We start from the raw sequence: 57,671 nt of genomic DNA, 5'->3' as shown, positions 1-57,671 counted from the left end.
TTTTGCCAAATTGTCCTTCATTATATGAAGGTATCTTATACATAAAAAATGGAGGAATAGAATTGGTTCGTTTCGGTATAGTTGGCACTAATTGGATTACAGAAAGATTTTTAAAAGCGGCTCTGCAGGTTGAAGATTTTCAGCTGACAGCTGTTTATTCGCGAACAGAAGAAAAAGCAAAAGAATTTGCAGGCAAATATGGTGTGGAGAGGACCTTTACTGATTTAAAGGAGATGGCCGCAAGCGGCGAAATCGACGCAGTCTATATTGCGAGCCCGAATTCCCTGCATGCTGAGCAGGCCACCCTTTTTATGAATAATAATGTTCATGTTTTATGCGAAAAGCCGATTGCTTCGAATACAAAGGAACTTAAATCTTTGATAGCTGCGGCAAGGAAAAACAATGTTCTTCTAATGGAAGCCTTAAAGTCAACCTTTATGCCTAATTTTTTGGCTGTAAAAGAAAATCTTCATAAAATCGGACAGGTGCGCAGGTATTTTGCAAGCTACTGCCAATACTCTTCCCGTTATGATGCATACAGGCAGGGAACCGTGCTGAATGCATTCAATCCGGATTTTTCGAATGGTTCACTAATGGATATCGGGATTTACTGTGTGTATCCGCTTGTGGCTTTATTCGGTAAACCAGAGGAGATTAAAGCAGCAGGCTATATGCTGGAATCCGGAGTCGATGGAGAAGGAAGCATGGTCCTTAAATACCCTGACATGGATGCGGTTATCATGTACAGTAAAATAGCCGATTCCAGTCTGCCCTCAGAAATTCAAGGGGAAGAGGGAAATATCGTTATAGATAGAATAAGTGCACCTGAAAAAGTTGAATTGCATTATCGGAGCGGAGAGAGGGAAGACCTCACTCAGGACCAATTAAGTGATTCTATGTATTACGAAGCCAAAGAATTCATCCATTTGGTTCAGGCTGGAAAGACTGAATCTGATATCAACTCCTACGCTAACTCGATGATAACAATGGAGATCATTGAAGAAGCTCGGAGGCAAATTGGTGTAGTCTACCCGGCAGATCGAAATTAATAGCAAGGACCGGACATTCTATTGTTCGGTTTTTTTTAGTTCTTTTTACTCAGAACAAAAAGGGATTTTTTGGGAACTACACTCTCAACTGGTAAAATTAGATCAAATTTACACATTATTTCGTCATTAAACTACTCTTTTTATACTTATTTCGCTATTCGAAATTTGTCAAAAGAATAGGCATCATACTCTATTATCACTATTACATTTGTTTACTAGAATTAGAGGTGAAAGAAAAACTATTAATGTGGGGGGATGAATTTTATGACGATTAAAAAGAAAGTTCTATCTGTATCATTATCTGGTTTAATGGCTTTGGGTGCAGTTACCGCTGTGGGCATGCCTGCAGGTGCTGTTGGGAATGGGCCGAGTACGGGAAATGGGTCCATTCAGACTTCAATTCTGCATACCTACGATAGTTTAACAGAATATTTAAAAACGCAGGATGCCAAGCAGGAAGCCATGCAGCTTGAAGTGATTGGGCAGACTGTAAAAGGCCGTGATATTTACATGGCAAAATACATATCCAATCCTGAAAATCCGACCATTCTTTTTCTGACTCAGCAGCACGGGAATGAGCAGCTGACAACCGAAGGTGCGCTGGAGTTTATTAAGCACCTGGGCACCGGCAAGACAAGCGGGGTTCTTAAAGACGTCAATATACTTGTGATACCTATGCTTAACGCGGATGGAGCAATGGGAGATGTGAACTTCTCACTTGACGATTATCTTGCCGATGGCGATCGCCATTTAACCCGCTATAATGCAAACCGTGTGGATTTGAATCGTGAACATGATAAAGAAACAGTCCAAATGGAGCCGGAGGCCCGTGCTCTTCATGAAAATGTATTCCAAAAATACAATATCGATTATATGATCGATCTTCATCATCAGGGTACTTTAAGTGAAACAGAAGGAAAGCTGGTATCGGGATCCATTCTTTATCCAACCAACAGCAATGTAAAGCCTGAGGTACTTGAAAAGTCCAAAAAACTGGGTTCAGTTGTGTTTAATGCACTTCACCATACAGGCTGGGGCCATATTGGAAAATATGTCGGCGGAACAGGTGAAAACATTGGCCGAAACGGCGCTGCTGTCCGTTACGACATTTCTACCCTGCTTTTTGAAATGCGCGGAATGTCCGACCACAACTATGAGCCTTATGCTCTTGGACAAAAGAGCAACGGTTATCTTATCAAGCAAACCATCACGACACTCGATGCGACAGTAAAAGCCATAGCAGACGGTTCAATCAATTCTGCTGACACAAGCTTCTGGGATACTTTACCTGAACAGACAACAAGACAAAACGAAGAAGCTGATGAGTAAAAAATGATGCACCCCCGGCCATTGCCGGGGGTGTTTTTTTGTTGTAATAAGTGAAGAAAAGCCCATTTATCAGATTTTTAAAATTTTATTTAAATAAGTTGTTGACAATTCCTATGGGTATGGTAGGATTAATCTCAACATCACTAAAAATAAACTAATAAACTTATAATTTACTAGGCTAAAAAAAGGAGGCGAGCCTCACTGAAACAGGCTGACTGGGAAGAGTTATCTGCTCACTTGAAGCAGATGCTCGGAAGCATTAAATTCGGATCGATCACATTGGTCGTCCAGGATGGCAAAGTCATACAACTTGAGAAGAACGAAAAGGTTCGTCTTCAACCAAATAAGCGCGCTGACTAGACAAACTAGAGGCGGTTTTTCCACCTGAAGGATTTTTTCAGGAGGGAAGACTGCCTTTTTTGGTTGAGAAAAAATTTTCAAGAAAGTGAAAGGAGTACTGCAAGATGAGCACTGCAGTGACATATGAAAATTGGAATCAAATCTCTGATGCATTCCCATTTGATGATAAATTAAAAGGCGCCCGCGATGTATTGGAATGGGCCTATACAAATTACCCTGACGACAAGATTGTCTATGCATCGAGTTTCGGGGCGGAAGCCATTGTGCTGATTGACTTAATCCAGGAAATCAAACCTGATGCGCATATTGTCTTTTTGGACACCGGGCTTCACTTCCTTGAAACCTATGAAGTGATTGATAAAATCGAGGCTCGTTTCCCTTCGCTTCAGATTGAACGGAAAGAGCCGAAGCTGACACTGGACCAGCAGGCTGCAGAATATGGTTCGGCACTTTGGAAAAGGGAGCCCAATTCATGCTGCCAGATCCGCAAAGTGATTCCATTAAGAGAAGCATTAACACCAAAGCAGGCCTGGATTTCTGGTCTTCGGCGGGAGCAATCGCCGACAAGAGTGAATACTCAATTCCTTAACAGGGATGAAAAGTTCAAGAATATCAAAATCTGCCCGCTGATTCACTGGACATGGGATGAAGTTTGGGCCTATATCAGGGAGAAAGACCTGCCATACAACACCCTGCATGACAATGGATATCCAAGCATCGGCTGTTTTCCCTGTACACAGGCAGTCGATGAAAATGGCGATTCCCGTGCCGGACGATGGTCTGGGATTGGCAAAACGGAATGTGGCCTTCACACCAGCTAGAGGGAGGATGATACCATGCTTACGATTATAGCGGTCACAGTCGGTTTATTTTTCGCCATGAATATCGGGGCAAGCGGAGCAGCAGCATCCATGGGGATCGCGTATGGTTCCGGTGTCCTAAAAAACCGCATATTAGCTCTTGTTCTTTGCGGATTGGCCGTTTTCTTCGGAGCATGGCTTGGCGGAGGAGAAGTGGTAAAAACAATGGGAAGCGGTATTGTTCCGAAAGAGACCTTTACAGTTGCCATCGCGCTGATTGTGATTGCATCTGCCGCATTATCGCTGTTTCTGGCAAATGTTTTCGGCATTCCGCTGTCTACCAGTGAGGTAACCGTCGGTTCTGTTGTCGGTGCCGGAATCGTCTACCAATCCGTATTTGCCGGTAAGCTTATCTGGATCGTCATGTTCTGGCTGATTACTCCATTTGCCGCCTTTTTAATTGCTATAGCGGCAGCCGCTTTTTTAAAGAGAAACTTTATACAGAACCTGATAAAAAAGCCTAAGGCTGCTCCGATTTTAGCCATACTCGTCATTTTTATGGGCGTGTTTGAAGCATTCTCTGCAGGGATGAATAATGTTGCAAATGCAGTCGGTCCGCTAGTTGGTGCAGGCATTATGAGCACAGGCAGCGGAATCTTCTGGGGCGGGCTGTTTGTCGCTTTAGGAGCCATTCTACTGGGGAAAAATGTCCTTGAAACGAATGGCAAAAAGATTACAAAAATCCGTCTTGAAGAAGGCTGTGTCATTTCAGGAACAGGAGCAGGAATTGTTACAATCGCTTCCGTTTTTGGAATACCTGTCCCTTTAACGCAAATCACCACTTCCTCCATCATCGGAATCGGATTTGTAAAGCAGGGACGATCAGTTTTCAAGAAGGACATCGTTGTTCAGCTATTAGTCGTATGGGTTGTTTCGCCAGTATTATCAATGGTCCTATCCTATACGCTCATCCAGCTGCTCATTGAACAAAATGTATATCCGGTGATCGCAATGGCCGGTGTGCTAATCTCCGTATTTGGAGTGAAATTCTTAATGAATCAGGCACCAGCTGCTGCAAGGCCGATAACTGAAAAAAAGTAAATCCGAAAAAGAAAGGTTGATGAAAAATGGCTCTGCCGAAACCTCATGGAGGAAAATTAATTCAAAGCTATAATCCAAATTATGACCTGACAGGAATTGAAAAAGAAATTTTAATAGATGCCATAGCACTGAGTGATCTGGAGCTTATAGGTGTTGGCTTATTCAGTCCTCTGACAGGTTTCCTTGGAAAAGCAGACTATGAATCTGTTGTTGAAAAAATGAGATTAGCAGACGGAACCATTTGGTCCATTCCGGTTACATTGCCGGTTTCAGCTGAGAAAGCCAGAGAGCTTACGGCCGGAGAAAAGTTTAAGCTGGTTAACGAAGGTGAAGTGTACGGAATCATCACTGTATCAGAATGGTATGAGCCTGATTTAAGCAGGGAAGCTAGCGAAGTCTATAAGACCGAAGAGCTGGCACACCCAGGAGTGAAAAGGCTTTTTGAACGCGGTCCGGTTTATGCTGCCGGCGAGGTAACGCTGATTAAAAAACCTGGTAAAGGCGTGGCAAAGGATGTATGGTTTGAGCCTAAAGAAACAAGGGCGCTGTTTGAAGAAAAAGGCTGGAAAACAGTGGTTGGCTTCCAGACAAGGAACCCTGTACACCGGGCACACGAATACATTCAAAAAGCTGCTTTGGAAACGGTGGATGGGCTGTTTTTGAACCCGCTTGTGGGTGAAACAAAATCAGATGATATCCCTGCTGATGTCCGTCTGAAAAGCTACCGCGTTCTTCTGGAAAATTACTATCCAAAAGAGCGTACACAGCTGGCTGTCTATCCGGCAGCAATGAGATATGCAGGGCCGCGTGAAGCAATCTTCCATGCCATTGCAAGGAAAAACTTCGGCTGCACACACTTCATCGTAGGAAGAGACCATGCAGGTGTCGGCAATTATTATGGCACATATGATGCGCAGCATATTTTCAGCCATTTTACAGAAGAAGAGCTTGGCATCAAACCGCTGTTCTTTGAGCACAGCTTTTACTGCAATAAGTGCGAAGGCATGGCATCTGATAAAACTTGCCCTCACAGCAAAGAAGACCGCGTCATTCTATCCGGCACAAAGGTAAGGGAAATGCTCCGGAACGGGGAGCTGCCGCCTTCCACTTTCAGCCGCAAAGAGGTAGTCGAAGTGTTAATTGAAGGCATGAGAGAAAAAGAAACGGTTTAAGGGGCGGTTATAATGACAAAGGCAACAAATATCACCTGGCATGACGCTGCAATTACAAAGGAAGACAGACGGGCACAGAACGGCCATGGAAGTGTGGTCCTTTGGTTTACCGGCCTATCAGGCTCAGGCAAATCAACCATTGCAAATGCTGTATCCCACGAACTGTTTCGCCAGGGCATCAATGAATATGTACTGGACGGCGACAATGTCAGACACGGATTAAATAAAGATCTTGGCTTTTCAGAAGCAGACAGAAATGAAAATATCAGGCGCATTGGGGAAGTTGCAAAGCTGTTTGTGGACAGCGGGAAGATTGTCACAACTGCCTTTATCTCTCCATTCCGGTCGGACAGAGAAACGGTTAGGGCGCTGTTTGAAGAAGGAGAATTTATTGAAGTCTTCATCGACTGTCCGCTCGAAGAATGTGAACGGCGGGATCCAAAGAAATTATATGCCAAAGCCCGGCGCGGGGAAATTAAAGATTTTACAGGAATCGATTCCCCGTATGAAGCACCAGAAAACCCAGAAATCACGGTTCGATCTGACCAGTATACAGTAGATGAAGCAGTCGGGCAGATATTAACACATTTGCGTGAAAAGAATATCCTATAAAAAACCGGGAGTCTCTTTTTAATAGGAGACTCCTTTTCTGAAAAAATAATTCCTACTATTTCACCCTGAAAAATGGTATTATAGAAAACAATTAGATTATTAGCTTAGGAAAAGCGTTAAAATGCATATATTAAAAGGCATTACAGAAAGGCGGTCATGAGAATGACGGGAAAAGTTTTTTTAGTAGGTGCCGGCCCGGGAGATCCGGAACTTATGACTGTTAAAGGAATGCGCTGCCTGCAGGAGGCAGATGTCGTTCTATATGATCGTCTCGTGAACCGGGAACTGTTAAATCATGCAAAAAAAGAAGCACAGCTGGTGTATTGCGGCAAGCTTCCCAATCATCACGTCATGAAGCAGGAAACCATTAATCATTTGCTTGTGAAATATGCAAAAAAAGGTTTGCAGGTTTGCCGGCTAAAAGGCGGCGATCCATTTGTTTTCGGCAGGGGCGGGGAAGAGGCAGAGGAGTGTGCCAATAATGATGTGCCATTTGAAATAGTGCCTGGAGTCACTGCAGGAATCGCGGCATCTGCTTATGCTGGGATCCCTGTAACACACCGTACCTTAAGCAAAAGCTTTGCTTTTGTCACCGGACATCAAGCCGGAAACCAAGAAGCCGAACACCAGTGGGCCCACCTTGCACATGCAGTTGACACGATTTGTGTGTATATGGGTGTTTCCCACTTGCCTAATATTGTGAAAAATCTCATTCATAATGGAAAATCCACTCAAACACCAATCGCTCTCATACACTGGGGAACTCTTTCAGAACAGCGGACAGTTACGGGCACGCTTGCTAATATTGAGAACAAAGTGAAAGAAGCTAAAATTTCGAATCCAAGCATGATTGTCATTGGGGAAGTTGTAAAAATGCATCACAAAATTAACTGGTTCGAAGAGGAAATTGCGCCTCATCTGCCTGTGGTGCATGGTTAGATTACAATTAAGCAGAATGAAGGAAGTCCATCAAGGAAAGGAGCCGCCAAATGAAAGCTGTCCTATACATCTGCCATGGCACACGTTCTAAAAAAGGCGCTGCCGAAGCAACTCTTTTTATACGGAGTGTCATGAAAAAGGTAGACGCTCCTATACAAAAGCTTTGTTTCCTTGAATTAACAGAGCCAGACATTGAGACTGGATTTGAATACTGTGTTCATGAGGGAGCAGCAGAAATTGTGATTGTTCCTCTATTTTTGCTGGCAGCGGGTCATATAAAGGAGGATATCCCTGAAGCGGTTGCCCCTTTAATAAAAAAGTATCCTGCCATACCTGTAAGGATGGCGGATCCGTTTGGAGTCCAGGACAGCATTCTTGACGCAATTGCAGAGCTTGCGGCAAATGAAGCACAGCCAATCTCTTCAACTGATTCGCTTTTAATTGTGGGAAGAGGAAGCAGTGACCCTTCAATTCTTAAATCCTTTGACTCAATCAAAGGGGGAATCAGCCGGCGGCTTGGTATAAGGAATGTGCAAGTCTGCTATTTGGCAGCTGCTGCGCCGTCCTTCAGGGCTGGACTTGATTCCATTTGCAATGAGGCCAGCGGGAGGGTCATCGTAATTCCTTATCTATTATTCTCGGGGCTTTTACTAAGTGAGGTAGTAAGAGAGGTCAATAAGAAAATAAAAGCAGGATTCTCTGTGAACCTAACTGATACATTAGGAAAACATGTGGCCATCCAGAATCTAGTCGCTGAAAAAGCGAATGGAGAGGTGAATGTGAATGCAGCCGTTATTCATTAATTTAACTAACAAGAAGATCGTTATTGCAGGCGGCGGCAGAATTGCCTTTCGAAAAGCAAAAACCCTTGATGGAGAACAGGCCCATATCACTTTGATTGCTCCTGATTTTACTGACGATATCATTCGTCTTGCCCATCAAAGAGGATATGAGCTCATTCAGCGGGAAGCACAGCCTGAGGATTTTAAAGATGCTTTTTTATCGATTCTGGCCACAAATATTCGTGAAACCAACCAGCAGCTGGCGAAGTCGCTTGATTTATATCAGCTTGTCTGTGTTGTCGATGAAGCAGGAGAAGGAAATGCAATCTTTCCGGCAGCTGTAAGGCGCGGACCGCTGCAAATCGCTGTCACCTCGAATGGCGCAAGCCCCAAGCTGACGCGAATGCTAAAAAAACAGCTGGATGAACAGTTTGATGAAAGCTGGACGGGATATTCAGAATTTCTGGCAAAATGCCGTGAATATATTAAAAAACTTTCTATCCATTCAGCTGAGAAAAATGAGCTACTAGCCGAATTGCTGGATGACCGCTATCGCCTGTCTGAGGATGAGCGGGAAAGTAAATGGGCATATTTGTCCTCGTTAAAATAATCAACTCCTTCAGCCGTGTCCTGGCACACGGTTTTTTATTTTGTTTATTTATTGTGCAAATCTACTATGGTACATTGATAGTAACGAAGCAGGAAGGCGGCGGGGAATGTGCATTTTTTATCTTATGAACTCGCTCAGGGAATAGTGGAGCGGACAATGAAAATCCTGAACAAAAACATAAATGTTATGAACGAAGAAGGCGTTATTATCGGTTCAGGTGAAAAGGAAAGGATCAATCAGGTTCATGATGGAGCTCTGCTGGTCCTTAAAAAAGGTGAAAGTGTGGAGATTGATGAAAGAAGTGCCGCAGAGCTTAAAGGGGCCAAGCCTGGAATCAATCTGCCCATCCGTTTTCATAATCAAATTATTGGTGTAGTAGGTATAACGGGGGAACCCGGGCAAATCAGGAATTTCGCAGAGCTTGTTAAAATGGCAGCAGAACTGGTTTTGGAGCAATCGTTTCTTTTGGAGAGAGTACAATGGAAGCAGCGGCTCCAAAGTGAGATAGTGAATCTCTTAATTTCTGAAGAACCAATAAATGAAGCATGGTTAGAAGAGAGGGCCGGCTTCCTGGGGTATGACATGAAAATCCCGAGAACTGTGATTGTGGTCAAGCTGCACGAAGACCTCGGAACCAAGAATCAAAAACTTATCAATGACATCCACTTTGAATTGGGAAAACAGGATTTAACAGGGGTTACGTTCAATAATGAAATTGTCATATTAAAAGCAGGAGAGCCCACAGAACAAATCGCTGCATTAAAAAGGATTGCCGGCCTTTCAAAGAGGCAAGCGGCAGTTGCTATTGGAAAGAGATCGGAGAACATAAGCGGCTTGAACTCCTCCTATCGGCATGCGCAGCAGCTGACTGTCCTTGGCCCAAAGATTCATCGTGACGCAGATTATTACAGTTATGAAACGTACTGGCTGGAAATTATGCTATCCATGCTCGCCCAAAAGGAAGAACTTACATTTTCTTTCTATGACCGGCTCCTTGTTCAGGATAAAAAAGGGGAACTGGCACATACGCTTGATGTTTTCATAAATGAAGGGGGAGATCTTGGCAAAATAGCGGATCACCTATTTATCCACCGCAATACCCTTAGATACCGACTGGATAAGATAACAGAACTTACTGGAAAAGATCCCCGTAATGTGAAGATGCTATTCGAACTTTACGTGGCAAAATTAGTAAACGACTTACAGTAATTGTGCAATTGCACAATTAACAGAGAGATCTATTCGTTTTTTTCATCATCATTCACGATGTAATATGAAAGGCAAACGCTTACAATAGATTCATAATTAAATCATCTTGGGAGGGCTAAATGTGGATGTAACTGTAAGCGCTTTAGGAGCAATAACAGCCTTAGTCATTGCCATATTATTAATCTTGAAAAAAGTTCCGCCGGCTTATGGAATGGTAGCAGGTGCCTTAATAGGCGGCTTAGTCGGAGGAGCAGATATTGCAAGCACTGTTAATTTAATGATGGAGGGAGCCAAAGGCATCATACCGGCGGTGCTTAGAATTCTGGCTGCCGGCATATTGGCAGGTGTCCTGATTGAATCTGGCGCAGCTTCCTCGATTGCTGAAACAATAGTAAAAAAACTGGGAGAAACCCGGGCGCTTCTAGCATTAGCTGTGGCAACAATGATCCTGACAACGGTCGGTGTATTTGTTGATGTGGCAGTCATTACCGTATCACCTATTGCCTTAGCTATCGCGAAACGGGCAAAACTTTCCAAAACTGCTATTTTGCTGGCGATGATTGGCGGAGGGAAAGCAGGGAATATCATGTCACCTAATCCAAATGCCATTGCAGCATCTGACGCATTCGGTGTTCCGCTTACTTCAGTTATGGCTGCTGGAGTCATCCCGGCCTTATTCGGACTTGCTGTTACGTATTTCATAGCAAAGAAACTTGTAAATAAGGGTTCAGCTATCTCAGATGGCGAACTGGAAGTGAACAGCCATACAAAGCTTCCATTATTTATAACTGCTATGATTGCGCCGCTGTTTACCATTATTTTATTGGCGCTTCGCCCATTATTTGATATTAATATTGATCCGATGGTGGCACTTCCAGCCGGGGGAATTATCGGGGCCGTCGCGATGAAGAAGACAAGGAAAATCAATGAGTATGCTATTTCCGGCTTAAATAAAATGTCAGGCGTTGCCATTATGCTTCTTGGAACAGGAACCCTGGCTGGAATCATAGCAAACTCAAGCTTAAAAGATGTGATCATTAATGGATTAACCTCATCAGGTCTTCCAGCCTATCTGCTTGCCCCTGTCTCTGGTATTTTTATGTCAGCTGCTACAGCATCCACAACTGCAGGCACAGCAGTGGCAAGCGGTGTGTTTGGCAGTACAATTTTAGGATTGGGAGTATCAGCGCTTGCAGGCGCTGCCATGATCCATGCCGGAGCAACCGTACTGGATCATTTGCCGCACGGAAGCTTTTTCCACGCAACGGCAGGAAGTGTCAATATGGATATTAAAGAACGCTTGAAGCTGATGCCATATGAATCGCTTATCGGTTTAACTCTTGCAGTCATTTCTACACTTATATTTGGAGTCTTTAAGCTTTTTGGCTAATAGAAAGGGAGAGGATCAAATATGAAAATTGTGATTGCCCCGGATTCATTTAAGGAAAGTTTATCAGCACTTGAGGCTGCGAATGCCATTGAAAGAGGTTTTAAATGTATTTTCCCCGAAGCAGATTATAAAAAAATGCCGATGGCTGACGGCGGAGAGGGAACAGTTCAATCGCTTGTGGATGCAACGGAAGGCTCGATCATAGGGCGAACTGTTACAGGACCGCTCGGGGAACCAGTTATGGCATTCTTTGGATTAATGGGGGATGGAAAGACAGCAGTCATTGAAATGGCAGCTGCTTCAGGCTTGCATTTGGTTCCTTCAGAAAAACGAAACCCCTTAATCACTTCAACCAGGGGAACAGGAGAGTTAATCGCAGCCGCATTGGACATAGGAGTCCAGCACATTATTATTGGAATTGGCGGAAGTGCTACAAATGATGCAGGAGCAGGGATGATTCAAGCCTTAGGCGGTAAACTTCTTGACAAAACCGGCAGTGAAATCGGACAAGGCGGAGGGTCGCTTGCGCAGCTGGCAGCAATAGACATGTCAGGTCTTGATTCAAGACTTGGAAATGTTCACATTGAAGTCGCCTGTGACGTTGATAACCCATTGACCGGTCCAAAAGGAGCCTCCGCGATCTTTGGCCCTCAAAAAGGAGCGACACCAGAAATGGTACAGCTGCTGGATCAGAATTTAGGGCATTTCGCAGATGTGGTCGAAAACGCCCTCGGCATACCGTTCCGCCATATTGAGGGGGCAGGCGCTGCCGGAGGAATAGGCGGAAGTCTCCTTGCCCTTTTAAATGCCGACTTAAAAAAAGGGATTGAAATCGTCCTTCATGCCGTAGACTTTGAAAATGAGGTAAAGGATGCGGACCTTGTCATTACTGGAGAAGGAAAAATTGACAGCCAAACCATATATGGAAAAACGCCAATTGGTGTGGCTAGAGCAGCTAAGAAACATGGGATACCGGTAATCGGTCTTGCAGGTTCTTTATCAGACGACAGCGATATTGTGCATGAACACGGTATTGATGCTCTATTCAGCATTGTCCCAGGTGTTGTAACTCTACCGGAAGCTTTGGGGAAGGCAGCAATATATATGGAAAGAACAGCGAGGAACATTGCTGCCAGTATGAAAATGAGTGGGTCAATATAATGAGAGGCTGCATTATGCGGCTTCTTTTTTATAGCTTTAATTCGAGTTGTCATCCATAGCAAAAAGAGGCTTATCCGCCCCAAATATCGAATATGGTAAAGGATTACTTAAATGGAGGCCAATCAAATGAAAGCAATTGCAGTAACACAATACGGTAACCCGGACGTATTGACTTACACAGAAATGGAAATTCCAAAAATAAAGCAGGATCAAGTATTAATTAAAGTGGAAAAAGCAAGCGTCAATTTTGCGGATGTGAAAGCGAGAATTGGACAGGGAGGAACTGGCCTATTTCCGTTTATTCCCGGTCTTGATGCAGCAGGAGTAGTAGTGGAAATTGGGAGTGAAATTACAAATTTTAATATTGGTGATCGCGTTGCAGCGTTCCCTTCTGAAGGATCTTATGGTGAGTACGCTGCAGCCGATGAAAACCTGACATTTGCAGTGCCGGGGGAAGTTGAGTTGGATATAGCTGCAGCATCCCTGACTGTTTCTTTTTTATCTTATAAATTGCTTGCAGATATTGGAGGAATCCAAAATGGGGAAACCGTTCTGGTTCATTCAGCAGCTGGCGGGGTAGGCACTACTGCAGTCCAAATGGCAAAGATATTAGGAGCAGGTCTTGTTATTGGAACTGTTGGCAGTGAAATGAAAGTCCCTGCTGCTTTGGAAGCAGGTTCTGATCATGTCATTGTATACGAGCAGAATGATTTTATAGAAAAGGTAGCTGAAATAACCGGCGGAAAAGGTGCGGATATTATCCTGGATTCCCTTGCCGGAAGCATAACGCAGAAAAGTTTCCGTTGTCTGGCTGACTATGGCCGGCTAATCCAATTCGGCAATTCGAGCGGTGAACCCGGAATCATTAAATCGAATGACCTGCATAAGAGCTGCCGTTCGGCTTTAGGCTACAGTCTCAGCACAACAAGAAAGAAGCGTCCGGAATCACTCAGGGAAACAGCACAAAAAGTCATGCAGTTCTTAAAAGAAAAGAAACTGAACATTAGAATAGGGCACAGGTTTCCTTTGGTAGAAGCAGCAGAAGCTCATAAGCTGATCGAAAGCAGGATGAGTACCGGGAAAATATTATTGGATATACGTTAATAATATTATGTTAATAAAATTGAAAGGAAATTGAAAAGGGCCTCAAACCCCTTTCAATTTCCCGTTACCAAAATCAGCACAAAATATCCAATCATCGTGATTAACCCAAAAGGAACACCGAATACTGCCCACTCTTTACTCGTAATCTGCAGTTTACCCGCAGCAATAATATTGGGAATATTCCCTGGAATAAGCATACCTCCGCTAATCAGCAGTCCAAGGAGGATGGATTGAACCGTAAAATGGTCCATTGATGGGCTTATTTCTGCAGCTGCAAGTGTTGCATTGTCCAGTACAGCAGAAATCATATTAATCCAATATAATAAAAGTGGATTTAACCCTATTAAAAAGTGGTTGATTAACGGTTCAAAACCGGCCCCAAGCATCGTCAGGCCCATGACAAAGAAATATATTTTCAAAGCCCTGACAAAAATTTCTTCATAGTTTTCACTGTCAGGTTTTTTAGTAAAGGATGCTTTCCCGGAAACAGGAGGCTTAACAGCAAGTGCGGCCATTATTCCGAAAAATAGCAGGGCAATGGTGATTTGCGGTCCAACCAGTTCCATCAAAAAGAAGAAGTCTTCTTTCATTTTACTGATTGCAATGGTGGAAAGCGGCTCGCCAATCGGCGTCAATGCTGCACCCAGTCCAATCGAAAAACAGGCTAGTACTGTCAGCCTGATTTCAGAGCTTCTGTCCAGCCGAAGGGCACTGACGACCAATACAAGAACTAACGCAGCGATAATAGCTGTAATCACACTTGAAATTAACCCAAGAAAAATGACAATCAAAGCTGCAAATAAACGAAAAGGCATAATCCGGCTTACGGATAGGATGCTTCTTTCCAAATTTGCCTGAAACCATTTAAACAGCAGTCCAGCAAAAAAGACAGCAAGAGTAATTTTTACAGGTTCCTGTGCTGCTTTTACAAAAAGTCCGCCATTCAGAACTCCGCTTGCCAGTGCAGCTGAAAGCCCCATTACAAATAAAAACATCTCCAGATTTTTTTCTACGAACTCGGAAAGAAAAGGCATGACAAGAACAATAATGAAAATAACCACTAACAAATAAATCATAAATCCTGCTCCATTTGGTTATTTTCCAAGTTAAACACAAGGAATACTACATGCTTATGCTGTGAATCGGACAAACTTGCCATAAAAAATCCCTGCAGGAGACCCGCAGGGATTGTCATTTAATTATAGTCATTTAATACTGTTCCAGAAAGATCAAATTCAGGTTCATTGCTTTTTATGGCATTTGTGTCAGCAGGAGTTGTACCGGCAGGCTGTATTTCGTCAACAGCAGGTGATGTTAGAGGGGATAAACTGCACTCTTTCTTTGCTTGATTGTCCAACAAATGAATCAACTCCTTTATAGTATTTGTTATTTACATTCCTATTTAATTGTTATATTCAAACATGTAATTTATGGAAGTTGTTTTAGTAAGGTATTTTTATGTTATCCCTAAAAAGAAAATATATTTACAAAGCAGCATTTATTATTTTTCGATTATTCTATCCTTTGAGCTTAATCTATTTGGTATGTTAAGATGTTATTTTATAAAAATTTTAAAGAACAGCTTGATACTAGAGAGGAAGTTCAGCTTGGATAAACGCATCTATTTATTAGCAATCATATCGTTTGTTGTTGGAATGGTGGAATTGATTATAGGCGGGCTGCTGGATCTTGTAGCTTCAGATCTTGGTGTCAGTTTGGGGCAGGCAGGTCTGTTAATTACAGTTTTCTCGCTCGCCTTTGCTATTGCCGCGCCCGTCCTGCTTACGCTTACGGTTAAAATGGAACGCAGCCGTTTAATGATGATATCATTGGCTGTATTTTTGGCCGGTAATATTGTTGCCGTATTTAGCCCGCTTTACAGTGTATTATTAGTTGGCAGAGTTTTAGCGGCAGCAAGCGGCTCGCTGCTTATCGCATTATGTATGACAATGGCATCCTACATCGTCACGGAAGAATATCGTGCACGTGCCATCGGCATCGTCTTTATGGGGATCAGTGCCTCCCTTGTGCTGGGTGTGCCCATTGGATTAATGCTTGGAAATGTTTTTGGCTGGCGCGCTCCGTTTGTACTCATATCTGTACTGACAGTCATATCAATAGCAGGCGTTTATTTCTTTATGGGAAAAGTTTCTCCAAAGCCCGCTGTTCCTATAGGCATCCAGCTAAAAACCCTGAAAAGCCGCAAAATTGCTCTAACACAGATAACATCGTTCCTGTTAATGACTGGCCATTTAACTTTTTACGGTTATCTTACTCCATTCCTCAAGATTAAAATGGGGCTTGACGGCAGCTGGGTCAGCATTGTTTACCTGATTTTCGGAATTGCAGCTGTCATCGGAGGAGGAATCGGCGGTCTCCTGGCTGACCGTTTTGGTGCAAAATCTGTCATTTTGACTCTTCTTGCCATGTTTGGGATTACCCTTGTCTCATTGCCGTTCGCCGCTTTTTCTCTGCCCGTTTTCCTGATCACCGTAGTCATTTGGAGTATGCTCAGCTGGGCGGTCACACCAGCCATACACAGCTATTTAATTGAAGTGACACCGGAAACTTCTGATATCCAGCAAACATTGAACAATTCAGCAGTTCACATGGGAATGGCATTTGGCAGCATGATCGGCGGCATCATGATCGAGACCACCTCAGTAGAATATAATGCACCAGCAGGGAGTGTTTTTATTATTATTGCTTTTGGCACTGCAGTTTTGTCCATGGCTAAAAAAGAGAGAAGGACTGCTGCAGCTGAATAGATTTTTAATGCCAGCTTCTTGGAAGGCTGGCATTTCTATTTGCCGAAAGATGACAAACTATTTAAATTATTTTAAAAATAATCCTACGAAATATATTGATATATTTTCCTTTAATCCACTATAATCAAATTGTCAGGTGGTAAAAGAAGATATTTGAGGAGGAATTTGTAAATTGATTTTTTATAATAATAAATGATAGAAAAAGGGGTTCCGTCTCATGAGTCAACTTAGCTATATGCTCCGTACTTTAATTGTCATTATCCCTACTGTATTGATCATAAGCGTTGCAGTTTGCGTTGGTAACGGATTGAAAGGAAGTGCGTTTTGGATCACCATTGCTTTTATTGTGATTCTCGGTTCGCTTGCCGGAATATTATCAGCATTTATGAACTACCGAAAGTTTATTGCACCCATCGGCAAAATTAATGCCTTTATCGATGAACTCGCAGATGGAAATATGTCCACAAGACTTGACGAAAAATCAGTAGGACAGCTGGGTTCAATTGCTTCAGCTCTGAATCATACTGCATCTGCCTGGCAGGAAGTTCTGAATAAAGTGGTTTTGGCTTCGAACGAAGTCACACAATATGCACAGCAGCTGTCATCAGGTGCCCAGCAGACAAATATGGCAACAAGCCACATTGCTGACGTCATTGAAGAAGTAGCAGCAGGTGCCGATAATCAGGTCAAGGGAGTCGGAACTGCCTCCAATGTCATTATGCAGATGTCCGAAAGCCTGACACAGGCTGCGGCAAACTCAGAACAGGTTACAGAGCAAATCAACGATTCACTGGAAAAAGCAAATCATGGTTCTGCATCCATTTCAACAGCAGGATGCCAAATGAACTCTATTCATGTGAATGTGCAGGATTTATCCAAAGTGGTAAAAGGTCTTGGCCAGCGTTCGCAGGAGATCGGAAAGATTATCGAAGTAATTACAGGCATTGCCGCTCAAACAAATCTTCTGGCATTAAATGCTGCCATTGAAGCGGCCCGAGCAGGAGAGCAGGGAAAAGGCTTTGCCGTTGTAGCAAACGAGGTTAGAAACCTCGCTGAAAAATCTGCAGAATCCACCCTGCAAATCAGCCAGCTGATATCAAAAATCCAGGAAGAAACCACTCAGGTTGTCCAGACAATGGATACGGTTAATCATGAAGTAACCGAAGGAATGGAAGTTATGAAGGATGCAGGCGAATCTTTCAAACAAATCCAGCAGTCTGTCAGCACAGTGACGAATCAAATGGAGGAAGTCGCTTCAGCCATTCAGCAAATGTCTGTCGGTTCGCAGCAAATGGTTCAATCCATGGACGAGATATCCCATGTGGCAAATGAATCTGCCATGGGTACACAAAGTGTACTGGCTTCAACGGAAGAACAGGCTGCATCAATGGAGGAAATATCACTCTCTGCTGACCAGCTTACGAGCATGGCAGAGGATTTGAAAGGGTTAATCAGCAGATTTAAACTGTAGTAAAAAGAGTTCAGGTGAAAACCTGAACTCTTTTTAAAATAAAAGGAGAGAAGTGATTTAGTTTGATAAAAAAAGAACGAAAGGTATCCGATTTCATAACAAAGCTGGAAGCCTTAATAAGGCGCATGCCTGAAATGGAGCCGGGGAGGGACAGGGCAGTATCTGAATTGAACAAACGCAGAGCCGGATATTTAGGGGAACAAAAGCTGGATTATTATTTGAGTTTTTTGGACGAAAAGGAGTGTTGTATTTACCATTGCCTCCGGCTTTCAAATGGAAGTCAATTTTTCCAGATAGATACCTTGCTCCTAACGAAATCATTCGCCATGATCCTTGAGGTGAAAAACTGGAACGGAACCATCATCTTTGAACCCGAATTCCACCAGGTTATACGAATCCATAACGATAAGGAGGAAGCTTTCCACGACCCGATTTCCCAGGCTGAACACCAAAGCCGGCAATTAAAAAAGTGGCTGGCTGCAAATGGTTTCCCGGATATCCCCATAGAATTTGCCGTCATTATCAGCAGTCATTCCACCATCATCAAATCTCCATCTAAACAAACCTCAAAAAAAGTTATGCATGCCCACCGATTATTAAGTAACCTTAATTCCATTAAAAAATATAATTCTATTAAAAGATTAAATGAAAAACAAATAAAAAAAATAAGTCATACACTTTTGAAAAAACATGTCGAGCATGAAATTGATGTAATGAAATATTTAAAAATTAATCCAGATACATTACTTACTGGTGTACATTGTCCCAAATGTGGTTCACTGCCAATGATTTACCATTGGGGACAGTGGAGATGTCCAGTATGTAAAACCACTTCTGATACGGCACATCATCAAGCCGTAGTGGATTATTTTTATCTGATTAAACCGTCTATTACAAATGCTGAATTTCGCAGGTTTACCCATTTAGCATCTGTTTTTTCTGCCTCAAGATTACTTGGCCAGATGAATCTTCAGCAAGGTGGTGAAAAGAAGAATAGGTATTATATAAAACCTTGATACTAATTGTGAACTTTGAAAATAAAAACATTAAACTTGCAAATAAATATAAAAATTTGCAAATAAAAACACCAAACTAGCAAACAAATCTAAAATTCAGCAAACAAATCAGTAAAACCAGCAAATAAATTTTTACGACGACCATTTACGGCCGCTACAGCACAAAAAAAGCCACCTCCCTAGATGGCTTTTCCCGCAATTAAGCTATTCCAGCCTTCATCAACATTCCATCCAGCGGCCGTTCCATCACTGTTTCCATCCACTTTGCTGTTTCCAGTACAGCAGGAAGGTCTGTCCCCGTATTCACACCCATGCCGTGGAACATATTGATCATATCTTCTGTACAAACATTTCCGACTGCTTTCGGAGCAAATGGACAACCGCCAAGTCCGGCGATGGAGGAATCAAAACGGCGGACACCCGCCTGATATCCCGCCAAAACATTTGCCAGTCCCAAACCGCGTGTGTTATGGAAATGGAGGCCAAGCGAAAGTTCCTTTCCAAAGGCATCAAAAAATGACTCTACTATTTTTTGGACCTGAGTGGGATTGGCCATACCCGTTGTATCAGCCAGGGTGATTTCCGAACAGCCGGCTTCCATAAATCGCTCTGCCACTTTAAGCACGTTTTCGAAAGGAACATTACCTTCAAAAGGGCAGCCGAATGCAGTTCCTAGTACCCCAGCCACACCTTTTCCTGATGCAGCTCCTTCTTTAATCACTAAAGTGAGCTCACCAACAGCCTGCTCAACAGTCCTTTTTACATTCCGTAAATTGAATGAATCACTTGTTGTTGTAACTACATGAAGAAAATCCACATCGGTCTTGAGTGCGCGATCAAGACCAGAGCGGCTTAAAACCAGTCCGCCGAACCGGACGCCATTTCTTTTAGGAAGCGATTTCAAAACTTGCTCTGCATCAGCCATGGGAGGAACAACCTTTGGATTGACAAAAGATACAGCTTCTATATTGCGGATGCCGGAGTCAATTAATCTAGTAATCAATTCAACTTTTGTTTCGGTTTGAACAATTTTAGACTCATTTTGCAAACCATCACGCGGACCAACTTCACAAATTTCAATCATTTTACTTCCTCCTTCAGCAGATGAATATTTTTAATTTGCTCCAGGTGTTTCAAAACATGATCACGGCCTTGATAAATATGCTCATGCATAGCAATGCGGGCTCGTTCTGGCTCACGATTTTTAATAGCTTCCAAAATGGTTTTATGTACCTCAAGGGATTGTTTAAGCTGAAAGCTGTTATACCAATAGAAGGACCTGAACACGATTGGAACTACGACAACCTTTGATATGTGGAAATGAATATGCTCATTTTTTGAAGCATTCACTATCGTTTCATGAAACTTCTGGTTTACCTGAACAATATCTTTCAGGCTTTCCATATCAGATTCCACATACCTGCTAATGGCTTCTTCATATAAAATATTGGCTTTTTCCATTTCCAGCAGGTCATTTTCTGACCTGTGGATCGCCGCCTGACTGGCAGCGTACCCTTCCAGAAGAGTTCGCAGGTCATAGATTTGCCTTATATCATCTTTTGTAAAATGCCTTACGCTGACACCGCGCTTTAATGGAATAACGAGGCCTTCTGCTTCAAGCTGTTTAATTGCCTCTCTAATAGGAGTGCGGCTAAGATTCATCTCTTTAGCTAATGATTCCTCAGCAAGCCGCATGCCAGGGACAAATTTCCCTTCAATAATCGCATCTCTAATAAATTCGTATGCATCCATAACAACACCTCAACTGTATTGTATACAAACAGTAATAATATTACAACAAATATTCTGAATATTTATAACATGACATGATCGCATAAGGGTTTCTTATGAAATTTCAGAAAAATTATGAAATTTACATTGACTTATTGTATACAAACAATTAAATTTGTATACAAGATTAAGAAAATTAAAATTTAACAACGCATTCAAGAAATTACAGGAGGGAAATCCATGTCAGAAAAACAGCTTCCACTGGAAGATATCAGAGTCATCGAGCTTGGCACGCTTCTAGCGGGCCCATTCTCCGGACGGCTTTTAGGCGACTTTGGTGCGGAAATCATTAAGGTCGAGCCTCCGGGTAAATCCGACCCCATGAGAAATTGGGGGAAATCAAAAGATGGGATAGGGCTTTGGTGGCCTATTCAATCGCGGAATAAAAAATCGATTTCATTAAACCTTAGGGAGGAGGAAGGACAGCAGGTTTTAAGGGAGCTTATTAAAGAAGCAGATGTTGTCATTGAGAATTTCCGCCCAGGTACAATGGAAAAATGGAATTTGTCCTATGAAGCACTTTCCGAAATCAACCCTAAATTAATCATGGTGCGGACTTCGGGCTATGGCCAGACTGGACCTTATAAGCATCGTGCAGGATTCGGAAGCGTTGGTGAAGCAATGGGCGGGCTTAGAAATGTAACCGGTTTCCCCGACAGACCGCCATCAAGAATTGGTGTATCAATGGGTGATACTTTAGCTGCACTTTTTGCTACAATTGGCTGCCTGGTTGCATTACACGAGAGGGAGCGTTCCGGAAAGGGACAGGTTGTCGATACGGCTCTCTATGAATCTGTTTTCTCCGTGATGGAAAGCATTATTCCGGATTATCTCTTAGCCGGATACATAAGGGAAAGGATGGGCAATATCCTGCCAGGTGTAGCACCATCCAACATTTACTTCACACAGGACAAAACTTACATCGTTATAGGAGCCAATGCAGATGGAGTATTCCGCAGGTTATGCGAGGCCATGGAACAGCCGGAATTGGCAGATGACTCAAGGTTCGCGACTCACCATGCAAGAGGAGAAAACATGAAGCTTCTTGACTCCATGATTGAAGAATGGACAAAGACTCTCCCCGCTAAAGAAGCGCTTAAAATTCTGGAAGATAAGGGGGTTCCATCAGGGCTCATTTATACGGCTAAAGATATTCTGGAAGATCCTCATTATAAGGAACGTGACATGATTATTAAAGTAGATCATCCGCAGCTGGGAGAATTCCCGATGCCTGGCATTGTGCCAAAATTAAGCAGGACACCAGGGGAAGTGAAGCATGCCGGCCCGGAAGAAATGGGCAAGCATAATCATGAAGTATACACAGGCCTTCTTGGGTTCAATGAAGAGAGATTAGAAGAATTGAAGAAAAATAATATCATTTAGGAGGGCTTCAGAATGGGGCGGACCTTATATGAGAAAATCTGGGAAAAACATGCAGTCGTGGAGGTACAGAATCAGCCTTCCCTTTTGTATATTGATCTTCATTTAGTACATGAGGTCACATCACCACAGGCATTTGAAGGCTTAAGAATCAAGAATCGCAAAGTGAGAAGGCCGGAACTGACTGTGGCTACCATGGATCACAGCATTCCAACAACCGACCGTTCTCTTCCTTTTAAAGACCAAGTAGCCAAAAAGCAAGTTGACGCTCTGGCAAAAAACTGCAGGGAGTTTGGCATACAGCTTTTTGACCTGGATAGCCGAAATCAGGGAATTGTACACGTCATTGCCCCGGAGCTTGGGTTAACACAGCCCGGGATGACCATCGTCTGCGGTGACAGCCATACCTCTACACATGGAGCTTTCGGGGCACTTGCCTTTGGCATTGGCACAAGTGAAGTAGAACATGTCCTTGCCACTCAGACATTAAAGCAATTTAAATCCAAAACATTAGCGATTAATATACACGGCACTTTGCCGCAAGGAACTACTGCCAAAGATCTGATACTTTCAATCATTGGAAAGTATGGCCATGATTTTGCTACTGGTTTTGTTGTGGAGTATCGTGGTGAAGCGATTCGTAATTTAACAATGGAAGAGCGAATGACCATATGTAATATGAGCATTGAAATGGGAGCAAGGGCAGGACTGATTCAGCCAGACGAAAAAACCTTCAATTATTTGAAAGGGAAACAAGCAGTACCTGATGGAATGGAGTGGGAAGAGGCTCTTGCAGAATGGAAGAAATATTATACTGACGAAGATGCCGAATTTGATCTGACTGCTGACTTTAATGCAGCTGAAATAATCCCGCAGGTTACCTGGGGGACAAATCCGGGCCAAGTAGCAGGTATTACAGAAGTTATACCGCTAATGGAAGATTTGCCTGCAAGTCAAATAGGACCAGCTAAAAAAGCATTAAAGTACATGGGCCTTCAGCCAGGAGCACCCATCACAGAAATAGGTATCAATAAAGTGTTTATCGGCTCCTGTACAAACAGCCGAATAGAAGATCTTAGAAAAGCGGCAAAAATCGTAAACGGTTACAAAGTTGCAGAACATGTGGAAGCTCTCGTAGTTCCTGGTTCACAGCTTGTAAAAATGCTGGCAGAAGCTGAAGGTCTTGACCAAATTTTTATCAGCGCCGGTTTTCAATGGAGAGAAGCAGGATGCAGCATGTGCCTCGGTATGAATGAGGATTTGGTTCTTCCGGAAGAACGCTGTGCATCAACCTCCAACAGGAATTTTGAAGGCAGGCAGGGAAGAAATGCGAGAACCCATTTGGTCAGTCCTGAAATGGCAGCCGCAGCAGCGATTGCCGGCCGTTTTATAGATGTAAGGGAGTGGCCTGTTAAGTATAACAAGGAGGTCGGTGTACAATGAAGTCTCTTACCGGATTTACAGGCATAGTTGCTCCGCTTGATGCAGCAAATGTCGACACAGATGCCATCATTCCAAAACAGTTTTTAAAAAGAATTGAAAGGACTGGATTTGGCGAATTCCTCTTCTACGAATGGCGATACGAAAATGGGGTGGAAAAACCAGATTTCATTCTAAATCGAGAGCCCTACCGGAATGCACCCATTTTGCTGGCAAGGAAAAACTTTGGCTGCGGTTCATCCAGAGAGCATGCACCCTGGGCGCTTGGAGAATATGGGATTAAAGTGATCCTGGCACCCTCATTCGCTGATATTTTCTATAATAATTGTTTTAAAAATGGCATCATGCCAGTTGTCTTGCCTGAAAAGGATATTGAAGTTTTATTTCAACAAAGCAATGAATCACCTGGTTATCAGATGAGGGTAGATTTAGAGAATCAAAGAATTGAAGACTCTTTCGGATATATGGCCGAATTCGATATCGTTTCTTATCGAAAAGACCAGCTGTTAAAAGGGCTGGACGAAATCGGAGCAACCCTTCAATCAGCTGAATTAATAGACTCCTTTGAATCGGCACATAAGATTTTCTATAAGCTGGAGATGTGAATTTCAGTAAAAGGGAGGAAGCCATATGGAAAACAGAACGATAAAAGAACCTATTCGAAAAAAATGGATTTGGATAATCCTCGCCATCATAACACTTGGCGTTGTACCCTGGTATTTCCCGGATGCAGCATCAGAGCCCTATATTCTCGGGTTTCCGTTATGGGCATTTATCTCGGCAGTTTTTTCCATTATCATGTGCGGATATTTAAGCTGGCTTTGTGTGAATGAGTGGAATATCGTGGAGGACCAGGAAGAAGCCGAAAAAGCAAAGGGGGATAAATCATGAATGATTTAGCATTTGCAGGCACAGATGGGATCATTATTTTATCAGCCTTTGCCGTAATCATGCTGTTAATCGGATACTTTTCGGGCAGAGGTGAGAAAAACCTTCATCACACTCTTTCAGGGTACTACCTTGCCGGAAGGAATCTCGGTTTTATCGCACTCTTTTTCACCCTATATGCGACTCAATATAGCGGGAATACCATTGTCGGATATGCACCAACAGCATATAGAACAGGTTTCTCCTGGATTCAGTCCATTTCATTTATGACAATCATTATCGGAATCTATTTACTTTTTGCACCAAGGTTATATGTCATTGCAAAGAAAAGAAACTTTGTTACACCTACTGACTGGATCGATCACCGCTTTAAATCGAAAGCAGTCACACTGCTTAGCATTTTTCTTATGCTTTGGGGGCTTGGAAACTATCTTTTAGAACAGCTTGTCGCAATCGGCCAGGCTGTATCAGGGATGACAGGCGGCACGATCCCATACCAAATAGCTGTTATCGTCTTTGTAGCTGTTATGCTTGCCTATGAGTGGATGGGCGGTATGAAGGCAGTTGCTTTTACGGATGTTATGCAAGGCATTGTTCTCATGATTGGAATTATTGTCTTCCTCATCGGCGGCTTGTATCTTGTCGGAGGGAATTTCTCTGATGTTACAAGGTATGTAGCAGAACTGGAGCCCGCTAAAACGGCAGTTCCTCCAATGGAAGTGAATATCAATTGGCTGAGTATGCTCCTGCTTGTTGGACTGGGAGCAAGTATTTATCCGCACGCTGTTCAAAGAATATATTCTGCGCAAAGCGAAAAAACACTGAAAAAGTCCTTTGCCCGCATGGCATGGATGCCGCCAATTACAACAGGGCTTGTATTTATGGTGGGCATTATTGGAATTATGCTTTTTCCGGGACTGGATAAGACGGGTTCTGAACAGCTCGTCGGTCTGATGGCCAATGAGATTGCAGCTATTAATCCATTTTATTACTGGATTATGATCATCTTCTTTGGCGGGATTGTTGCTGCCATTATATCTACAGCCGACTCCGTTCTGCTTAGCTTTTCATCTATGCTTTCAAATGACGTATATGGAAAATTCATCAATCCAAAGGCATCTGAACATAAGAAGGTCATGGTTGGGAAAATATGCGGAATCATTGCCATCATCATTCTCCTGTGGATTGCCTGGAACCCTCCGGGAACGCTTTATGAAATTTTCGTCTTGAAATTCGAATTGCTTGTTCAGGTATTCCCTGCTTTTGTACTGGGTTTATATTGGAAGAGCTTATCAGGAAAGGCTGTCTTCTGGGGGATGCTTGCAGGCGCTATATTAGCAGGAGTGCTTACGCTTACAGGCTATAAAACCATCTATGGAATTCACGGCGGAGTCATGGGGTTAGGACTGAACTTCTTTATCTGTATTGCAGGATCTCTATTAGCTCCAGCTGTTTCAAAGAGCAAAGGTCTGGAGGAAGATTTGACTGCAATCAATTTAAAGGCATAAAAGCCAAAAAAAGAGATGATTAATTATGAGTAATTCACTGGCAGAAAAGCAATTTGCCATCAATGAAAATCCATGGAAAATGCTATTATTTCTTCTGCTGGCACAGCTGATGGTAGCATTTGTTGGCAGAAGCATTGGACCGCTGGGAGTATTAATCGGGGAGGATCTTTCTTTGACCAAGTCGCAAATCGGCATGCTCCCCGCGGCTCTCTTTTTGGGCCAGGCTATCATTTCAGTTCCAGCCGGATTTATGACTGACCTTGCAGGATCCCGTAAATTATTGGTTCTGGCGTCGGCTTTAATGGGGCTAGGCTTTCTGTTCATGACTTTGCTTCATGATTTCTGGCTTGTCCTGTTATTGATTGTTATCGGCGGAATTGGGTATGGATCCATGCACCCGATCACAAATAGAGGCATCATTTATTGGTTCCCGCTCAAACAGCGGGGAACCGCAATGGGAATAAAACAAACCGGCATCACAGCAGGATCTGCTCTGGCCAGTTTGATACTGCTTCCGCTTAGTGTAACTTTTGGCTGGAGATTTGTACTTCTTACGGCTTGCCTTCTTTTATTGGCGGGGGGATTTGTTTCGTATCATTTTTACCGGGATCCGCCTGAACTGGAACATGCGAAGGGCAGCAGAATGAGTCTGCTCCAATTTTATAGATCGATGTTTAAAATGTTTAAAAATAAAGCTTTGATGCTGATAAGCTTTAGTGCTCTTGGTTTAAATGGTACACAAATGTGCTTAAATACGTATATTGTTTTATTTGCCTATGAACAGTTGAATATTTCAATCTTTTTATCAGGTATTCTCCTGGTTATATCTGAAATATCCGGAACCATTGGCAGGGTTGCCTGGGGAATCATAAGCGACAGGCTTTTTGAAGGAAAGCGTGTTGTAATTCTTATGATTATTACCATTATTACTGCATTGGCCAGTACCTCAGCTGCTGTCATTACTTCAGCCCCATTTTGGGTAATGGCTCCCATTACAGCTCTGTTTGGATTTGCAGCTTCAGGCTTCAATGGCATCTGGATGAATCTTGCAAGTGAACTGGTGCCGAAAGAACAAGCTGGCATCTCAAGCGGGATCAGTATCACACTGGGATCAGCTGGAGCCATTATCATTCCGCCCTTGTTCGGTTTAATCGTGGATAAGACTGGTCAATTTTCTTCCGGGTGGTTTTTAATCACAGGCATGATGTTTATTGTTTTTACTTTACTGACAACATTATCGATTATGAATAAAAAGAATAACTTTGTTATTTAAACGTGGAAGGAGTGATCCGTTTGGAATTTAATCCCTCGGAACTTGGAGAAAAAGAAGTGTACAAGTTATTAACCGGATCTGTCGTCCCAAGGCCGATTGCCTGGGTTTCCACGGTATCTGAGGAAGGCGGCCAGAATCTCGCACCTTTCAGTTTTTTCACTGTTGTTTCAAGGAATCCTCCCATGCTCTGTATTTCAATTGGACCTGGGGTTGGCGACAGGGAAGGAACAGAAAAAGATACATTGGTCAATATTCGGGAGACAAAAGAGTTTGTCATCAATGTGGTTCCTGCCCCATTGGGAAACCAAATGCAAAAAAGTGCAGAGAATCTCCCTAGTGAGGCTGATGAGTTTAAAGCGGCAGGGCTTTCCGCTGCTGAAAGTCGTATGGTTGCCCCGAAGAGGGTAAAAGAAGCACCAATCCATATGGAATGCAAGCTGGAACAAATTATTAATCTAGGAAGCGATCATCTTATTATTGGGAGAATGGTACATTATCATATTGACGATGATTACTACCTCGGTAATTATAAAGTGAACTTAGAAAAACTGCAGCCGCTCGGAAGGCTGGCAGGAAACTATAGTGAAAGCAGTGAATTCTTTAAGCTGCCAAGATAATTATTCAAATGCCGGACCTTATGGCCGGCATTTTCTTTGCAATGAGAGTAGACCTATTGATGTATTTCCGCCAGCCAAGATGATAATATAACCTTAAAACCTTGTCCCATCTGGAGGTATTCCATGGAAAACTACGCAGATCTCATTCAAAAACAAAGAAATTTCTTCACCCAGGGTAAAACAAAGGATGTCTCATTCCGAACGGAAGCGCTCGGCAAGCTGCGTTCGGTCATTAAGGAGCATGAGCAGGAATTGATGGATGCGTTAAGGGCAGATCTCAATAAAAGTGAGTTCGATGCGTACTTGACGGAGATTGGAATACTCCTGGAGGAAATCCGTTTTACCTTGAAGCATTTAAAAAAATGGGCCAAACCCAGAAAAGTGAAGTCTTCCATAGCACAATTCGGTTCGAAAAGCTGGATATACCCTGAACCATATGGAGTTGCGCTAATCATAGCGCCATGGAATTATCCATTCCAGCTGGCGATTGCACCGCTGATCGGAGCGATAGCCGCAGGGAATTGCGCAATCCTGAAGCCATCGGAATTAACGCCGCAGACTTCGGCATTACTTTCAAAAATGATCAGCAAACATTTCCCACAAGAATATATTTCAGTTGTTGAAGGCGATGCAGAAACAAGCACAGCCCTATTAAATGAAAAGGCCGATTATATTTTCTTCACAGGCAGTGTCCCTGTTGGAAAAATCATCATGGAAGCAGCATCCAGGCACCTTACTCCCGTTACCCTTGAATTAGGAGGGAAGAGCCCTTGCATCGTGCATGATGATGCAAATTTGAAGCTTGCTGCGAAGAGAATTGCCTGGGGAAAATATATTAATGCCGGCCAAACTTGTGTGGCTCCAGATTATATTTATGTTCACTGCAGGATTAAAGATGAATTCCTGAAAGAATTAAAACAGGCAATTCAGGAGCTTTATGGAGAAAACCCGATTGCATCCGGCCAATTCACGCGAATCGTCAGTGAGAAACACTTCAGCCGTCTCACCAAATTTTTAACCAATGGGACTACTGTTCACGGGGGAAGGCATGATTTGAGCTCTCTCACCATAGAACCAACTGTACTTGGTAATATTAAATGGGCTGATGAAGTCATGCAGGATGAAATATTTGGACCAATTCTGCCAGTGCTGGAATTTGATGACTTGTCCGGGATGATTGCAGAGGTTACAGCACGGCCGAAGCCTTTAGCGCTATATATCTTCACAGAAAGTGAGGGTGTCCAAACCCATATTCTAAGCAGCATTTCCTTTGGAGGAGGATGCATTAATGATACAGTTTATCATCTTAGTTCACCGTATCTGCCCTTCGGGGGAGTAGGGGAGAGCGGAATTGGAGCTTACCATGGCAAGGGAAGCTTTGATGTGTTTTCACATGAAAAAAGCATACTGAAGCAAACCACCAGATTCGATTTGCCATTCCGATATCCTACTACAAAAGATGCATTGAAAAAAGTGAAGCTTTTTATAAAATAACCGTCTTCTTGCAAGGCGGTTTTTCTATGCATTATTTTTCGGAGGTTTGAGCCCCTTGTTTAAATCCTGTATGGCTGCCTCTGTTTTTTTTGACAGGTTTTTGGTATATGGTGATACCGAGAATGTGGGGAAGTTAATATTTTTCACTTTCTTGGTCAGTTTTTTCATTGAAATCAGCCCTTTTTATCTTTATTATATGTCCCCTTCAATTGAACATGAATAGGGCGCGGAAGAAATTTCCTCCCACGCCATATAGTATGCTCAAGCCTTTGTATTGGTATAAACGCTTATTAATCTTTTGTTCTTTTTTAATATCCTTTCAGTGTGGGGACTTACTTCAAATCCCGGCAGGCTGATCCGGGATTTTTTTTTGAGCGTTTTCATGGTGTTTTTAGATTGTATCTCATGTAACTTTGTTTTTTTATCCGCTGGATCCTTCATGTTCTTCGTCCTCCTGTTCGGCAGGGAGCATTAGATCGTATATTGAAATGAGAGAAGTGAAAAGCAAATAGTCGAATTCTGTAACAAATTGATCGGAGGTAAGTTTAATTACATAGTCATCTTCAAGAATGGAAAAAGGTATCAGCGCCAGCTTTTCTTCAGCATCGTAATAAACATCCCTGCGGTCCAGACGGCTATGAATTAAAGCTTTATCGGTGTAGTGCTCAAGGAGATAGTCCTTTTCCTCCTCTGTTGTGTATTTGCATAAGGATACCTTCATATCCACTTTTTCCGCAAAGTCTGCCAGAAGTTTTTCAATGCCGGCAAGATACGCTTCCTTGTTTCCATAATAAATGTCTATGGGCTCATTTTTCAATAAATACTGAAACGATTTAAGCTTATTCATGTGTGAGTTCAGCAAATCACTGTTTTCTTCGAGCAATTCCCTTGTGTCTGTTGCCAATTCATTATTACCAACTCTTTTAAGATAGGATCCGAGGAAAACAAAGGCATCCACCAGGGCAAATATAATCGCGACAATGAGGTAGTTCTGCCAGTCAGTAAAAATGGATTCTGGTTTGTTGGTCCAATATATAACTGCACCGAGCACAAAAAGGATATACCAGGTTTTCCTAATGACAGGCATTCTTTCTTTTACTTTCTTTTCCCACAGCCAGACAGAAATAACATAAAAACCGAGACAAGCGACAATGAACCACACTGCAACCTTGAAGAATATCAGCAAAAAAATCGCCTCGTCCACCAGAATATTTAGTTTGAATATTTGCTTAATTTATAAATTTATTATAACAGAAAATATGACAATAATTTGAAGATTTTTGAAGCTGAAGGAAAATATGAGGAAATACCTACATTTGGATTCAATGAGCCAATAAGTGCAATATCCTTCACCGCAGCTGCTATTTTTTTGCAAAGAATGAAAAATTGATTAATTGTCCTACTATACTTGTCCATTCAAAGTCATCACTCTCAACATATATAAATAGTAAGTCAAAAGAAAGCAAGCTAATGGTATAAGAAGCTTGTTTGACTCTGGCTGAATAATATTTTATAAGGAGTGCAAAATATGAGAAAAAACAACGGTTGCGGCTGCGGAAAAGGGCATTCTTCCGGAAAATGTCCAGCTATGCCAGCTTGCGATACAGCAAAATCACATGATCATTTTTGTGAAGTTACAGGTCCTGTTGTAAGGGGTACTGAAGTTGAAACAGTTATCGGACAAGTACCTATCCAAGCTCTTACTGAATCCGAAATTCATCTTCCAGATTATGCATCAGATATTAAAGTGATCAGAAAAAATATCTTTCTTACTCAATGTGAAGCGGTTCCTTTCCGCCCAGCAACAGGCACTACTACTAATATTGTAAAAGTGTTTGTAGAAGGATTTATTCATAAAAATATTCAATATGTTGAGGATTGCGATGGTTATGTTAAAGACTATATGGTAAACGTTCCATTCAAGTGCTTTACACGTGTTACTTTGCCAGCTCCCATTCCAGTACCTGCCTTAAGCTCCAAGAATAGCGATAACCGCGAGATCAGGGAATTGGCTAAAGACGGAATGGGTGCTGACCGCTGCACCTTTGGGTCCAATACTTTTGAAAACTTGAATGAGCCTATTCACTGTAAATTAGTCAGCTGGAATTTAACAGAAGCTAACTTCTTGAAGAACTTTGATAAATGGGGCAGATTCAACAAGTTAACTGAAAAAGATGACATTAACCTTGTTATCAGATTAACACAGACTCAATTTACTCCAGCTACCGGATTGCTTCCAGAAGAAGAGTAATAATTCATGCTGTAAAAAAGGTGCCGTTCCGGTGCCTTTTTTTCATATGTCCTGAAATCAGCAGTGCTGATCATTAATAATTTTTTAAAAAATAATATTTAAAAGGTTATCCAAAGAAAAAACAGGAGGGGCACTTTTGAAGCTGCCCTCCTTTAAATCTGTACATATTGCTCCTGCAGAAAATCAATGGATAAAACTGCTTTCCCCTGTATTTCCAAACCTTCATTCTCCATTACGGTGCTATACCAGAGAACATGGATCGAATTAAGTTTGCAGGTGATTTCCTCCGAAAATTGCTGAGAGTATTCGAAATGTTGATCCAGGGCATTTTCATTCAGGAACATAAACTCATTTTTACATGATGATTGCGGCAAATCAGGCGGACATACCCATTCAAGTTCAACTGATTTTTCTATTGAGATCGGAATCCTTACGTTTTTCAACTGCTGATCAGCAGTGAACATCGTATCAGCTATGAGCACTCCTTTAACAAATACGGAAGGTGATGGAAAAAGAGCCTTACAGCTTAGTGAATCCACTTGCCATTCCACTTTAGTTATGTGCATAGCCTTACAGTTTATTGGAAAGCAATCAAAGATTTGAATCGCCATATCTGTTTTGCCTACTAAAACAGGCAGTTTTACTATTGGTCCATTGCTTCGGGACTCCCTATAACATAGTGTTTGCTGTTCGTTGACTAAAATACAGCTGCTGGAAGAGGATTCCTCTAATTGATGATCAAACTTCATATCACTAGACGTTTCTTCCGATATGGATTCGGATATACTTTCAATTTCGGTTGTTAGAGAGGGGGGCTCTTCCGATTCAGAATTTGGAGCTTCATTGAATGTAATATCTTGAAGCATCGCCGAAAAGTGTTCAAGCAATGAAGATACTTTATCATATTTCTCTTCATCATCATCTGCAGATTCGGAGCTTTCACTTTCACTGGCTAAGAAAAACTCATCATCTGATACTTCAAAGAACAAATGATTGCTGTCTGATGATTCTTCCATCAAAGCCAAAAATTTCTCCTGCAGCGGGATGGTGTCTTCGGCCTGCATATCGAGCAAGCTGCATGCTTCTTTCAAAAGACGGGAGAATTCTCCTTCATAACTGGATGATTCTTCACTTAAGTTTGACTGCCATTCCTTCATGGGTCTATCACACGATGATTCCTCTAATGGATGTGCTTCATCTGGTTCGGATGACTCAGCTTCACAGTTTACGCTAACATATCTTGTATGATGATAGGAGGAAGATTCACTTCGGTTATTAGAGGAATCTAACAGGAGTGCAAATACTTCGTCCTGGTGATAGAGATAGTTAGCAGACTCATCATCTGAAGAAGAAGACTCCTCCAGCATTCCTGCAAATTCTTCCTCTAATGAATTCGCAGATTCCAAAAACAATGAAGATTTCATGGCAGGGGTGTTGTCTTCCGCTCCATCCTCATCATTGAACACTTCTGCTTCCGACACAATTGAGTAATCACTTTGGGATTCTGCAGTTTGGATGGTCTTGGATGTATCTGCAATATCGTGGTTCTCAAGCAAGCGTATAAATTCCTCTGTCAGATCCAGTTCTTCTTCAAAAGTTATCGCTTTAATCGAATTTTCATTATCTAAAGATGGTCCAATTTCCTTGTCAATCTGAACCATTTCATGTGAAAGGTCATCAGCTGGAATAGTCTCGGCAAGTAAAAGGTGTTTATCTTCTCTCATACTGGATTTACTTTCGCTTAACAAGATCCTATTGTTAGAATATTTGCTGGGTAATGAAGGGGACCAGCTCAGCATAGGAGAAAAGGGCGTCAGCATTTCTTTCAGGTTTTTTGGCAATACTATGCTATTTGACTTGGACGTATGGGAATTATCTTTAGCAGGCACAACATTCTCCTCAGGAGTCTCCTTATCAGCTGCTTTTTCAGGCTGTACACTCGTTTTAATTATTTGACGCGCTTCCACTGCTGGAGGCGGTAAAATTAATGGAAATGATTTAGTTTTTTTTCCGGAAATAGACCTGCCAGTATCTTTTTGATTTTCTTCTGAGTCCAATTTATTATCTGGTTCTGCTGATTTTGGGCTTTTTGAATCATTCCCCGTATAAAAGAATAATTGCTGCTGTTCCATTGGATTATCTGAGTCTTTACCGATACGATAAATCCGGTTATAGGCACTTCTCATATCACTCATATGCTTAGGAAGGTGCTGCCATTCTAGAGCATCCTCACCGGTCCCCTCCTTACATTAAATCTTAAAAGCTATTTCTATAAATGGTATAGCTTTTCACATAAATAAAACTGAAGGCTTTTGACGACACACTATTTAATTATTAATTTGGTGCAAATTGGAGGTCTATTCACAGTCAAAGCAATCTTCGTGATCATTTGTAGTAGAAGATACACGAATCTGCTGTTTTTGCAGGACTTTAATGACCAGGTCTAAAACCATTTTTTCCTCCACTTTTGTAAAGACGCCTTCCCCAATCGGTGACCGGTTAGGCAGTGGACGGCGGTCAATTGCTTCATCCCATTCTATTATTCTGCTGGAAATCAGTTCACAAAAGGGCAATTCATTATAGTGCTGTACGCTTTTCTGATGAAATTGTGAAAGATCACTCGACTGCATTTCATCTTTCTCAGGATATCCGCGAGGCATTGGTTTTGATACAAGAAAATCAAATTCGTGGCGGTGGTTGGTTTCCGGCATTACCGGACAAGTCAGGAATTTTTTAATTTCAGTCACACATTGAAAAGGTACATCAACTGTATAGGAATGAATATCTGAAGCAATACTTTTATCGGTATGCTTCTCGATATCAGGGCAAGGACTGGCGTATTGAATATTCTTGCGGATAAACCCTTTAACAAATAATTGGTCAGTGGGCAATAGAAGCCTGCACTGTGTTAATTTCACAGTTTTTTTAATGTCCTTAATCTCAAGGACAGGTTCGGGAAATGTAATCAAGGCATTCACATGAACTTTAAGTGAGAGTTCTGCCAAAACTACAGGAACCTTTGCAGTAATCTTTCCAATGCTTACATGCGGATGGTGGAAGGTGCTCTCACACTCACAGTTTTGAGCTGAAATCTGGCATTCTGCTTGATCTCGATCTTTATGTTCTTCTGACATATGGGCTCCTCCTGAAATCATGATAATCACATCATATGCATGATAAACGACTATGTTTGGGCGTATACCTATTAAATGACAGAGACTCAAAAACAAAAATAGGCAAGGGAATATTGTAGGTGAATGTCATTTTATTGAACTGTGAATATCATGCTAATATGGAAATCCTCATAAAAAAAACAGGACCTATTCCCATGAGAAAATAGGTCCTGCTCTTTCATTCAATTATAGAGCTGCCACTCGAACTTGCTGTTTTTGAAGAACTTTTACTGTAAATTGAAGGAACATTTTTTCGGAGATACTTTCAAATGTTCCTTCTCCCCAATTGGCGTGGTGGTCGAACGGCTTTCGGTCAAGAGCCTCGTCCCATTCCGTGATATTGCTTGAAATCAGCTCGCAAAATGGCATCTCATTATAGAACTGGCTGCTATTCTGGTGGAATTGGGAAAGGTCGCTGGATAGGAAATGGTCTTTTTCTGGGAAGCCACGTCCAAGCTCCTGCTGTCTGAAGAAATCAAATTCTGCACGCGCGTTCAAGAAAGGAAGCTGTGGTGTTCTGTCAAAATCAGCTTCTGCAATTTCCACTACACATTCAAAAGGTACATCAGTTGTCAATGAACGCATTTCAGAGTTCACACATACTCCTGAATTATAGCAAGGAGCTGCGTATTGAATATTCTTGCGTACAAACCCTTTTATGAAAAGATGGTAAGAGCCTGCCACAAATGGATCGCTGCCTGCAGCAACCCCTGGAAGAAGAAGTTTACATTGGACAATTTGTACTCTTTTCTTAATATCTTTGATTTCTAATACCGGCTCTGGGAATGTGATTTTGGCAGCCAGGTTTGTCCTGACATTCAAAACGGCAAGTTCTACAGGTACTTTAATAATAGCTTCGCCTGCCGGAGCAATTGGCGCAGCTCCTGGGGAGTAGTTACACTCTCCAACATTAGCAGACACGTTAATATCTACGCATTTATTTTCTTTTTTCAATGTTGTTCCTCCTTATTAATAATTACTTCAAGATATATTATGCATATGAGCAGTTGAATGCATTGGACAAACATGGAAATTTCTCTGGATGATACAATGGCGGATAAAGCGCAGCTGCAAGCAGCTGGGTTTTTCTTTATTTCCGCTGATAGTCGAAGGCTGAGATAAAATTTAAATATGTACGGGCACAATTGGACTTCTATCACGCATAAGATTCAAAAGGAGGAGTGAGGAGAAATGGATAGACACAATTTTCTTGCTGTAGATATCGGAAACAGCTGGTATAAGGCATTAGCTTCTGAAAATGGTATTCTGTCAGAATATCAGATTCCAAATGCTATTGCTCTTTTTGATGCAGAATTTTACGAAAAGCCATACGATGATGATGATATAGTGTTTGAAGATAATTTAATTGTGGAGGTAAAGAGCCAGGCCGTTGTGGATAGAAGGGAAATATTCTATATCGGAAAAGGAGCGGCTAAACAGCGGGACGTAAGCCTGACTGCATTTAATAACCAGAAAGTTGATGAAGACAGAACTTATTTGCTGCTGTTTGGCCTGGCAGGCTATCATTCAGTACTTCAGCATCCGGAAGAAACAGAAATCACTTATTCCATTGATCAATTAGCTGTTTCTCTTCCGACAACACAGTATAAAGAAAGAAAAACTCGCCTAAAAGACAAACTGGCTGGAACACATACGATCATCTTTCATAAAGTTCCCGGCCTTTCCGAGCCAAAAGAGTTAACCGTTAAAGTCATAATCAATGATGTCATTGTAGGTGCAGAAGGTGCTTGTGCCTATTTGGGGTTAACAAGAGATCAGGAAACCTTGGGCATCAAGGATGAAGAACTTGTAAAAGAATCACAAAAAGGGATTATCATCGGCGACCTTGGGGGAGACTCAGTCGACTTTGTCGGAATAAAAAATAATAAGCCTGTCGCATCTGTAGAGGGCGAGCCTTTCGGGATCAATCAGTTTCTTGATCACATCATTCAAAGGGTGAGTAAAAAGGAAATGTACCGATTTGACTCCCGTGCCGAACTGGAGGAAAAGTTGGCAGAAGGACCCTCAGGGTGGTATGTCGAGCCTTTCGCAGGGGTCAGAAAGGATATCAGCAAATACATTTTGCCTCAGCTGAAGTCAATGGCAATTAAATACCTGGAGCATTTTGATCGGGTGAGGAGCAGTTCATCAGAGATTAAAGGAGCTGTCCGTTATATTGCTGTTGGAGGAGCAGCCAAACTCGCCCAAAAGCAAATTCAGGAAGCTGCAGCAAAATGGTCGGATAGAGGAAGGCCAATTGAATTAACGTTTCCTGAAAATATGGAGAAATTAAATGTCCTTGGTCTTATGATTCTGGCAAAAATGAATCAGCTTAAAAGAGATAAAGGAAGTAATCATATTATGACAACCAAAGGTTAAGGATGATGGAAATGTTCAGAACCTATACCGACTATGTTAATAAGACCGCATTAACAATCCCAGATCAGTTCATTGATGTCAAAACTGGGGCATCTGTAAAAGTCTCAAAGAAGATAGAGGAACAAGTCGACTATCATTCCAATAATAATACGCTGATCCATTTAGTTCTATCAGCTTTAAACAGCTATCTCCATCCCCAAAATATGAACAGCGATATCATACTTGCAGAAATTCATGAAATTAAGAAAATGATGCAATCAGGCTATGTTCCAGTCCAGGCGCCAGCATTTAAAGAGAAGAAGCTTCTTCATGAGGCAATTCCAGATGAGGTTGATATAAAAGACGTAGAGGATGTGCTGGAGGCTTTTGGAGGCTAATCTGCTAATAATGCAAAAAAGGTGCACCATGCCAGAATGGTGCACCTTTTTTACTTGGCTATTCATAATGTTTAAAATCGGCGAATCATTTAGCAAAGCCCATAATACAATCAGGAATAGTAAAATTCTATAAGCGGACGGCAGGCAGACAGGTTACAGCACAAAAACAGGAAAGATCCACATTTATGCATATACCTGTAGGAATGAGATCCTCTACGTTTTCACAATCGATTTGGCTGCAAGGTGAACAACAATCTTTTGTATGTGTTTTAAATGGGTCTTTAGAAGATTTACATTGCTTGAAAGTCAACAATTCCAATACAGCGCATTTGCCGTCAAATTCTTTTATTCTAAAAATGAATGATGTTATACAAGCAAATTTCTTTTCCTTGGAATGATGAGTGAATGTGGTCACACCTGTGGCTTTAAATGGTTCACAGCTTCCGCAATATAAAAGGAAAGGAATTGTATTTTTTTTTGGTTTCTTATGTCCTCCCATTAGATCATCAATGGATTCCCGGCACGAACTCCTGCATTCATCTTCTGAACCTGCTTTTTTCTGTGCTCTAAAAATAGCCTCCAAAACCTCTTCAACACAATTTTCATAGAAGTTTTTCCGGTGTTTACCTTCTTCACAGTCTGGTTTTATCTGGCATTCACAGTCGCAATCATGCTCATGGCAAAAATCATGCCTCTCAAACTCTTTATTGTTTTTCTTCCCGCACAAACCCATGATTTTTCACTCCCCAAAAATTAGTTCCACCATTAGCATACGGCTGCACCTAAGTTTTTGAATGAGAATGTCGCCTATTAAAATACAATTTTTTTAGATTCCAGTTACGGAAAGCATTATTGCTTGGTCATATGTACAAGCCATTTCTGCTGTTAAACATACAATATTACAAGCAAGTACTTGCTGTGTTAAATTGATTTATAATGAACTGGGAAGCTCCAAACTTTGAAATATAAGACTTAAATAATAAAGGAGTGAGGACCATGAAGCTATATTTAGACCCTGGACACGGAGGTACTGATCCAGGCGCTCAGGGAAACGGAATAAGAGAGAAAGATATTGCGCTTGATATTGCAAAAAATATAAAAAATATCCTATTGGCCAGCTATCAGAATATAGAAGTTAAAATGAGCCGTGAAAATGATACGACTAAAAGTTTGAGCCAAAGAACATCTGAAGCCAATAGCTGGGCGGCTGATTTTTACCTCTCCATACACTGTAATGCCGCGAATGGCGCAGCGAGGGGATATGAAGATTTTATTCATAACAGCCTTGGCAGCACTTCCCAAACAGCCAGCTATCAGAATATTATCCATGCTGAAGTCACTAAACTGAATCAGCTCATCGATAGAGGTAAGAAGAAAGCTGACTTTCATGTACTGCGTGAATCAGCCATGCCAGCCCTATTAACAGAAAATGGCTTTATTGATAATTCAGCAGATGCCGCTTTAATGAAAGATCCGCTGTGGAGACAAAGAGTGGCACAGGGACATGTTAATGGAATTGCTAAAGCCTTTAGCCTTAAAGCGAAACCGGCTGTACCGCCGCAGCCGCCAAAACCAGTCGACCCCAGTAATCTATACAGAGTGATTGCCGGTTCTTTTACAAATAGAAAAAATGCGGAGGAAAGGGCTGCCGCTCTAAAAAATAAAAGCATTGAATCGGTTATAGCCACTGCTGAAATTTCAGGCACGGTCTGGTACAGGGTACAGGCCGGTGCTTTCAGTACGAAGGAAAATGCAGAAAAACAATTGGAAATTGTGAAGAAAGCAGGAATAACAGATGCCTATATACTGTCAGACGCTCCGCCGACAGTGCCTTCTGAACCCAAAGGTTATTCCATTCTGGGAGTAACCCATTTGTCACCAGAGCATATGAATCAATATGCAAAACAGGTAAACCCGAATGCTGCCAATTTAGGATCATTCTATTCTGCTATCGGTGAATATTATGGCATCAGAGGGGATATCGCTTTTGCACAGGCCATGCATGAAACCAACTTTCTCCGATTTACTGGTGATGTTAAACCTGGCCAGAATAATTTTGCAGGAATCGGCGCAACAGGGAATGGTGCGGCAGGAGCAAGCTTTTCCACACAGGAGGAAGGCGTTTTGGCACATATTCAGCATTTATATGCCTATTCTTCCACACAGCCGCTGCCTGCTAAATATCCACTGGCGGATCCGCGTTTCAGCCTAGTGAAAAGAGGTTCGGCAAAGCTATGGAAGGAACTGAATGGCAAATGGGCTGTACCTGGAACTAATTATGCTGAATCTATCATGAACATCTACAAAAACATGGTCAGATTTTCTGAACGGAAACTACAAGCTGTTTTGAAGGATGTAGAAAGCAGCTAATGAAAAAAAAGCGGACATGAGGGTGTCCGCTTTTTTAACTATCTATCAAATCACATACATGAACACACAAAGAAAGTGTGCCATGCTTCCCATCATAATGAAAATATGAAAAATCTCATGAAAACCCAAATGTTTGAACTCCAGGAATTTTGGTTTAATCGCATAAATCACTCCGCCAATTGTGTATAGGATGCCCCCAAGCAAAAGAAGCATTACACCAGAGTAACTTAGAGACTCAGAAAGAGGCGAAAAAGCGAAAACAATAATCCATCCCATTGCAATATATAAGGCTGTTGATAGCCAGCGCGGGCAGCTGAACCAGATCATTTTAAACAGAATCCCAGATAAAGCAACACCAGAAACAATGGAAAATAGAACCCATCCGGTCACACCGTTTAAAGTAATAAGGCAAAAAGGTGTATAGGAACCTGCAATCAATACATAAATCATGGAATGATCAAGCTTTCTTAAAAAGGCAATGACTTTATCTTTAGCTATCACCATATGATAGGCAGCTGATGCAGAATAGAGCAGCATCAAACTAATTCCAAAAATAGCAACAGCAGTAATGGCAAGCGGTGAAGATGTCGTCAGTGAGGCTTTGATAACCATGGCAAGCAATCCGGCAAAGGATAAAATGGCTCCTGCTAAATGGGTCAGTCCATTTATGGGCTCTCGGATGTATGAATTCATAATATCTCCTCCTAATACTCTCTTATGTAGTTTTAATAACTACTTAATATAATATATACAAAACGTCATCTAGTCAATATTTACAACTTACGTTTTTTTAAGTAGAATTTATGTAATAACAGGGGAGGATCTGATGAATAAATATGGAAATGGAAAAACTCATTGCGGATAATCAACTTAAATTGGAAGATATGCCGCAGATCGATTTATATATGGATCAGGTGATCCAGCTATTTGAAAATACTTTTGGCAGCACGACCAGAAACGAAGAGGAAAAAGTGCTGACTAAGACAATGATAAATAACTATGCAAAAGGGAAATTGTTTTTTCCTGTCAAAAATAAAAAATATTCAAAGGAGCACCTTATTTTAATTGCTTTCATTTATCAGCTTAAAGGAGCTCTCTCCATAAACGATATTAAAAGCCTATTAAATGGCGTCAACTCCCGAACAGCAGAAGGAAATATGGATCTGGACCATTTTTATCAGCTATACCTCGATTTAACTAAACTTAATGTCGATGCTTTTATGACTGATCTGGAAAATCAGGCAGCCAGGGCAGCAGAGGAAGCAAAAGAGCTTAATGAAGATCAGCCAGCTGAGCTTGAAAAAGTCCTGCTGGCTACTTCACTGGTTCACATGAGCAACTTATACCGAAAAGCAGCTGAACGTATTGTAGACGATGTAAAAAATGGAGCGGATCAAAAATAGGAAGGCGGGAAAATCCATCAAGAATAGAGAGAAACGAAAACCAGGGCTGCTGCGTGAGCTTTTGAATGAATTCCTGGATTCCATTGTGATCTCATTACTTATTCGGATCGTACTGTGGATTCCGAGGGTAATTTTCATCTTCTTTAAAAATTTGTTTTAATAATAAGCAATTGGTTCGGACAGGAGAAAACGACATGACGCCCATAGAGTCCGAACCAGTTTCGTCTTCGAACAGAAAAAGGAGATACTCCCGTGCCAGAGTCCGAACCTGACACCACTTTGGACAATAAACCAAAACAAAACCTGGGCTGCAAAGGCCCAGGTTCATTTTTTAAAGAAATATGAAATATATAACCCCTGCAAGTACAATTCTGTAAATGGCAAAAGGAATAAGTTTAACTTTATTGATCATCTTCAAAAAGAAGCGGATCGAAATCAAGGCAAAAACAAATGCACTGATGAAGCCTGCAATAAAGAAAGGCAGTGCATCGACTGAAAAGTACTCGAGATTTTTTATTAAGGATAGAAAACTCGCGCCAGCCATGATGGGTACAGCCATGATAAAAGTAAAATCAGCTGCAGCACGGTGTGACAGGCCAAGCAGCACGCCGCCTGAAATGGTTGAACCTGAACGTGAGAACCCGGGCCAAAGTGAGAAGCACTGAATCAATCCAATAGATAAAGCCTGTTTATAGGTGATTTGATCAACTGAAACTGTTTTCGGGTCTTTGCCTCCAAAAATATCAGCAAAAATCATCAGAAATGCACCAATAACCAAACCAATCAGTACCGTCTCAGTTGAAAACAGGTGTTCATCAATATAATCCTCAAATAAAACACCAAGAATCCCGGCAGGAATTAACCCGACAATCACTTGAGACAATTTCAGACGGCTCTGTTTTTCTTCTGAGTTTTTATTCCTCCCTCCAAGACCGAGCATTTCAATGAACCGTTCCTTAAAAATGATCACAACCGCTAAGATGGAACCGAGCTGAATGACAACTTTAAAGGTATTAGCTTCATATTTTGACAAAAACTCTTTTGTATTGAGCCACATATCATCCACAATAATCATATGTCCAGTAGACGACACTGGAGCAAACTCCGTCATTCCTTCTACAAATCCCAGAATAATCGCTTTTAAAATCATAATAAAATCCATCTTTTAATTAATTCTCCTTTTATAGCATCTGATTCAACTAAACTACATTTAATGATTATAAACCATTTAAGATAGATAGGAACAATTTTTTACAAAGTAATATAGATGTAAAGTGTCCATTAATTAGCACTAACGCACTAATGGAACCGGCATGATTGAAAGACCAGGCGATTATAGCATAATAATCGCCTTTCAAAGTAATAACTCTTCTATCCTTTTTAACATAAAAATGTGATCACTAATTCACAAACTCTTCACAGAATTTCAAAGTCTTGTGAGAAAAATCACCAAATTCAGTCCATATTTACCATATGATAAAAGCAGATAAACCAATCGATTATAAGGAGGAAATCAAGATGAAAAAAGGAGTAAAATATCTGCTTACTTCGGCTATAGGCATAGGGTTAATAACGGGATGCAGCCAGGGGGCAGCACCGGAAAGTTCCCTTCAGCCTGAGGAAAAGGTCCTGGCTGCAGAAACAACAAAGCCTGAGGCAATCGCTCCGCATAAAGACTTAAATCAGGAACCCATTCCATTGAAAATTGATAGAGTCGGGCCGAATGAAGTAAATGTGGAAATGACTTCCCAAATCACGGATATTGAAATCGACAAAGGAAAATTCTATAAAGCATGGACGTTTAATGGTGAAGCGCCAGGCCCTGTAGTTGTCGTCAATGAAGGGGACACAATCAATTTCACCTTAAAAAACATGGATCCGGCAATACCGCACAGCATGGACTTTCACGCTGTACACGCAGCTCCTTCAAAAGACTTCTCCAACGTTCAGCCAGATGAAACGGGAACATTCAGTTATCCTGCAAATAAACCAGGCGTGTTCATGTATCATTGCGGAACTTCACCGGTATTATCACATATAGCAAATGGTATGCACGGAACTATAATTGTAAAGCCAAAAGACGGCTATCCGACTGATAAAGAGATTGATAGAGAATTTACAATTATACAAAACGAGTGGTATAAGTACAACGATCTGGAGGATTTTTCAAACGGCGTACCCAGTCATGTGGTTTTCTCCACAAAAGCTTTAAAAGAAGGAGACCCTAATACTAATGGGGATACGTTCACACTTAAGGATAATCCGCTTCTGGCTAAAGTAGGGGATAAGGTGAGGATATATGTAAATAATGTAGGGCCAAATGAAGTAAGCTCGTTCCATGTGGTGGGTACTGTGTTTGATGACGTATACATTGATGGCAACCCCTATAACCGCTATAAAGGTCTCCAAACGGTTATGCTCCCGGCAAGCGGCGGGGCAGTAGTGGAGTTTACAGTTACCAAAGAAGGCAGCTATCCAATTGTTACTCATCAGTTTAACCATGCACAAAAAGGAGCCGTCGCCATCCTGAAGGTAACTGAGACAGGTGAAGACGACGGTAAGGCTACAATGAGCCATTAAATATAAATAAAAACTCAACTTAAAATAAATTATACAAGATAAGAATTGAAAATGGAATTCTTTTTCAGGAGGCCTATTTAGAATTGATAGGTTGCCAGAATGCATATTTCCGGGCAGGTGAGCGCTGAGTGTATAAAAAAATCGGATGGTTCCTAGTATTTTTCAGTTTGGTCCTGGCCGGAAAAGCTTCTGCTCAGGAAATGACAGCAGTCTCATCAAAAGAGCTGAGAGAGGCCTTGTCTGACCCCGAGGTATCAGTCATAAAATTACAATCCGGAATATATGAAGGGAACTTCCTTATAGATAGAAAGGTTCACATTATAGGAGATAAAGGAACAAGAATAATGGGAACAGAAAAAGGCCATGTGCTGACAATTGCTGCAGATGATGTGATTGTGGAAAATCTGGAGGTGGAGGGAAGCGGTTCACAGAATGCCGGAATATATGTGAAAGGAGACCGCGCTTTTCTACATCATATTGCCCTTAGAAATGTATTTCACGGCATCTATGCAAGGAATTCCTATGGACACAGGTTTGAAAATAACCTCATTACCAGTTTCCATGGCATGAATCAGCACAAAGGCTTTGGCATTTATTTAATTGAAGCACCCAATACTGCAGTGAAGGAGAATTACTTCTATCACACACAGGATGGTGTTTATGTGTCCTATTCAGATTTTTGTGAAGTCACGGGGAACCTCATGTTTAAAGCACGGTATGGCGTGCATACGATGGATTCGCGCAATGTATTAATAGCTGACAATCAGGTAACCGAAAGCATTAACGGCCTTATGATCATGCAAAGCTATGAAATTTTTATACTTGAAAACTACTTCTTTAAAAATACAGCGATTGACGGAGCAGGAATCTTTATTTATGACACATTCGATTCCAAAATATCTTCAAACATAGTAATAGGCAATTTCAGAGGGATTATTCTTGAAAATGCAAAAAGGAACAGACTGGAATTTAACAATATTCTGCAAAATGATACCGGCATTGAAATTGGGAAGAATTCAAATGATAACACCATTTATTTAAATAATTTTTCAGGGAATACAAGACAGGTTATCTCGGAAAAAGATAACAGGAATCTATTCAGTAAAGACAATTATGGAAACTATTTTGATGATCATCATTTATTAAATTTGGATCATGACCATAAAGTGGACTTTGCCTATAAAAGCGGAGATGTTTTTTATCAGATGGCAGATGATGAGCCTTTATTGCAGATCTTTTATCAAAGTCCAGCCGTAGAGCTATGGAATATGATAGAACAATACACCCCGATTCCATCAGAAGCATTTATCATAGATGAGTCGCCGCTTGCTGAACCTGCGCCTGTGAAACAGAAAACATTCATTTCAGAAAAAAATCATATCGGTCATAGCGGCGAATATCCTTTAATCTTATTTTTTTTCCTGATCACTTCGGCAAGTGTGCTTATATTTAAGTTTGGGAGGAAGCACAATGAAATATAGATATATTCTTCTAATGGCTGTTCTGGTGATATTTTTAAGTGGCTGCTCATCATCAGCTTCGGAACCGGCAGTGATTAAACAGAATCGTGATAGCTGCGATAACTGCAATATGGGTATCATAGAGCTGGAATCGGCGGCACAGCTCATTTTGAAAAGCGGGAAGCCTGTTCTGTTCGATGATATTGGCTGCATGATTCAATATATACAGACTGAGAATCCTGAATATGATGCTGCCTTTGTACATGATTACCTCAGCAGTGAATGGATATCGTTTGAATCAAGCTCTTTTATACAGAACGGTCATATTGAAAGTCCCATGAGCTATGGAATTGCAGCTTTTGAATCATTGGAAAAAGCCGAAGAATATCAGAAAAAACACGGAGGTATAGTGTTGTTGAAAGAAGATCTTTTAAAAGCAGATATTAAGAGCTTTAAAGGAGAAGGAATGAAACACAGCCATTAAAGCTTAAATTTCCCTCAGCATGAGGAGGAAACGATATGAATCCCAAACTATTGTATTCTATGACTAAATATGAGCTTAGGCTGCTGTTAAGAAGCAGGTGGCTTTTAAATTTTATGGTTCTTTTTTTCTTTCTGGCAGGACTTCTTTACTTATATGGTCTTCAATCTGTCAAATCAGACCCCGCTGAAATTTCCTATGGACTGGAAGGTGTGATTGCCAATATCGAAACCATGGGTGTTAACCCGGAATATTACGGACTCAAAGAAATAAAGCCGGAAGAGGGGGAAACAGCCGGTTTTAGCCAGTCTGCCTACAATCGTTCGATTGCCATGCTGATGAATCTTTCTCTATGGATGCTGCCCATCATATGTATGATCCTTGGCAGCAGTTCCATAATTGCCGATAAAGAAAATGGAAGATTATCCTTATACAGAACCTATCATGATTCTTCAGGATATTACCTGATCAGCAAATTCCTGTCTTTGGTTATCTCATTATTCTTTGTCATAGGGCTATCATATGGTCTCTTCGGCTTCTTTCTCTCTTTGGCGGGCAGTTCCATTGCAGCACATATTTTTCAAGTGTTTTTACTGATTAATATGCTTCTAATCCTTGTATTCTCAGCAGCATCTTTACTGATTGGAGCTTTTTCCAAATCAAGGATGCAAGGACTGTCAGCAGCAATCATTTTCTGGATCATTATTGTGTTTGTATATGAATTTATCATCTTTTCAGTCACCGGGTGGATTCCTTATTCATTGAAGCAAATCAGTCTATTCTTTTTAATCCTTCTAAATCCTGTGGAATCCGTTCGCGTCTGGTCGATATCAAAACTGAATTCCGAATATGTATTTGGTCCGGAATACTTAATGATCGAGAAGTGGGGGGCAAATGGTTCTCTCACACTTGCCCTGACACTATCCATTATCCTCATTATTCTTATAACATTCATTACATCAGCCCGGGTTTTATCTAAGAGAGGTGTGTAAGATGATTTTGGAATTGAAGGATTTATCCAAAGTATATAAAAAAAAGACAGCATTGGAACGGTTGAATCTCCACATTGAAAAGGGGGATTGTATTGTCTTGTGCGGAGGGAACGGAGCCGGAAAAAGTACGATGATTAAAATGCTTACTGGCGTTGAAAGTCCCACAACAGGAAGTGTGGCATTCCATTCGAAACAGCAAAAGCCATTTGCTTACATGCCTGACCAAATGATTTTCCCATCAGAACTTACACCTTATGAAATCCTTGATTATTACAGGCAATTTCTAAATAAAAACAAGGAATCGGTGAAATGGGTATTAGAAAAAACAGGCTTGTGGAGCGAGCGGAACCAAAAAGCTGGAGGATTCTCAAAAGGGATGTCCCAGCGGCTTAATCTTGCTCAGTGTATGCTTGCAGACACGGACATCTATATCCTCGATGAACCAACAGACGGATTGGACCCCTATTGGGTAATTCAGCTAAAGAAAATAATAAAGGAACTGAAAGAGGAGAATAAAACGATCATTGTAAGCAGTCATATTATGAGAGACGCCATTGAGATCGCAGACAAGTTAATCATTTTATTTAATGGGAAAATAAAGTTTTTTGGAACACTTAATCAGGTATATAAGGAATACAGATGCATTTCATTGGAGGAAGTATTCCTTTCAATTCACAAAAATGAACAGCAAACGGGATAAGGCCAAAAGGCGATTCCAATTAGGAACCGCTTTTTGGTCAGCTTTTTATTTTACATAAAATGAATATTGTTCAACATCCTTTGCCCACACCTTTGCATTTTTACCATTGAGATCGGCAATCCATATATCCCCTTTTTGCTGGGCAAGCTTTTTTCTGATCCATGTTAATTTATGGGCATTCTTTATATATAGAGGTTCATAATCTCCAATTGATTTTTTGGGATAGGTGATCCTCGTTTGCTGGATCTTGTTTAGCTGAATCAAACAAAGTGTTGGTTCGGGCCGCCTCTGCGGATCATTTGACCATTCACTTTCATCCACCCGTGATGCAACCAGTCTCTCATTATCCACCCAGGTAAAGCCCATTTCCGCAAATTTTGCAGGTGTAAGGTTCATGGTTTTATAAGCAGGCAATTCAGTCACCTTCAATTTTTTGTTTTTAAAGCCCAACACAATCCTGCCCCCGCCAGCGATATATCCCAATAAATTTCTGCCGGGTGCCCATTTAGGGACATCCAAATGAAGGATCATCTCATCAAGAACTTCAAAATTTTTTCCATCTGCAGAGATGACACAGACCATATCACTGTCCATGGACCATGATGCAGTTGGATTAACAATGAATGAGATCCATTTTCCATCTGGTGAGAATTCAAATGTCGTTGCATTAATGGACTTAATGGAAGCTTTGCCATTGCCTATTTCCTTAGGAATCGTGAAGAAAGGTTCAACATATTCGGTCAAATTAAGCTTTTCAAGATCATTCGGCAGCTGAACCTTATATAGGATGGGACTTGTCCAGCCATCAGGCCTTAAGACAGCGCTTGAAGAGACAATAAAGGCTGTTCCGTCAGGATACCAATTAAAATCATCTACTCCTAAAGCAACATTATGGAATTCCTTCAAATCTGAGATGTTTAAAACACTGTTGCTGGTAAAAGCAATCTTATTATCGGAAGGTGCCCATTTGGCATTCCCGCCACCTTGAAAGATCTTTTTATGCATCTTTGCCTGTACATTGTATACCCATATCTCTGTGCTGTTTTCCATATTAGAAGAATGTGTTTCAGTCGTTTCCTTTTCATATAAAAGCCATTGGCCGTCATAGGACCATGTTGGCGTATTATTGAATTTTGCAGGTTCAGCTGTAATCTGTTCTTCGACATTTCCTGTTTTCAACCACAAATAGCCACTTCTTATAAAAGCTGCCTGCATATTATTTTCTCCCGTATCTCCCCATGCCTCTGACGGGATAATAAGCAGGAAGCACCAAAAAAGCAAAAAAAGCTTGCGCATATCTTATCCTTCTTCCTTCTAGTAATTGGCTTAAAGTTTATTATGGGCAAAGAGAGTAATTTTATTGAAAAAGGTTCAGCTCTTTGAAAATGCTTATTATTTTCGATAAGCTTTCATTTACTTTATAATGAATGGATAATTATTCAAATTTGCAGGGCACAGTTTTTGCGTGTGCAGTTTGGGTAAAAAACAATTACAAATGTATATATATAAATGGAGGAAACCAAATTTGTTTATTGCTATTTTGTTTTTTATGTTTATGTCCTTTTTCCTATCGGGAAGTGAAACGGCATTGACTGCCGTTAACAAAATGAAATTAAAATCCAGAGCTGATAACAATGATAAGAAATCGCAAAGAATATTAGAGGTTGTTTCGAAACCTGATGAGATGATTACTTCTATTTTAATCGGCAATAATATTGCAAATATCATGCTGCCGACACTGGTTACCATCATTGCGCTTGATTATGGCTTTAACGTGGGTGTGGCAACAGGTATTTTGACAGTAGCACTTATCTTATTTGCAGAAGTTCTGCCAAAATCAGTTGCTGCAAGCTTTGCCGACAAAATTGCCTATCTTGTGTTTCCGGTAATTCGAGTTCTCATGATTATCTTAAAGCCGGTCACTTTTTTAATATCTAAATTCACGAGAGGGCTCATTAAATTCCTTTCTAAAAATGAAGCAGATTCTGTATCTGTATCCAAAGAAGAGCTCATTACCATGGTTGATATTGCTACAAGCGAAGGGACCTTCCATGAAGAAGAAACACAACGAATTAAAGGGATCATTGATTTTTATAACTTAGATGTCAGTGACGCACTGAAAACCCCTAGAATGGAAATTGAAGGGATTCCTTATGACGCGACAATAGAAGAGGCAAAGGATATTGTAATGAATAACCGTTTTACAAGGTATCCGGTATATAAAGACAATATGGATAATATTGTCGGAGTGTTTCATTCAAAAGTACTGCTCGCCTGGTCCAGTCGGCCTGAGAAAACCTTAAAAGATTTTACTGACCTGGAGCCTTTGTTTGTATATGAATTTCACAGCATAGACAAAGTCTTTAAAATGATGATGAAGGAAAGGAAGCACCTTGCCATTGTTCTTGATGAATATGGCGGAACAAAAGGAATCATCACACATGAAGATATACTTGAAGCCATGCTGGGGCAGGAAATTGAGGATGAAACGGATGAAGGCAGCGAAATCCTTATTGATGAATTAACAGAAAACCATATTATTGTACACGCGAAACTCTCAATCCGCAGAATTAATGAAGCTTTTAAAACAAAAATACCTGAAGATGAGGATATCCTTGCCGGATTCTTATTGAGAGAAATAGGCCATTTTCCTGCAGAAGGGGAAACACTGGATTATCATCACCTGCATTTTGAAATAAAATCAATTGAAGATAACAGGCTTAAACTTGTGGAAATTAAGAAAAAGACGCCCTGATGAAAAATTTGAGCATTATTTCCTTCTGGAAATAATGTTTTTTTTTAGAAATCAGAATAAATATGGATGTTCAACGGGAAAATAGGAGCAGGAAAATAAAAATATAATTTTTTTATTTTTCTGACAAAATAGGTCCTTTTCAGTATATAATAAATTAAAACAAACTATTAGGAGTGACCTTCGCATGGAAAATAAACCATTCCATTATGATGGAAGTGTTCAAATGAACTATGAAAAAGATGACAGAGCAAGTTCAAGCATTCCTTTTGAACTGACAGACGAAATGAGAAAAAATATCGGAACGAATCCATACTCAACTGAAGAACAAGAATAGAAGACCCGTATTGGGTCTTTTTTTATTTTTGTTTCTTAAAGCTATTGTTTTTATCTGCATACTAACTAAAACTTGCTGAGTTGATTGAAACGGAGGAAATTTGATCCTCAAAAATACAATCACATTTTCTTCGCGCGGTGTCGATTCAAGGAAGATTATTCAATATCCTGCGGGAGGGGAGGGAGCGGGAAAACCCCGCAGGCGAAGCTGAGGAGGCACTGTTCCTCCCTGCATAAAGCAAGTGACAGCAGTGGTAATCAGCGGTTACAATAAAAGTTAAATTATGATAAGATGAGATATATTCTGTTCAGAAGCAGGTTATTCATAAATTAATTTGGGTAATAAAAAAAGGCGTGAGCAGATCATTTGAATTTCTTTTTTATTTTGAATATGATTATCTCGGATTAAGAATAAAAATGTTCATACTGCAGATGAATACATACTTTATTTCTGATTCAAACTAAAAATGTCAACTCAAAATGGAAAGGTGATTGAATTATGGCTCAAGTTTTGTATATTACAGCACACCCGCATGACGATAAGGTGTCATATAGTATGGCAGCAGGAAAGGCTTTTATTGATTCCTACAAGGAAGCCAATCCAAATGATGAAGTAGTTCATATTGATTTATACAAGGAAAATATCCCGCAAATTGATGTGGATGTATTCAGCGGATGGGGTAAACTTCAGTCCGGAAAAGGTTTTGAGGAACTATCCGAAGATGAAAAGGCGAAAGTAGGCCGCTTATCCGAATTAAGCGAACAATTCGTTGCAGCCGATAAATATGTATTCGTTACACCGCTTTGGAACTTCTCGTTCCCTCCAGTAATGAAAGCGTATCTTGATTCTGTGGCAGTAGCCGGCAAAACTTTTAAGTATACGGCAGAAGGTCCAATTGGATTAATGACTGATAAAAAAGCAATTCACATCCAGGCTCGCGGAGGCATCTATTCCGAAGGACCTGCAGCAGAGATGGAAATGGGTCACCGCTATTTGACAGTATTAATGCAATTCTTCGGTGTTCCTTCATTCGATGGTCTTTTTGTGGAAGGGCACAACGCAATGCCTGATAAAGCAGAAGAAATCAAAGCAGATGCTATTGCACGTGCAAAAGACAAAGCGAAAACATTCTAAACCAAAAGCAGCGGATTCCGCTGCTTTTTATTTTTTTCTAGGCATGTATAGGAAGAGCTCTTGTCCGTGATGAATAGTATAATAAAGGCAAATATTAGCTAGGGCGAAAGGGGGGAGATTTGTGAAAATCTCAGAATTCAGCCCCAGTCATTTAAGTGAAGATGATATATTCAAACTTCTGTACAATGGCATTGAGGATAATCTTCAAAAAGGGGATTTGATCTTTGTGCCAGGAAGCAGCAAGGCAGCAGAATATCGTCTTCCTGAAGCCATCAGACTTTATCAAAAAGGCAGGGCTAATAAATTGCTTTTCTCCGGCGGTGTAAAGTGGCCTGGCCATGAATTGGCTGAAGCAGAAATGCTAATGAAAAAAGCAATAGGGGACGGAATTCCTCCAAAAGACCTTTTCCTTGAGAATATCTCTCTTCATACGAAAGAAAACGTGCTTGCCTCGATGCTGGTTATGGATCGGATGTGCGGGCTGGAGAATATCTCCAATATCATCATTGTGACGGCTCCTTTTCACATGCGAAGGCTGCACATGACATTATTGACGTATATGCCGAAGTGGATTCACTATTCTCTTGTATGTTCTGATGACGGTGCAACCGGGAAGGAGCAATGGATGCAGAATCCTTATGGGAGAAAAAGAGCGTTTGATGAAGCCGTGAAAATAATTGACTACGTGAAAAAGGGCATTCTGATCGATCTGGAAATATAATCTTTATGAAAAATCCCTGCCAAATTCAAGTGGCAGGGGATTCTTTTAAAGGTACGAATAAAATTTTGTACTTCGATAACTCAAGCAGTCTGCCCCCTCGAGGTGATGCCCCCAGGATAGGGGTCATGCAGTCGTTGCCACAGGACGTGGCATTCTTAGTCTGCGTTCCTTCGTGGGCAAGGCGCTTCCGCTTTTCTTAAAAAGTATTGTAAATGTTCTCGCATTCTTCCGCTGTTGGCTCATAAAAGCAATGAAGCTTGAATCTTCCTACTAAAGGCTGATTATACCATGTAGCTGGACAATCCCCAGGAGGCCTGAAATACCATAGAGCAAATTTGGCTGGCCAAATCCGTTCCCCTCTTACAGCCCTCCGTGCGAGTCTTCTTTCCACTTCTCTTGGCCTCTGATAAAAATAGCCTTTCTGGACAGCTTCAAAAGCATGCGGCTGATAAATCATTTCCGGTATGGTCCGAATTCCAATAAAATCTGAACAATTGCCCCTGACTCTGTTAATTCCCACATTCCCCACCATTAGCATGCCCTGCTGGCCTTCCCCTTCTGCCTCAGCCCGAAGGAGGCGGGCAAGCAAATCTATATCTTGTTCACGTGCCTTCACAACTGCCATCTGTATCACCCTCGTCTCGCTAATTTATATAGGCTGATATATGGTATGCACTGCAGGGGGGAAAGGTTAAATGCGGGGTTTTGCCGATTGGCTGAGGAACATAATAATTAAAGGGAATAATTATAACAGGTGCGAAAAAAAGCTCCTGCAGAAGCGGGAGCTTTTATTTGGCATAAAAGTTTTCCGTATAATAAGGCTGTGACTTTGAATTAAAAGCAACTCCAACACCTAAAAATGTATAATCGGCACGCAAAATATTTTTGCGGTGGCCAAGTGAGTTCATTAACCCTTCATGAGCAAAGATACTGCTGAATTGACCGGAAGCCAGGTTTTCCCCGGCGACCATAAATGAAACTTCATCCGCCTGCATTCTGTCAAAAGGGGATAGGCCCTGCAGGTTGGTATGATCAAAATAATTGTTTTCCGCCATGTCGCTGCTGTGCTTTCGCGCCGTTTCCTTAACAGTATCATCCCACTCCAGAACAGGAACTCCGTGATTTACTCTCTCGGCATTTGTTATATCGAAAAGCTGCCATTCAAATCCTTCCTTTAGAGAGCTGCTGGCATTGGCATAAAAGGAATCTTTTTGCTCTTCAAGTGATTTACTGATTATTTGTATTGAAGTTACCGTATTGTCACGATGCTTATCATAGAATAAGGTTACATAATTTCCATCCAATTCGTATAGGTCATAATCCCGATTCTCTTCGAGCTGATAGATTACAAAGCCCTTTCTCATCTTGTCCAGCGGTTCTCCAAGCTGCTGCAAAACTGAAGACTTTGGCGTTCCATAGGCAATCTCTTCTGATGAAGAAATCAAATCCTGATTTGTATAGATGCCAGCAGCTTTCTCCTGGTTGTCATAAGCGACCATTACAAAATTTTGATATTGATCATGATAAGCATGCCAGTCGGTTCCAAATTCATTTGCGGAGGAACGTTTCGAGGAGCCGAGCCTGCTCTCGATTTCAGACCTGTCATCGCCAATTTCTATATTATGAATAGAAAAGGTTTGCTCTTCAGGGGCTTCTAAAACCGGCTTTTCGGCTTCATCCTCTGGTGTTTGATTTTTATCGCCGGTATATTGCCTGACTGTAAGAAGGAATTCATCCGCCCAGTTTTGAGCCTCTTCCATCACACCATTTATAATAGCCAGCACCTCTTCATTGTCTTTAAAAAGCTGAAAATCAGATTTTATATTATCGATTACCGTTCCTGAATTAGATTCATCTGCCAATTTCCCATCAGGCTGTGAAAAGGCGAAACCGATAAATAACAGGATAAAAATAAATAAAAACTTCCTCAATAAATCTCCTCCCATATACCTTTCAACCCATATCAAAGGTATGCCCATTCATTATAAGATTTAAAAATGCGGAAATGCAAAACATTGATGCCTTCCTTATTTTTCTACCCAGTTTGCCATATTCTCTAACACTTTTGACTGTGCGATTAGATATTTTCCGTTTTTAAAAGGATAGTTTGGGTAACATAATTATAAAAATGAACAGATGCATAGCTGCTGCAAAGGGGGAAGCATATTGAAATTAACACCGGAACAAAGAATTGAACTTCATGGTTTTAATAATTTGACGAAATCACTCAGCTTTAATATGTATGATGTCTGTTATACAAAGACTAGGGAAGAGCGTGAAGCCTATATAGATTATATTGATGAGCAATACAGTGCGGAGCGGCTTACAAAAATATTAAAGAATGTATCCGACATTATTGGTGCCCATGTCTTAAATGTGGCACAGCAGGATTATGTGCCACAAGGTGCAAGTGTGACCGTCCTGGTATCTGAAGGACCGGTAGTGGAAGTCCCGGATGAATCATATAATGAATCTCCTGGCCCGCTGCCAGATAATGTAGTCATGCAGCTGGATAAAAGCCATATTACCGTCCATACCTATCCTGAATATCATCCGGACGAAGGAATCAGCACGTTCAGGGCTGATATTGATGTATCCACATGCGGAGAAATCTCCCCGCTAAAAGCCCTTAATTACCTCATTCATTCCTTTGATACGGACATCATGACAATCGACTACAGAGTCAGGGGATTTACACGGGATACTGACGGAAGAAAACTCTATATCGACCATGACATCAGTTCTATCCAAAATTATATTCCTGAAGAGGTAAAAGAAGATTTTGATATGATCGATGTGAATATTTATCAGGCTCACACCTTTCACACCAAATGTAAAATAAGGGATTTTGACTTAGATAATTATTTATTTGGATACACGAAGGAAAAACTTGATCCCGAGGAAGCTGAAGAGATCACGGAGCGGCTTACTACGGAGATGGACGAAATTTTTTACGGAAAAAATATTAACCCCGGTTCTATAGCAGAGTGAATCTTAAAGCACTCAGTAAATGGGACTCTATTAAACCTAAACCTAATAGGACTCAGATGGAGAGGAAAATTAAAACCAGGAGAAGAACCTATTCTCCTGGTTCTTTTAATGAATGTACATAAATTAACAGGCACAACCTAAAAAATAATTACATAATCTATTTCCAGAACTCCCACCATTTTTTCTCGGGTTCCTGTGCAGCAGCCGCGCTTCGGAAGGAGACGATCATATCCTGAAAAACCTCTTCCCGCTGCTTTACCTCATGCCAGTATTGTTCCCGTTCTTTATTAATGGTATCGATATAGATTTCTCTGTCTGTGTTTAACGTTTCAATCAGCGAGCTGATTTCGGTGCTGGTCACCTCAGCGGAAGATGAGATGTAATGAATCATGGTTTTGAACTCTTCAGAAGACGCTTCAGAAGATTCTGCCAGCTTGTTTGTCAAATGATGAATTTGATCAGAAGTACGCTTCGTACTTTTCGCCACCCTTTTCGAAAGGGTTCCGAACGCTTCGGAAGTATTTTCAGAAGACTGCTCAATCCTTGAGCCAAGTGATTCAATTTCCGCTTTTGTTTTTTCTCCAGATTTATAGATGGAATCCGACAGGCTTTTAACAGTATGCAATGATCCTTTGCTAATTTCTTTCTTCACTTCGTCTAAAACTTCCTTTCGAACGCCGCTGCGAATTTCATTTCTGACATCTGCAATTAAACTGTCCCTGAAACTATCCATCAATGCCATGAACATTTCGGTGTCCATGACAGCCTGATGCTCTGTATGTAATGCTGTTTCCTGATTCACTGCCGCCAAGGATGTTTCATTTGCTTCTGAGCCGGTTCCAGAAGCAAAGTCCATATGTTTTTGCATTAATTCGCGGATCATATCCTTGCTTAGATTTTTATCCCGCATCTGCTTTACCTTTTCAAGCAATGCGATTTCATGGTCTGTATAAAATCGGGCTCCCTGTTTTGAACGGGGAATAAGCAGAAGTCCGTTTAAATCCTTTTCCCATTGCCTTAGTGTTCCAGGAGGCACATTCAGCATTTTCGAAACCTCTTTAATTGTATAAGCTTTCATATATTGCGTTTCCATTTTACTCAGCCCTTTCATAAAGAATAGATTCTGAAACATTCGGATGCCAGTTCCGAAACAACTTCTTACTAACTATTCAGCATGATATCCCGTGTTTTCCTGCCGCTTGACAAAAGCTTTCAAAAGAAGACGATATTCATCAGAAAAAAGCAAAAAGGATCCATTTTGACAAAAAAACATGAAGAATTTGACAGTCAGCAAGTTATTTGTCATATACGGACTGGTATGTCACAATGAAATTTATGTTGACAAACTAGAATATAGAAAAACTGCAAGTATTTAAAGGGAGTAGGTAAATTGGGTAATAGAATTATCGCTGTGTCTGTTGCTGCCGGGGTTGGTTTGACGCTGACCTTTGGAAGTATAAAGATGGGGAGCAGTGAACCTTCAAAACAAAATAAAATTCACTATAGTGCAGTTCCGCATGCGGAGGCATACCATGTACCGATTGTGAAGCAGGAAATTCAGAAGAAATCCGTTCTCCTGGATGTCCCATTGTACAATCAAATGGATAATCCCCGTCTGTATAATGGATGTGAGATTACTAGTTTAGCAATGATTATAAGTTATGAAGGCATTCAAGTTTCTAAAAATAAATTAGCACAGGAAATTAACCGGGTGCCGCTTAGATACAGCGGAGGTGAATACGGGAATCCAAATGAAGGCTTTGTCGGCAACATGGAGGATGGACCAGGATTAGGCGTTTACCAGGGGCCGATTTTCGAACTGGCTAAAAAGTATTTTCCTGAACGTGCTGAGAATCTGACTGGCAAGCCCTTTAATGTGCTGCTTGAAAAAATTGCAGAAGGTTCGCCGGTCTGGATTATAACAACTGCAAGCCTAACTCCCGCAGCATCCTTCGAAACCTGGGATACATCGGGCGGGCCAGTTGATGTGACATTCCAGATGCATAGTGTTGCAATTACCGGATATGACGAGGAATATATCTATATTAACGACCCGTATGGCACAAAAAATAAAAAGGTGCCCAAACAGCAATTTATCGAAGCCTGGGAGCTGATGGGTTCACAGGCCATAGTCATTAACTAGAATAATAGCAAAAGAAGGGACTGCAGCCTGCAGTCCCTTCTTGTTAGCTTGAGGGTGCCAATTTCTTAAACTTTACAAAGATCCATTTTAAAAATGGAGGTACTACAAAGAAGATAAAAAACAGCCGAAATAGCTGATAGCCTGTTACTATGGCTAAGTCTGC

General features: G+C 41.2%; 58 protein-coding genes (1 of these 58 running past the window's edge). 41 read left to right on the top strand and 17 right to left on the bottom strand.

Annotated elements, in window-relative coordinates:
* Positions 1-62 precede the first annotated feature (62 nt).
* The 14 genes from ACR42H_RS13420 to ACR42H_RS13355 all read left to right on the top strand — a co-directional run bounded on the left by ACR42H_RS13420 (position 63) and on the right by ACR42H_RS13355 (position 13,618).
* Positions 63-1,049, top strand: a complete 987-nt coding sequence (locus ACR42H_RS13420) for a Gfo/Idh/MocA family protein (protein WP_436376714.1) — start codon at positions 63-65, stop codon at positions 1,047-1,049.
* Positions 1,050-1,313: 264 nt separating this feature from the next.
* A complete protein-coding gene (locus ACR42H_RS13415) occupies positions 1,314-2,378 on the top strand; it encodes a M14 family zinc carboxypeptidase (RefSeq protein WP_436376712.1) in 1,065 nt (354 codons plus the stop codon).
* A 237-nt stretch (positions 2,379-2,615) separates the two neighbouring features.
* On the top strand, positions 2,616-2,738 hold the full coding sequence (locus tag ACR42H_RS13410) for a YezD family protein (RefSeq protein WP_372675480.1): 123 nt from the start codon (positions 2,616-2,618) through the stop codon (positions 2,736-2,738).
* A gap of 104 nt (positions 2,739-2,842) precedes the next feature.
* Positions 2,843-3,559, top strand: a complete 717-nt coding sequence (locus ACR42H_RS13405) for a phosphoadenylyl-sulfate reductase (RefSeq protein WP_436376710.1) — start codon at positions 2,843-2,845, stop codon at positions 3,557-3,559.
* A gap of 15 nt (positions 3,560-3,574) precedes the next feature.
* On the top strand, positions 3,575-4,639 hold the full coding sequence (locus ACR42H_RS13400; protein WP_436376708.1) for an anion permease: 1,065 nt from the start codon (positions 3,575-3,577) through the stop codon (positions 4,637-4,639).
* Between the two features lie 26 nt (positions 4,640-4,665).
* Entirely contained in the window at positions 4,666-5,811 is a 1,146-nt protein-coding gene (gene sat, locus ACR42H_RS13395) for a sulfate adenylyltransferase (RefSeq protein ID WP_436376706.1), read from the top strand.
* A 12-nt stretch (positions 5,812-5,823) separates the two neighbouring features.
* Positions 5,824-6,423 carry an adenylyl-sulfate kinase gene (gene cysC / locus ACR42H_RS13390; protein ID WP_113881053.1) on the top strand — a complete coding sequence of 200 codons (600 nt, stop codon included), beginning with the start codon at positions 5,824-5,826 and terminating at the stop codon, positions 6,421-6,423.
* Positions 6,424-6,585: 162 nt separating this feature from the next.
* A complete protein-coding gene (cobA, locus tag ACR42H_RS13385; RefSeq protein WP_436376704.1) occupies positions 6,586-7,362 on the top strand; it encodes a uroporphyrinogen-III C-methyltransferase in 777 nt (258 codons plus the stop codon).
* Between the two features lie 29 nt (positions 7,363-7,391).
* Positions 7,392-8,165, top strand: a complete 774-nt coding sequence (locus ACR42H_RS13380) for a sirohydrochlorin chelatase (RefSeq protein WP_436376919.1) — start codon at positions 7,392-7,394, stop codon at positions 8,163-8,165.
* Complete coding sequence (locus ACR42H_RS13375) at positions 8,146-8,754, top strand: precorrin-2 dehydrogenase/sirohydrochlorin ferrochelatase family protein (RefSeq protein WP_113881050.1); 609 nt, start codon at positions 8,146-8,148, stop codon at positions 8,752-8,754. Before ACR42H_RS13380 ends, ACR42H_RS13375 begins: the two co-directional genes overlap by 20 nt.
* A 108-nt stretch (positions 8,755-8,862) precedes the next feature.
* On the top strand, positions 8,863-9,963 hold the full coding sequence (locus ACR42H_RS13370; RefSeq protein ID WP_436376702.1) for a CdaR family transcriptional regulator: 1,101 nt from the start codon (positions 8,863-8,865) through the stop codon (positions 9,961-9,963).
* 121 nt (positions 9,964-10,084) lie between these two features.
* Positions 10,085-11,353 (top strand): GntP family permease, encoded by a 1,269-nt coding sequence (locus tag ACR42H_RS13365; protein ID WP_436376700.1) that lies wholly within the window; start codon positions 10,085-10,087, stop codon positions 11,351-11,353.
* A 21-nt stretch (positions 11,354-11,374) separates the two neighbouring features.
* Positions 11,375-12,514, top strand: a complete 1,140-nt coding sequence (locus ACR42H_RS13360) for a glycerate kinase (RefSeq protein WP_436376698.1) — start codon at positions 11,375-11,377, stop codon at positions 12,512-12,514.
* Positions 12,515-12,640: 126 nt separating this feature from the next.
* On the top strand, positions 12,641-13,618 hold the full coding sequence (locus ACR42H_RS13355) for a quinone oxidoreductase family protein (RefSeq protein ID WP_436376696.1): 978 nt from the start codon (positions 12,641-12,643) through the stop codon (positions 13,616-13,618).
* 53 nt (positions 13,619-13,671) lie between these two features.
* Here ACR42H_RS13355 and ACR42H_RS13350 read toward each other — a convergent pair whose 3' ends face one another.
* Both ACR42H_RS13350 and ACR42H_RS13345 read right to left on the bottom strand, forming a co-directional pair.
* On the bottom strand, positions 13,672-14,694 hold the full coding sequence (locus ACR42H_RS13350; RefSeq protein WP_436376694.1) for a DUF1646 family protein: 1,023 nt from the start codon (positions 14,692-14,694) through the stop codon (positions 13,672-13,674).
* 119 nt (positions 14,695-14,813) lie between these two features.
* Positions 14,814-14,978, bottom strand: a complete 165-nt coding sequence (locus ACR42H_RS13345) for a hypothetical protein (protein WP_166672423.1) — start codon at positions 14,976-14,978, stop codon at positions 14,814-14,816.
* Between the two features lie 247 nt (positions 14,979-15,225).
* On the opposite strand from ACR42H_RS13345, the gene ACR42H_RS13340 reads away from it, so the two are divergent.
* From ACR42H_RS13340 to ACR42H_RS13330, 3 genes are all read left to right on the top strand, one after another.
* Positions 15,226-16,386, top strand: a complete 1,161-nt coding sequence (locus ACR42H_RS13340; protein WP_436376692.1) for an MFS transporter — start codon at positions 15,226-15,228, stop codon at positions 16,384-16,386.
* A gap of 217 nt (positions 16,387-16,603) precedes the next feature.
* A complete protein-coding gene (locus ACR42H_RS13335) occupies positions 16,604-17,857 on the top strand; it encodes a methyl-accepting chemotaxis protein (protein ID WP_113881043.1) in 1,254 nt (417 codons plus the stop codon).
* A gap of 62 nt (positions 17,858-17,919) precedes the next feature.
* Positions 17,920-18,873, top strand: coding sequence for a nuclease-related domain-containing protein (locus tag ACR42H_RS13330; RefSeq protein ID WP_436376690.1), 954 nt, complete (start codon positions 17,920-17,922; stop codon positions 18,871-18,873).
* Positions 18,874-19,072: 199 nt separating this feature from the next.
* Here ACR42H_RS13330 and ACR42H_RS13325 read toward each other — a convergent pair whose 3' ends face one another.
* The gene (locus ACR42H_RS13325) at positions 19,073-19,957 is read right to left on the bottom strand and encodes a hydroxymethylglutaryl-CoA lyase (protein WP_113881040.1); all 885 of its coding nucleotides are present in this window, start codon (positions 19,955-19,957) and stop codon (positions 19,073-19,075) included.
* Complete coding sequence (locus tag ACR42H_RS13320) at positions 19,954-20,625, bottom strand: GntR family transcriptional regulator (RefSeq protein ID WP_436376688.1); 672 nt, start codon at positions 20,623-20,625, stop codon at positions 19,954-19,956. The genes ACR42H_RS13325 and ACR42H_RS13320 overlap by 4 nt, the downstream gene beginning before the upstream one ends.
* 219 nt (positions 20,626-20,844) lie before the next feature.
* On the opposite strand from ACR42H_RS13320, the gene ACR42H_RS13315 reads away from it, so the two are divergent.
* The 8 genes from ACR42H_RS13315 to ACR42H_RS13280 all read left to right on the top strand — a co-directional run bounded on the left by ACR42H_RS13315 (position 20,845) and on the right by ACR42H_RS13280 (position 29,264).
* Complete coding sequence (locus tag ACR42H_RS13315; RefSeq protein WP_436376686.1) at positions 20,845-22,047, top strand: CaiB/BaiF CoA transferase family protein; 1,203 nt, start codon at positions 20,845-20,847, stop codon at positions 22,045-22,047.
* A gap of 12 nt (positions 22,048-22,059) precedes the next feature.
* Positions 22,060-23,487: a 3-isopropylmalate dehydratase large subunit gene (gene leuC / locus ACR42H_RS13310; RefSeq protein ID WP_436376684.1), complete on the top strand. Its 1,428-nt coding sequence runs from the start codon at positions 22,060-22,062 to the stop codon at positions 23,485-23,487.
* On the top strand, positions 23,484-24,089 hold the full coding sequence (leuD, locus tag ACR42H_RS13305) for a 3-isopropylmalate dehydratase small subunit (RefSeq protein WP_436376682.1): 606 nt from the start codon (positions 23,484-23,486) through the stop codon (positions 24,087-24,089). Before leuC ends, leuD begins: the two co-directional genes overlap by 4 nt.
* Positions 24,090-24,114: 25 nt before the next feature.
* On the top strand, positions 24,115-24,375 hold the full coding sequence (locus ACR42H_RS13300) for a hypothetical protein (protein WP_436376680.1): 261 nt from the start codon (positions 24,115-24,117) through the stop codon (positions 24,373-24,375).
* Positions 24,372-25,880 (top strand): sodium:solute symporter family protein, encoded by a 1,509-nt coding sequence (locus ACR42H_RS13295; RefSeq protein ID WP_436376679.1) that lies wholly within the window; start codon positions 24,372-24,374, stop codon positions 25,878-25,880. Before ACR42H_RS13300 ends, ACR42H_RS13295 begins: the two co-directional genes overlap by 4 nt.
* A gap of 25 nt (positions 25,881-25,905) precedes the next feature.
* Entirely contained in the window at positions 25,906-27,153 is a 1,248-nt protein-coding gene (locus ACR42H_RS13290) for an MFS transporter (protein WP_436376677.1), read from the top strand.
* A gap of 20 nt (positions 27,154-27,173) precedes the next feature.
* Positions 27,174-27,770 (top strand): flavin reductase family protein, encoded by a 597-nt coding sequence (locus tag ACR42H_RS13285; RefSeq protein ID WP_436376675.1) that lies wholly within the window; start codon positions 27,174-27,176, stop codon positions 27,768-27,770.
* A 123-nt stretch (positions 27,771-27,893) separates the two neighbouring features.
* The gene (locus ACR42H_RS13280; RefSeq protein ID WP_436376673.1) at positions 27,894-29,264 is read left to right on the top strand and encodes an aldehyde dehydrogenase; all 1,371 of its coding nucleotides are present in this window, start codon (positions 27,894-27,896) and stop codon (positions 29,262-29,264) included.
* 261 nt (positions 29,265-29,525) lie between these two features.
* Here ACR42H_RS13280 and ACR42H_RS13275 read toward each other — a convergent pair whose 3' ends face one another.
* Together ACR42H_RS13275 and ACR42H_RS13270 are read right to left on the bottom strand one after the other, a co-directional pair.
* Positions 29,526-29,705: a type II toxin-antitoxin system SpoIISB family antitoxin gene (locus ACR42H_RS13275; RefSeq protein WP_113881030.1), complete on the bottom strand. Its 180-nt coding sequence runs from the start codon at positions 29,703-29,705 to the stop codon at positions 29,526-29,528.
* Positions 29,686-30,450, bottom strand: a complete 765-nt coding sequence (locus ACR42H_RS13270) for a type II toxin-antitoxin system SpoIISA family toxin (protein ID WP_436376918.1) — start codon at positions 30,448-30,450, stop codon at positions 29,686-29,688. The genes ACR42H_RS13275 and ACR42H_RS13270 overlap by 20 nt, the downstream gene beginning before the upstream one ends.
* A 342-nt stretch (positions 30,451-30,792) precedes the next feature.
* On the opposite strand from ACR42H_RS13270, the gene ACR42H_RS13265 reads away from it, so the two are divergent.
* Positions 30,793-31,515, top strand: a complete 723-nt coding sequence (locus ACR42H_RS13265) for a CsxC family protein (RefSeq protein WP_113881028.1) — start codon at positions 30,793-30,795, stop codon at positions 31,513-31,515.
* A gap of 152 nt (positions 31,516-31,667) precedes the next feature.
* Here ACR42H_RS13265 and ACR42H_RS13260 read toward each other — a convergent pair whose 3' ends face one another.
* From ACR42H_RS13260 to ACR42H_RS13250, 3 genes are all read right to left on the bottom strand, one after another.
* Positions 31,668-33,710 carry a hypothetical protein gene (locus ACR42H_RS13260; RefSeq protein WP_436376670.1) on the bottom strand — a complete coding sequence of 681 codons (2,043 nt, stop codon included), beginning with the start codon at positions 33,708-33,710 and terminating at the stop codon, positions 31,668-31,670.
* Positions 33,711-33,872: 162 nt separating this feature from the next.
* Positions 33,873-34,703: a CsxC family protein gene (locus tag ACR42H_RS13255; RefSeq protein ID WP_436376916.1), complete on the bottom strand. Its 831-nt coding sequence runs from the start codon at positions 34,701-34,703 to the stop codon at positions 33,873-33,875.
* A gap of 171 nt (positions 34,704-34,874) precedes the next feature.
* A complete protein-coding gene (locus ACR42H_RS13250) occupies positions 34,875-35,642 on the bottom strand; it encodes a CsxC family protein (protein WP_113881025.1) in 768 nt (255 codons plus the stop codon).
* A gap of 237 nt (positions 35,643-35,879) precedes the next feature.
* On the opposite strand from ACR42H_RS13250, the gene ACR42H_RS13245 reads away from it, so the two are divergent.
* The gene (locus tag ACR42H_RS13245; RefSeq protein ID WP_113881024.1) at positions 35,880-37,067 is read left to right on the top strand and encodes a ParM/StbA family protein; all 1,188 of its coding nucleotides are present in this window, start codon (positions 35,880-35,882) and stop codon (positions 37,065-37,067) included.
* 11 nt (positions 37,068-37,078) lie between these two features.
* A complete protein-coding gene (locus tag ACR42H_RS13240; protein WP_436376668.1) occupies positions 37,079-37,444 on the top strand; it encodes a hypothetical protein in 366 nt (121 codons plus the stop codon).
* 127 nt (positions 37,445-37,571) lie between these two features.
* Here the strand turns inward: ACR42H_RS13240 and ACR42H_RS13235 are convergent, their stop codons facing one another.
* Positions 37,572-38,177 carry a CotY/CotZ family spore coat protein gene (locus ACR42H_RS13235; protein WP_436376666.1) on the bottom strand — a complete coding sequence of 202 codons (606 nt, stop codon included), beginning with the start codon at positions 38,175-38,177 and terminating at the stop codon, positions 37,572-37,574.
* A 263-nt stretch (positions 38,178-38,440) separates the two neighbouring features.
* Here ACR42H_RS13235 and ACR42H_RS13230 point away from each other — a divergent pair, with 263 nt between their 5' ends.
* Positions 38,441-39,814: an N-acetylmuramoyl-L-alanine amidase gene (locus ACR42H_RS13230; RefSeq protein WP_436376664.1), complete on the top strand. Its 1,374-nt coding sequence runs from the start codon at positions 38,441-38,443 to the stop codon at positions 39,812-39,814.
* Positions 39,815-39,859: 45 nt separating this feature from the next.
* Here ACR42H_RS13230 and trhA read toward each other — a convergent pair whose 3' ends face one another.
* Entirely contained in the window at positions 39,860-40,507 is a 648-nt protein-coding gene (gene trhA / locus ACR42H_RS13225) for a PAQR family membrane homeostasis protein TrhA (RefSeq protein ID WP_113881020.1), read from the bottom strand.
* A 143-nt stretch (positions 40,508-40,650) separates the two neighbouring features.
* Between trhA and ACR42H_RS13220 the strand changes: the two genes are divergently transcribed.
* Positions 40,651-41,217 (top strand): DUF1836 domain-containing protein, encoded by a 567-nt coding sequence (locus ACR42H_RS13220; RefSeq protein WP_436376662.1) that lies wholly within the window; start codon positions 40,651-40,653, stop codon positions 41,215-41,217.
* 331 nt (positions 41,218-41,548) lie between these two features.
* Here the strand turns inward: ACR42H_RS13220 and ACR42H_RS13215 are convergent, their stop codons facing one another.
* Complete coding sequence (locus ACR42H_RS13215) at positions 41,549-42,379, bottom strand: undecaprenyl-diphosphate phosphatase (protein WP_113881018.1); 831 nt, start codon at positions 42,377-42,379, stop codon at positions 41,549-41,551.
* A 356-nt stretch (positions 42,380-42,735) separates the two neighbouring features.
* Here ACR42H_RS13215 and ACR42H_RS13210 point away from each other — a divergent pair, with 356 nt between their 5' ends.
* From ACR42H_RS13210 to ACR42H_RS13190, 5 genes are all read left to right on the top strand, one after another.
* Positions 42,736-43,797 carry a multicopper oxidase domain-containing protein gene (locus ACR42H_RS13210; protein WP_436376659.1) on the top strand — a complete coding sequence of 354 codons (1,062 nt, stop codon included), beginning with the start codon at positions 42,736-42,738 and terminating at the stop codon, positions 43,795-43,797.
* Positions 43,798-43,925: 128 nt separating this feature from the next.
* Complete coding sequence (locus tag ACR42H_RS13205; RefSeq protein ID WP_436376658.1) at positions 43,926-45,278, top strand: right-handed parallel beta-helix repeat-containing protein; 1,353 nt, start codon at positions 43,926-43,928, stop codon at positions 45,276-45,278.
* On the top strand, positions 45,268-45,741 hold the full coding sequence (locus tag ACR42H_RS13200; RefSeq protein ID WP_436376656.1) for a nitrous oxide reductase accessory protein NosL: 474 nt from the start codon (positions 45,268-45,270) through the stop codon (positions 45,739-45,741). Before ACR42H_RS13205 ends, ACR42H_RS13200 begins: the two co-directional genes overlap by 11 nt.
* A 35-nt stretch (positions 45,742-45,776) precedes the next feature.
* Positions 45,777-46,730: an ABC transporter permease subunit gene (locus ACR42H_RS13195; RefSeq protein ID WP_436376654.1), complete on the top strand. Its 954-nt coding sequence runs from the start codon at positions 45,777-45,779 to the stop codon at positions 46,728-46,730.
* Position 46,731: 1 nt separating this feature from the next.
* Positions 46,732-47,430, top strand: a complete 699-nt coding sequence (locus tag ACR42H_RS13190) for an ABC transporter ATP-binding protein (protein ID WP_113881014.1) — start codon at positions 46,732-46,734, stop codon at positions 47,428-47,430.
* Positions 47,431-47,475: 45 nt separating this feature from the next.
* On the opposite strand, the gene ACR42H_RS13185 is transcribed toward ACR42H_RS13190, so the two are convergent.
* Positions 47,476-48,726, bottom strand: a complete 1,251-nt coding sequence (locus ACR42H_RS13185; protein ID WP_436376652.1) for a TolB domain-containing protein — start codon at positions 48,724-48,726, stop codon at positions 47,476-47,478.
* Between the two features lie 229 nt (positions 48,727-48,955).
* Between ACR42H_RS13185 and ACR42H_RS13180 the strand changes: the two genes are divergently transcribed.
* The 4 genes from ACR42H_RS13180 to ACR42H_RS13165 all read left to right on the top strand — a co-directional run bounded on the left by ACR42H_RS13180 (position 48,956) and on the right by ACR42H_RS13165 (position 52,374).
* A complete protein-coding gene (locus ACR42H_RS13180) occupies positions 48,956-50,185 on the top strand; it encodes a CNNM domain-containing protein (protein ID WP_113881012.1) in 1,230 nt (409 codons plus the stop codon).
* 184 nt (positions 50,186-50,369) lie between these two features.
* Entirely contained in the window at positions 50,370-50,519 is a 150-nt protein-coding gene (locus ACR42H_RS13175) for a hypothetical protein (RefSeq protein WP_166672424.1), read from the top strand.
* Between the two features lie 498 nt (positions 50,520-51,017).
* Complete coding sequence (locus ACR42H_RS13170) at positions 51,018-51,653, top strand: FMN-dependent NADH-azoreductase (RefSeq protein ID WP_113881011.1); 636 nt, start codon at positions 51,018-51,020, stop codon at positions 51,651-51,653.
* A gap of 121 nt (positions 51,654-51,774) precedes the next feature.
* Positions 51,775-52,374: a YdcF family protein gene (locus ACR42H_RS13165; protein ID WP_436376649.1), complete on the top strand. Its 600-nt coding sequence runs from the start codon at positions 51,775-51,777 to the stop codon at positions 52,372-52,374.
* Positions 52,375-52,570: 196 nt separating this feature from the next.
* Here the strand turns inward: ACR42H_RS13165 and ACR42H_RS13160 are convergent, their stop codons facing one another.
* The gene (locus ACR42H_RS13160; protein WP_019379782.1) at positions 52,571-52,999 is read right to left on the bottom strand and encodes a cell wall hydrolase; all 429 of its coding nucleotides are present in this window, start codon (positions 52,997-52,999) and stop codon (positions 52,571-52,573) included.
* A 163-nt stretch (positions 53,000-53,162) separates the two neighbouring features.
* Positions 53,163-54,305 (bottom strand): CAP domain-containing protein, encoded by a 1,143-nt coding sequence (locus ACR42H_RS13155; RefSeq protein WP_279587080.1) that lies wholly within the window; start codon positions 54,303-54,305, stop codon positions 53,163-53,165.
* Positions 54,306-54,540: 235 nt separating this feature from the next.
* Between ACR42H_RS13155 and speD the strand changes: the two genes are divergently transcribed.
* Complete coding sequence (gene speD / locus ACR42H_RS13150; protein WP_113881008.1) at positions 54,541-55,365, top strand: adenosylmethionine decarboxylase; 825 nt, start codon at positions 54,541-54,543, stop codon at positions 55,363-55,365.
* Positions 55,366-55,522: 157 nt separating this feature from the next.
* On the opposite strand, the gene ACR42H_RS13145 is transcribed toward speD, so the two are convergent.
* Complete coding sequence (locus ACR42H_RS13145; protein ID WP_436376646.1) at positions 55,523-56,497, bottom strand: MerR family transcriptional regulator; 975 nt, start codon at positions 56,495-56,497, stop codon at positions 55,523-55,525.
* 258 nt (positions 56,498-56,755) lie between these two features.
* Between ACR42H_RS13145 and ACR42H_RS13140 the strand changes: the two genes are divergently transcribed.
* The gene (locus tag ACR42H_RS13140) at positions 56,756-57,508 is read left to right on the top strand and encodes a C39 family peptidase (protein ID WP_436376644.1); all 753 of its coding nucleotides are present in this window, start codon (positions 56,756-56,758) and stop codon (positions 57,506-57,508) included.
* A gap of 43 nt (positions 57,509-57,551) precedes the next feature.
* Here the strand turns inward: ACR42H_RS13140 and ACR42H_RS13135 are convergent, their stop codons facing one another.
* Positions 57,552-57,671 carry the 3' end of an AbrB family transcriptional regulator gene (locus ACR42H_RS13135; RefSeq protein ID WP_436376642.1) on the bottom strand. Its footprint extends 942 nt past the window's final position, so the window shows 120 of its 1,062 coding nt (coding positions 943-1,062); its start codon lies beyond the right edge, outside the window; its stop codon occupies positions 57,552-57,554.

Source organism: Cytobacillus sp. BC1816 (assembly GCF_051353635.1).
Lineage (GTDB): Bacteria > Bacillota > Bacilli > Bacillales > Cytobacillaceae > Cytobacillus > Cytobacillus oceanisediminis_C.
This window is presented reverse-complemented; position numbering and strand designations above follow the sequence as displayed.

Excerpts from the sequence above, each read along its gene's own strand:
- ACR42H_RS13415 (WP_436376712.1), top strand. The coding sequence starts at position 1,314 with ATGACGATTAAAAAGAAAGTTCTATCTGTATCATTATCTGGTTTAATG.
- ACR42H_RS13405 (WP_436376710.1), top strand. The coding sequence starts at position 2,843 with ATGAGCACTGCAGTGACATATGAAAATTGGAATCAAATCTCTGATGCA.
- ACR42H_RS13400 (WP_436376708.1), top strand. The coding sequence starts at position 3,575 with ATGCTTACGATTATAGCGGTCACAGTCGGTTTATTTTTCGCCATGAAT.
- sat (WP_436376706.1), top strand. The coding sequence starts at position 4,666 with ATGGCTCTGCCGAAACCTCATGGAGGAAAATTAATTCAAAGCTATAAT.
- cysC (WP_113881053.1), top strand. The coding sequence starts at position 5,824 with ATGACAAAGGCAACAAATATCACCTGGCATGACGCTGCAATTACAAAG.
- cobA (WP_436376704.1), top strand. The coding sequence starts at position 6,586 with ATGACGGGAAAAGTTTTTTTAGTAGGTGCCGGCCCGGGAGATCCGGAA.
- ACR42H_RS13375 (WP_113881050.1), top strand. The coding sequence starts at position 8,146 with ATGCAGCCGTTATTCATTAATTTAACTAACAAGAAGATCGTTATTGCA.
- ACR42H_RS13360 (WP_436376698.1), top strand. The coding sequence starts at position 11,375 with ATGAAAATTGTGATTGCCCCGGATTCATTTAAGGAAAGTTTATCAGCA.
- ACR42H_RS13355 (WP_436376696.1), top strand. The coding sequence starts at position 12,641 with ATGAAAGCAATTGCAGTAACACAATACGGTAACCCGGACGTATTGACT.
- ACR42H_RS13350 (WP_436376694.1), bottom strand. The coding sequence starts at position 14,694 with ATGATTTATTTGTTAGTGGTTATTTTCATTATTGTTCTTGTCATGCCT.
- ACR42H_RS13335 (WP_113881043.1), top strand. The coding sequence starts at position 16,604 with ATGAGTCAACTTAGCTATATGCTCCGTACTTTAATTGTCATTATCCCT.
- ACR42H_RS13325 (WP_113881040.1), bottom strand. The coding sequence starts at position 19,957 with ATGATTGAAATTTGTGAAGTTGGTCCGCGTGATGGTTTGCAAAATGAG.
- ACR42H_RS13320 (WP_436376688.1), bottom strand. The coding sequence starts at position 20,625 with ATGGATGCATACGAATTTATTAGAGATGCGATTATTGAAGGGAAATTT.
- ACR42H_RS13315 (WP_436376686.1), top strand. The coding sequence starts at position 20,845 with ATGTCAGAAAAACAGCTTCCACTGGAAGATATCAGAGTCATCGAGCTT.
- leuC (WP_436376684.1), top strand. The coding sequence starts at position 22,060 with ATGGGGCGGACCTTATATGAGAAAATCTGGGAAAAACATGCAGTCGTG.
- leuD (WP_436376682.1), top strand. The coding sequence starts at position 23,484 with ATGAAGTCTCTTACCGGATTTACAGGCATAGTTGCTCCGCTTGATGCA.
- ACR42H_RS13300 (WP_436376680.1), top strand. The coding sequence starts at position 24,115 with ATGGAAAACAGAACGATAAAAGAACCTATTCGAAAAAAATGGATTTGG.
- ACR42H_RS13295 (WP_436376679.1), top strand. The coding sequence starts at position 24,372 with ATGAATGATTTAGCATTTGCAGGCACAGATGGGATCATTATTTTATCA.
- ACR42H_RS13290 (WP_436376677.1), top strand. The coding sequence starts at position 25,906 with ATGAGTAATTCACTGGCAGAAAAGCAATTTGCCATCAATGAAAATCCA.
- ACR42H_RS13280 (WP_436376673.1), top strand. The coding sequence starts at position 27,894 with ATGGAAAACTACGCAGATCTCATTCAAAAACAAAGAAATTTCTTCACC.
- ACR42H_RS13275 (WP_113881030.1), bottom strand. The coding sequence starts at position 29,705 with ATGAAGGATCCAGCGGATAAAAAAACAAAGTTACATGAGATACAATCT.
- ACR42H_RS13265 (WP_113881028.1), top strand. The coding sequence starts at position 30,793 with ATGAGAAAAAACAACGGTTGCGGCTGCGGAAAAGGGCATTCTTCCGGA.
- ACR42H_RS13260 (WP_436376670.1), bottom strand. The coding sequence starts at position 33,710 with ATGAGTGATATGAGAAGTGCCTATAACCGGATTTATCGTATCGGTAAA.
- ACR42H_RS13245 (WP_113881024.1), top strand. The coding sequence starts at position 35,880 with ATGGATAGACACAATTTTCTTGCTGTAGATATCGGAAACAGCTGGTAT.
- ACR42H_RS13240 (WP_436376668.1), top strand. The coding sequence starts at position 37,079 with ATGTTCAGAACCTATACCGACTATGTTAATAAGACCGCATTAACAATC.
- ACR42H_RS13235 (WP_436376666.1), bottom strand. The coding sequence starts at position 38,177 with ATGGGTTTGTGCGGGAAGAAAAACAATAAAGAGTTTGAGAGGCATGAT.
- ACR42H_RS13230 (WP_436376664.1), top strand. The coding sequence starts at position 38,441 with ATGAAGCTATATTTAGACCCTGGACACGGAGGTACTGATCCAGGCGCT.
- trhA (WP_113881020.1), bottom strand. The coding sequence starts at position 40,507 with ATGAATTCATACATCCGAGAGCCCATAAATGGACTGACCCATTTAGCA.
- ACR42H_RS13220 (WP_436376662.1), top strand. The coding sequence starts at position 40,651 with ATGGAAATGGAAAAACTCATTGCGGATAATCAACTTAAATTGGAAGAT.
- ACR42H_RS13215 (WP_113881018.1), bottom strand. The coding sequence starts at position 42,379 with ATGGATTTTATTATGATTTTAAAAGCGATTATTCTGGGATTTGTAGAA.
- ACR42H_RS13210 (WP_436376659.1), top strand. The coding sequence starts at position 42,736 with ATGAAAAAAGGAGTAAAATATCTGCTTACTTCGGCTATAGGCATAGGG.
- ACR42H_RS13200 (WP_436376656.1), top strand. The coding sequence starts at position 45,268 with ATGAAATATAGATATATTCTTCTAATGGCTGTTCTGGTGATATTTTTA.
- ACR42H_RS13195 (WP_436376654.1), top strand. The coding sequence starts at position 45,777 with ATGAATCCCAAACTATTGTATTCTATGACTAAATATGAGCTTAGGCTG.
- ACR42H_RS13190 (WP_113881014.1), top strand. The coding sequence starts at position 46,732 with ATGATTTTGGAATTGAAGGATTTATCCAAAGTATATAAAAAAAAGACA.
- ACR42H_RS13185 (WP_436376652.1), bottom strand. The coding sequence starts at position 48,726 with ATGCGCAAGCTTTTTTTGCTTTTTTGGTGCTTCCTGCTTATTATCCCG.
- ACR42H_RS13175 (WP_166672424.1), top strand. The coding sequence starts at position 50,370 with ATGGAAAATAAACCATTCCATTATGATGGAAGTGTTCAAATGAACTAT.
- ACR42H_RS13170 (WP_113881011.1), top strand. The coding sequence starts at position 51,018 with ATGGCTCAAGTTTTGTATATTACAGCACACCCGCATGACGATAAGGTG.
- ACR42H_RS13160 (WP_019379782.1), bottom strand. The coding sequence starts at position 52,999 with ATGGCAGTTGTGAAGGCACGTGAACAAGATATAGATTTGCTTGCCCGC.
- ACR42H_RS13145 (WP_436376646.1), bottom strand. The coding sequence starts at position 56,497 with ATGTTTCAGAATCTATTCTTTATGAAAGGGCTGAGTAAAATGGAAACG.